The organism is Pedobacter sp. MC2016-15, from assembly GCF_026239695.1.
Classification (GTDB): Bacteria; Bacteroidota; Bacteroidia; order Sphingobacteriales; family Sphingobacteriaceae; genus Pedobacter.
In genome coordinates this window covers 173,015-228,137 of record NZ_JAPIVS010000008.1, presented here as the reverse complement: position 1 = coordinate 228,137, position 55,123 = coordinate 173,015, and the positions used below count along the sequence as shown (strand labels likewise).

The following is a 55,123-nucleotide window of genomic DNA, read 5'->3' as shown; positions in this document are numbered from 1 at the left end:
TAGCTCCCCTGGCAGTTAATGATTTGATCAGCGACAGGCCAATACCGGAACTACCGCCGACTACTAAAATATTCTTTCCTTCAAAACTCATAATTCCAGGTATTTTAAAACTCTCAGGCAATCCACATTCAGGATCTGATAATTTCTTAAGATCATTTTTGTTGATTTAGCAACTGAATTTAATGTAGTGCACATGCACCAATCGCATTTACAACAACATGATTACGATATCGTTTCAAAAAACAATAAGTTGGTATTCAGATGTATAATTATGATATATGAAATTTGTAGTTCAACCCTAGGGCCTCCAGTATCTGCTTAAACTGATGGATCAATCAAATCTTTATGGCTTTTACCCCAAACTTCCAACTCCATAATAACCGACTTCAATGCGTATCCAATTTCTGTAAGCTCATATTCTACGCGTGGCGGCACTTCTGCATAAACAGTCCTGCTGATTATTTTATGCTCTTCGAGCTTCCGCAGTTGCAGCGTCAACATTCTTTCGGTAATGCCAGGTATTTTTTTAGACAGTTCTCCAAATCTTAGTTTCCCGTTCAATAACCAAGAACAGATTACCAAAGTCCATTGTCCTCCGATGATATGTGAGGCATATACTTCCGGACATTCATCGCTCAGAGCGAGCTTATTTGCGAAGTTGGTTGAGGATTGCTTGATCTCACTCATTACTTACATTATTTATAGTACCTAACAATAGGCGGGTAATATACAAAATTATATATGCAACCTTAATTTTGCCCTATCAACCAGTCATTGAAAGGTGTCTAAAGCATTATCGCTCTTTACTGCAAGATCTGATTTGGCATTTTGTGATAGGTTGTGATTGAGCTTACACCTAAATGAATTGCAGGTTGCAAGGTTATATAAATTAAATTTTAATATGAAAACACAGGAAAAACGAATTCTAATTGTTGGTGGTTATGGAATGGTCGGAAGTAACATTGCACGATTAATCAGAAAAGCTGATAAGGGTATCAACCTTATACTTGGAGGTCGAAATCCGGACAACGGAATGTCCTTAGCGAAGGAATTAAATCATACAGAAACGGCCTATGTTAATCTCGAAGAAGGTTTCGATTTAAGTGCCTTTGAGAAAATTGATCTGATTATATCAGCGGTAGATGATCACAGTAATATATTGAGAGAAACTGCCATTTCAAAGGGCATTGCGTGTATCGCAGTAAGCGAATTAGCAGATCAAATTGCTCCTACGGCGTTTTTGGGACTCCATAAAGCGATTGCTGCCCCTGTTGTATATGCAGGTCATTGGCAAGCAGGACTATTGACGCTTATGGCAAGGGAGCTAGCAAGTAAATTCAGTCAGATAGAAACTATCGAACTCGCAGGATTATACGATCCAAAAGATATGGTAGGGCCCTTAGTTGCCAATGAAGTAAGCGGTTTTGTCGGAGAAGCGTTGATTCGCAAAGAGGGTAATTGGCTGTCAGTGCAAGCCAAAGAAAACCCAAGAATTATACATTTGCACAACGGATCATCAGCAATAGGTTATCCAATGAGTACGCTGGATGTGCCAAGTATAGCCGCTTTTACAAGTGCGAAGAATATTCGTTTCGACTTTATTACCGGGGAGTCTATAGGAACTGGCAAAGGTTTGCATGCATCACATGATTTATATATCACTATTTCTGGCACCCTTTTGTCAGGCGAAGAGAGAACATTCAGCACAATAGTATCCGGACCCGAAGGTAATTCCCACCTCACTGCGGTGGGCGTTTATCTAATCACTGAAAAGATATTGGGCCTGAATGGAGAATCTGAATCAAAGACTGGGGGTTTGTATCTTCCAGAAACGATTATCAGTAACCAAAATATCAGCAACCGGTTAAAAGAATTCGGTGTGGAAGTTATGGAAGACAACCTGGAATTTTCGTAGAACCTGAGCAGGATATCCCGTATGCACTCAAGCGGATCAATTGGTTCCTTCGATTTGATCCGCTTGAGGTTGCATCAGTAAAATTGATCTTTATAATAAGAGACTTCTTCTTAAAGTGTGATAGATACTTGACCAAATTAAAAATCGTCCCGAACTTTGATGTTCGATTTACAACTCTTCAGTTGACATTACGGAATTCCATTGGTGTCTTCCCGGTTTTCTGCTTAAATAGTTTAGTGAAGTACTGTGAGTAATCGAAACCTAATCCGTAAGCTATTTCACTTACCGACTTGTCGGTACTTAGAAGTTTACTTTTTGCCTTTTCTATTAAATAAAAATGGATATGATCCTGAGCATTTTTACCACTCTCTTTCTTTATTAAGTCACTCAAATAATTAGGAGACAAGTTCATCTGTTCTGACAGGTATTTCACTGTAGGCAATCCCCTTTCCTGTAGATCAGCAGCTTCGACATAAGTAGTGAGTATATTTTCGAACTGACTAAGAGCCGAACTATGGCTGCTCTTTCTGGTAATAAACTGGCGGCCATAAAATCTGGTGCAGTAGTTCAGTAACAGTTCAATGGTCGAAATGATAATCATTTGGCTGTAGACATCGATATTCTGCTTCAGCTCGCTGTCGATCTTCTGTACGCACTCATTCAGAACCTGTTTCTCCTGGTCCGACAAATGAAGTGCTTCGGACGTGTCATATGAAAAAAAACTGTAATCCTTCATCTTTGCCATTAAAGAAGTCCCTCTTATCAGATCAGGATGAAAGAATAGTCCCCAACCTTGAATATTATCAGAAGCGTTCTCCTGGCTATCAATTTCAATAACCTGATTAGGCGCCATGCAGATTAAACTTCCGTCCTGGAAATCAATAGACTTTCTACCATATTTAAATTTATCATTAGGATAATTTTTGAACATGATAGAGTAGTAATCCGCCGATAGTTTAATATCCTGCTTTGTTTGCTGACATACTTTACTGAAATCCACTACACCAATCAAGGGATGGTACAGATCCTTAGCCAATCCGAATAGGTTAAATATTTCAGATATGTTTTGCAGATGAGTGAATGTATTTTTCATAATAGATGATAACGTAAATATCAAAATTATTGAAACCATTATTATATAATGATCTCAATAATTTATTTTCAGGTTATTAAATTCCAAATTGTGATTGAATGCCATGGATAAATGCAGGATCATCAGATTGCTTATGAAAAGCAATCATGGCCTGTGCATCATCTCCAGCGATATACCTTAGCTGATCTTTGCCATCTGTAGCAGCCTCGTAGACTACATCTGCAATAAGACTTGCTGGCGAAGCATGCTGGAACAGTGTCTCCATTGCTGACATAATTTTTCCGATAAAAGGTTGATATTCTGTGAGAGATTCATTGTTGCTAAAGTCCAGGGATCGTCCGGTAAAGTCAGTTGCTATCGCACCAGGTTCAACAATTTTCAGCCTTACACCCATTGGTGCCAGCTCGTAACTTAACGATTCGGAAATGCCTTCCACTGCAAACTTCGTCCCATGATACAATGTACCCAATGGAAAGGCCATTTTGCCACCAATTGAAGAGATATTAATGATAACACCACTTTTATTGGCACGAAAATGAGGTAATAATGCCTTTGTTACATCCAGGAGGCCGATAACATTTGTATTAAATTGACGCAGGATTTTTTCCCTTGAAAATGATTCCAAAGGCCCATAAGCCCCATAACCTGCATTATTGAGTAGTGCATCGATTTTGCCGAATCTCTGAATACCCGCCTCCACGGAAGCTGTGATGGAGTCTAAATCCGTTACATCTAGTGTAGTAATCAATACATTCTCCAGTGATTCCAATTCATGCGCATGATTAGCATTACGCATAGTTGCAACTACGTTCCAACCTTGTTTTTGAAATTTAATTGCGGCTTCTTTTCCCAAACCACTACTTGCTCCAGTTATTAAAATTGTCTTTTTCATTTCGTTGATTAATTGAAATGTAAAGGTCGTTGGGGCCCCGAATTCAGACGCTAAACGAATTCAGGATATTTGTATTCTTTTTACTGGTATATCTGCAGATTAAGCATAATTGTTTTGAGATACTATCTTTAGGGGATTTGATAAAATATACCTCCTTTGATGACCATCTAACGGTAAGTCTACATTTCTGGTGAAGAATACAAGCGGGTGACCACTATCGAAACACCATTTCCGTTTGGATCAAACTTAGCAAGAATAGGCTTGAATGTAATATACGTGGACATGAGATCCTTGAAATTATCCCACTGTTTTTGAAATTCAGCATCAGAAAGATTGATCTTTTCATCAATATTATACTCTGATCGATTAAAATTGATGATGTCCCCAATTTTAATATTGCCTGATCTGAAATCGTTAAAAAAGTTTTTAGATTGGTTCATTTTTAAAAGCGTTAAGTTGAGCGCATTCATATTTACAAAGATCTGGCCAATTTGTTTAAGCTAAATCTATCTATCATCAACAAAAGTTAAATAATAATACATCCATACCATCAAAATGGATATCCATTATGAACCTCATGCGGAGAATAGCTGTCAAAGAGGTTGAGATAGTAAGATATCATTATTGAGATTACAATAAGAAAAACTACAATGATTACTGTTATTATCTTGTTCTGTTTCTTTTGAACCGTCATATATTGTGAATTTTGACAGCTGCTAAAACGATTTCTATTCTATAAAGTTTTAGAAAATGACTGATAATAAGACATTAAGCTATTTCAACTATATTAATTTATAGATAGATAAATTATAGGGTAAACTACGATCGGAATTCACATATAGAATAATCTCCAATATGAATGGTGTAGAGTAACAAAGAGAATTATACGCAAATAACCCCCTATTGAGCATTTATAACTACACTCGATAAGAATATAGAATCAAATGCCTGAGAGCATTCTCTGCTTATAACTTTTGGTAATTCTTCCTTGATAGATAGTGCGATTTCATGTTTGTCATTATAATAATAACGGTAGTAATTATAGATTTTGTCAGGAAAATCATTCGTCATTACATTAATTCGTTTATCAAACCAGACCTGGTAAGAAGACTGTATTTGATAGATGAGGATCTCGAATTTAGACCTGGCATCGTGATACCTGTCGTCATACATAACTTCGATGTGGGATTCCATATTATGCGTTTTGTTTTAGATTTATCTACATGCAAATAACAGTCCATAATATGGATAAGGGAGACCTTAAAATGGACCAATTCTCTTTCTATAAGTTTAAATGCACGCGTAAAACAGGTACATTTAAATCACTACAATCTGCGTTATTCATTTTCTGGATCAATATGAAATGCTTGGTCAGGAAAGAATTCTCTTGGCGACACTTTAAAGAAAGCTGACAATGAATGGAGATGAGTAAGATTATACTTCGCCGGATGGCTTGATATTTCAACATTGCTGATAAAAGACGGTACAGTATTTAGTACTGTAGCTAAATCACTTTGTTTTAGATTATGCCTTTTTCTAAGTTCAGTAACCGCATTAATTGCGTATTGTTCAATCGGATGTATCATTATATCTAATTTTTATAGTCTCGGAGATTTGTCTGGCTCTTTCAAAAAACAATATTTAAGCCTCTAGAGCCCTAAATATGATAGTAAATTAGTAAAGTTTGTTGCACAGAAGTATGACAATATTTTAGAGCCAAAGTTTTGAATTTAGCATATATTACATCTTTATCATCACTAGCTGCCAGACTTAGTCACCCATGCCCAAAACATATAAACCTACAACAAAACTTACCCTACGAGACCGTCTTAGTGCCTTTCGTAACCTGCCGCAATTTTTCAGGCTAGTATGGCAATCTGGTCCGGGAATGATGACCGCAAATATTGTGTTGCGCTTACTCAAAGCCGCCATACCATTCTCCCTCCTTTTTATCGGCAAGCTGATCATTGATCAGGTCCTCCTGCTATCCAGAAATCAGTCGTCATTTTCAGAAACTTACCTCTGGGAATTGGTGGCGGCAGAACTTCTGCTGGCAATCCTTTCTGATGGATTAACGCGTGCTATAACATTAATGGACAGTCTACTGGGCGACCTGTTTGCCAACCATACTTCTGTACGAATAATGGAGCACGCAGCTTCCCTGGATCTGGATCAGTTTGAAGATGCCATCTTTTACGATAAACTGGAACGTGCGCGACAGCAAACGGCGGGACGCACAGTTCTGGTTTCGCAAGTGTTGAGCCAGCTGCAGGACCTGATATCGATAGGTCTGCTGGCGGCCGGTCTGATTGTTTTTAATCCATGGCTGATCCTTTTGCTGGTCATAGCGGTATTACCGGCCTTTCTTGGGGAATCTTACTTTAATGATCAAACGTATGCGCTAAGCCGCCGCCAAACACCTGAACGACGGGAACTGGATTACCTGCGCTATATCGGCGCGAGTGACGAAACTGCTAAAGAGATCAAGATGTTCAGCCTGTCCGGATTTGTGATCGACCGCTTTAAGGTTTTATCGCAACAATTTTATGTCGATAACACGAAGATTGCTGTAAACCGCTCGCTATGGGGCACTTTTTTCACCTTATTGGGAAGCCTGGGGTATTACGGCGCCTATGTTTTTATTATCCAGCAAACGATAAAAGGTGTGCTGACCATTGGGGAGCTCAGCTTCCTGGCGGGTTCCTTCCGTCAGTTGCGCAGTATGCTGGAAAGTATGCTGGCCCGCTTTACAGCGGTATCTCAGGGTGCAATCTACCTCAGCGACTTCTTTGAATTTTTCGAGATCCACCCAAAGATTCATAATTCAGATTCCCCGCGATGCTTCCCAAATCCGATCATGCATGGATTTACCTTTGAGAACGTTGGTTTCAAATACCTGAACAGTGAACGCTGGGCCAACCGCAATCTCAATTTTACCCTGCATCCCGCAGAGAAGGTGGCTTTAGTGGGTGAGAACGGGGCCGGCAAAAGTACGCTGGTGAAACTGCTGGCGCGTTTATATGACCCTACTGAAGGACGCATTCTGCTGGATGGTTATGACCTTAAAGAATACGACCTGTATGATCTTCGTGAGCATATCGGCATTATCTTTCAGGATTTTTTACGATACCAGATGACTTTCTCGCAAAACATCGCGGCAGGGAATATCCGGGAACAGGGCAATGAAGAGCTGATCCACCGCTCGGCAGAACAGAGCCTGGCAGACAATATAGCACAGAATTTACCGGGTGGATATGGCCAGATGCTGGGCAAACGTTTTGCTAAAGGTGTGGAACTCTCAGGTGGCGAATGGCAAAAGGTAGCCCTCGCACGTGCGTACATGCGCGAAGCGCAGCTGATGATACTGGATGAGCCTACATCAGCTCTCGATGCCCGTGCGGAATTTGAGGTCTTTCAGCGGTTTACGGAACTGACCCGAAATAAAATGGCGGTGATGATCTCACATCGCTTCTCTACCGTCCGTATGGCAGACCGGATTTTGGTACTTGAGAAAGGTGAGATCAAAGAAGTGGGTTCGCATGAAGAGTTAATAGCTAAAGGAGGCCGCTATGCCGAGCTGTTTGCGCTACAGGCATTGGGATATCAATAAGCTTAATGACCAAAATGCAATGAACTTTTCTTACTCTAAAGAATGACAATTCAATGGATCAAAAGGCTACTTCATCTTAGAATTTGATCACTTCAGAGGTAATTAAAACATTCACGTTTAATGACGGGGTATTTTTGCGTTATGAAGATCATTAAGAAAAAAAATTATGCTATGAAACTGATTCATATCATTACATTAACTATCGCATCATCTTTAATTCTGCTTGCTGGCTGTAGAAAATCGGATAATAATCCCGCTATTCCTGATTTGGCCGACGTGGTACCTGGCAACTGTACCACTCCTCCCCTCCGGCTATGGCTTTTTAGTCAGTTTGTAACATGGGGCCAGGAACTGACACTCATTTCAGCCAGTCCAGAACTGCACATGCCAGACATGGCCAATTTTTACGCATTGCATTACGAGAACAGTGGCGAAAACCAATATTTTGGTACAAATGCTGAGCATACCGACAAAATCAATAGCGTTTACAAAGACCTTAAACGCTTTTGGAAGTACAACAATAAAAACGTTTTTGTAGTCGGTTCACATGGATCCATGATGCAGGACCGGGAAAAAGTATTCAAAATGTACAAAACAGTTTTCAACTACCCTGACGACAAGGCAAACCGCTATGCTGATTCGATAGGCACTTTATTAAAAACCTATCCCCAGTTTCTAAAAGGAGACCACCCTGCCTTTTCGTTTAATCAATTGGCTATCCCAGACACTACCATTGCGAATGTGGGTAGGATTCCGGCAAAGATCATTATCGGAGATGGTCTTTTGAAGGGTTTTGACGAACTAGGTTTCAAAGATGTTGCTCCTCAGGCTATCCTGGCCCATGAGCTTGGACATCACCTGCAGTATGAATTGGGAATCTTAAAAACGGGTATGAAGCTGGTTCCAAAAACCTCCCGCCGTATCGAGCTGATGGCTGATGCTTATGCTGCCTACTTCTTGGCGCATCCTCAGGGAGCAGGGATGTCATTAACAAACCTGCAACAAGTTGCTGAGGTGTTTTTTAATACAGGTGATTGCGACTTTGCCGTTGATTCTCATCATGGTACACCTGCTCAAAGAAAGGCGGCTACCGAATGGGGATATAAGTTGGCCACTGTCACTGGTAAACAGACGCCTATTTTACCAGCTGAAGATCTTGCAAAGTTGTTTGACGCTGAATTAAATAATATTGTAAAGTAGTAGGAAACGTGCAAAAACGAGTCACCACATTATCTATTTACTCTATTATATCTTAAAGACTATTTCAGTATTATAAATGAAGTATGAATTGAATCTCAATTGAAAACGTACTTCCGTCATATTATTCCTGCTAGTCCAGGCGCGCAGTACTGGTGTCATATGTTCAGCAAATGCTGTACAGTATACAGCTAGATCAGGTACAATGTGCTTTGTTCGGTAATCGGAATCAAAATATGATAGATTTATTTGAATTGTATCCTGATTAAGCATGGAGAAGAAATGAAACTGTACCAGTGGCAGGTGCGGTTTCATTTTACTTCCATTAACCCAGACCATTAGTGAAGGTATTAACGTTTTCCGAGCAAAGTATCCCATTTCCATATTTCAATTCTCAACTTAACTCACGTCGTTATAAAAATCGATCACGTAGCCAAGACCATTGGCCAGTTCGATAAGTTGAGTATTGGATCCGGACCACATATGATAACCGTTGTTGTCCTTTTGAACTATGAAAATCCATCCCAGATCTATCTTTTGAGATACTACTCTGTATTTAAAAGCATCCCCTATAGGATGATGGATTTCATAAAGTCTTTTGTTGATTACAACTGCCGTGCTTTGCTTCATAGCACAAACATATACTAATATTTTTAGTATTTAGTCGCAATCGTAGTTAATCTCACAATTTGCTAATAACTCTATCAACTACGATTATTTTTAATATCTAGTTGTCCCTAAACGGAGATATCCGTTCTAAAGTATCCGGTAACTGTGTTAATGACTTAAAAATAAAATAAAAGGCCGCAATTATGCGGCCTTTCAATTATACTTGTGGTAATTTTCCCTGTTTAACTTCCGATACAGCATCTTTTGCTTTCTCGAGCCATTCAGGCGCCTGCTCTTTAAGTTCGTCGAATTTCGAATAACCCAGCGCGTCTTTTTTAGTTAGGTACTTGATGGCCTCGTATATCGCGACACCAACAATTGCGTTCTTTATAAATCCCATAATGCGATATTTTTTTTAACATTAACAGGCTCTTAAGCAATTGGTTTTATAAATCATCAGAATTTGCAAAACCGTCAATTTTATCCCTCGGCCTTTCATATCAGTTTTCATTTATGAATGCCCACAGCCCTGGAATGTATAAAAGTAGTAGTAAAGAAATTGCTTTAGCTATAACAAATACACTCTACAGGATGTTGGTACTTTTTACTGATAAGCTACGTACAAATACGCTAAAGTAAAAGCTAAATACGTGATCTGTCCTCTTCTGAAAACCTCAGTTGGTTGTAGATGTTCATGGTAATAATCTTAAACAATCATTACCTATTATAAACAAGACATATGCTAGCGATGAATTACAGGGGTCCTTATAGGATCCGGACAGAACAGCGGCCCATGCCGGAAATTCTTCATCCCGAAGATGCGATCATTCGCGTCACTCGAAGTTGTATTTGCGGTTCAGATCTGCATCTCTATCACGGAATGGTACCAGACACTAGGGTAGGTTCAACCTTCGGACATGAATTTACCGGGATTGTAGAAGAGGTAGGGCCTTTAGTGCAGAAATTGAAAGTCGGCGATCAGGTACTTGTACCATTCAATGTTGCATGCGGCAGATGTAATTTCTGTAAACAAGGGCTTTATGGGAATTGTCATGAATCCAACCCTATGGCTACTGCTGTGGGCGGTATCTTTGGCTATTCACATACTGCTGGTGGCTATGCTGGCGGACAGGCAGAATATGTCAGGGTACCTTACGCAGACGTTGGACCTACTGTAATTCCAGCAGATATGGATCCGGATGATGCCGTATTGTTAACTGATGTAGTACCCACAGGGTATCAGGCCGCAGAAATGGGTGGTATCAAGCAAGGTGATACTGTAGTTATTTTTGGCGCCGGGCCGATCGGGATCATGGCTGCAAGGTGTGCCTGGTTCTTTGGCCCATCAAGAGTAATCATTATTGACCATATTGATTATCGCCTGGAATTTGCAAAGAATTATGCCCATTGTGAAGCCTACAACTTCAAGGATATGGAAGACCCGGTGGTTTTCCTTAAAAAAACGACGGATTGGTACGGAGCCGATGTCTGTATAGATTGTGTGGGCTGTGAAGCTGAAGGTAATACGTTGCAAACATTCAGCGGACGGATAATGCTTATGCAGTCTGGGGCAGGAACCGCCCTGCAGTGGGCAATTAATTCAGTTAAAAAGGGTGGTATTGTATCTATAGTTGGCGTATACGGCCCACCATTCAACCTGATCCCAATCGGCAATGTCGTAAACAAAGGGATCACTATCCGCGCCAATCAGGCCTCAGTAAAGCGCCTGCTGCCTAAACTAATCGACCATGTGCAATCAGGAAGGTTAAATCCCAAAGGATTGATCACCCACAGAGTACCTTTGGAAGAAGTGGCAGATGCCTACCGGCTATTTTCTTCAAAACTGGATAACTGTATAAAAACTGTCTTGATCCCTTCTACAAAATCTTAAATATATGAAAGATACAAAGTTCAACTATAAAAATATACCTGGCTGGGGGATGGACGCTGACCCGGAAAATGAACCAACATACCCTATGAAGACCTGGACAGGTGACGATCATAACCGCATTAATTATGAACGTGCGGACCAGCAGCCTATCGACCTGGAAATTCTGCTCTCTACTGAACGTCCTGCACCGACACGGGTATTTGGAAATACGGTACCTCCTTCAGGACTCAGTGGTGTAATCCGCAGATATGCCTTTTCACATAGTGAAGACAGATACCGGCATTGGATTCCGCTTATACTAGCCGACCGGATAAATATGGTGGAGGGTGTTGTTAAAGATATCAGTGAAGGTTATCTACCAAATATTGCTGCTGAAAGAGGATGGCGTGTGGAATGGAAATACAAACCTAAAAAAATGGCTCTCAAAGTCGGCATTGTAGCGGTAGCAGGGCTATATCTGTTTCTCAAGTTAAAATCCACAAAGAAAAAACGCTGGTACCATCAGCTAATCTAATCATTCAAGTCCAACATCTCAACAAATCTAATATCTACCACTATGTTTCATCATTCAAAAGATCTACAATTTAATGCCCGTGTATCCAAACCGGATCCAGCCTTTGCTAACATCCTGCTGGAACAGTTCGGCGGTGAAAATGGGGAGCTTGCGGCTGCCATGCAGTATTTTACACAGGCATTTGGTGCCAAGCAGCCACATCCCGACAAATATGATATGCTGATGGATATTGCCACCGAAGAATTCTCTCATCTCGAGATCGTTGGTGCAACTATTCAGATGCTTCTCAAAGGAGTAAACGGGGAATTAAAGAATGCTGCAGACTCATCGGAGATCATGCAAGTTCTGGAAGGCAAAGCAGCAAAGGAAAATATCATTCATGCCGCGCTCACCGCTAATCCGCAGTTTCCCATCATTACTGGTGGGGGACCAACCCTGCGCAATAGTCAGGGTATTCCATGGTGTGCATCATATATCCATTCCAACGGTGACCTAACTGTAGATCTTCGTAGCAACCTGGCCTCCGAATCAAGAGCAAAGCTGGTATATGAACATTTGATGAAATTTACGGATGACCCTTATGTAAAGGATACACTTTCATTTTTGATGACGCGTGAGGTGGCGCACTATAAAATGTTTGAAGCCGCACTGGAAACCATCCAGCCTAATTTTCCTCCTGGTGTATTGCAGGCCGACCCTAGATTCACGCAGCAATACTTTAATTTCTCTCCGGAAAAAAGCGTCCGCGGACCATGGAACGAGGGCGAAATGCCCGATCTGGGTAAAGAGTGGGAATATATTGAAAAACCCCTGGAGCATGTCCAAGACACTCAGGGCCTAACAGATCTGGAAGATCCAAAGACCACTGAACTGGAAGAAACAGATGAAATTGACCAGGAAATGAGTCAGTTACGCAGCGAAGAAGTGAAAGCTGCTGAACCTGATGGTGTAGCATCCTGGAGTGACTACTCATCGGAGAAGTAATGAAATCCAACAACTATCATTGATTCGATAGACACTGGGCCCGAACTTATATAGTTCGGGCCTTTTTCTTTACCTGCCACTTGATCTTTATACTCTGGCCCCCATTCAACTGATACTCGATCAGCTTTGAATTCGATTTTAACGGTTTCAATTCTGAGCTTTTTAAACTATCGGTAACCATAAACTCATGATCTCCCGAATTGCCTTCAGTGAGAATAATAATCCTGCAATAAAGTGCGGGATCACCGTCAGGGGTTAAGCTCACCGTATCCTTCCGTAATTTAAATCCCTTTACAGGATAGTCGCAGAAGATGGTGAAGTCTTCACCGGGAACCTTAAAGTATTGTTTGGGAATAACGCCAAAAGCGATGCCAGCGCCGTAGACCTCCTGGCCAACCTCTCCGTTTTGCTCCCAGCCATCATGCAAATCTTCAAGTGCTATCCACAGCTTGGGGTCTATTTCTCCGGTTTTGGTTTTTTTCACCAGCATATCCTCGGTTAACATTGGCGGATAATAATAGGCTACGCGGCCCAGCATGTGACGGACAAATTCAGAGATGAGCAGCCGTACCGAAGGGAGGATATCAATACCCTCAGCTTGCTGAAGATAATCGTGCAATGCCGCATACACTTCCTGCTCTTCATAAGCAGCAGTATATGGCGCGTCTTTAAGCGGGAATACGGCAAAAAATGTCGGGAAGTTCTTGGCATGTCCATAATCGCATTCCCAAAGTTGTACATTGTTGAAAATTCCGGCAAGGCAGTCGTAGCTCAGGTCAAGATATACTTGTTTACTGGTTTCTTTGTATAACCGTAACAGCGCACCTGCTGCATATGCAGTATTATTCGCTTGATAAAAGATATTAAAACCCAGCCCTTTTAGATGCTCTGCAGATTTTACAGCTTCCTCAAAGTATTTTTTCTCACCAGTAATCTTCCACACTCTAAGCATAAGGTCTGCATAGGTACCAGGTACATCTTTCTCCCCACCTTCACCTTCTGAAGTTTCTGCTTTAATGATGTGTAGTGTATCCATTTGATAAAAGACTGGCCACTCGTATTTGAACTTATGCGCTACCCTGATGACATAGTCTATAGAGTTCATGAGTATGTCGCGTGCTTCCGGCTCTCCCTTTTCTGCAAGCCGGGCCAGGTTCATTAGCGGGTGGTGAAGATACCAGGAGTCCATAACTCTTGGAGTCTTTTGTTCTTCAGAGTGATCCAGCTGCGATTCCAAAGCCGGAAGCCAGCGAACGATAGTGCCCATATCTTCCTGATAAAAGCTGGCAATCCCTGCCTTCAATTCATCTATGAGCTGATGGTTCTTTTCACCCTTCCAGGCCACATAATCCATCATAGGTAATAGTACCGCAAGCTGGACCATAATCTCAGGCGGGGTTTTATAATCTGCAACGTAAGCATTCAGATAGGTATGCCCGCCCCCAAATGTCCAGCATCCTTTATGGTAAAGAAGGTCATTTAACCCATTTTCTACCGTATCAAGCCAGTTGTGGTAAACGCGCTCGGGCCTTGGAATAACCAGGTACGTATTTGCCAACTGATCCAGGTAGCGTGTAGAGATATCTGAAATTTTGGTTACCGCTTCTTTATTGAGGGTGATAAAAGCATCAGAAACTGTATAGGATAAATTTTTCAGCAGCGGTTTCTCCCCGGAAGGCAAAGAAAATCCAACCTCAGGCCAGCTGCCACCTACGGTATCTGCAGCAGATGTCTCTGTTTGTTGGAAATAATCATTAATAGCCGTTAGGTTCTGGAAGTAAAATACACTGCCTGCTATACCAGAATTGAAAAAAATTATGCCCGATCTGGTACCTTTCTGATTCGTATGGATGTCACCGTTATCAGTGATGGTCCCTCTTTTGTTAAAACTTAAGATGTCTTTTGGCCAAAATTTAATCAATAGGTTTAGTTTCGGCCTGACCACTACGGTATATCTGAATAGTGCCAAGGGAGATTCGGGAAATTGTATATTTACCGTGTACGTAAAAGTTGAAGACTCCAATTTGTAAATGGTAGAGCTCCCCTTCTTTTCTCGGGACACAAACCACAGGTTGCCTGACGCTGAGAATGCGGTCCGAAAACAGGAAGTGCTTTGGTCTGGCCACTTGTAGACCAGCAAGAAGGAATCACTGGAAAGATATGCCTCTAATTTGATCTCATCTGTATCTATGATAGCAAGGGGCTCTAGGTCCGTAAACTCTGATTGGGCATTGGCAGCCCAAATTGATATAGGTTTCATAGCTCAAAGGAATATGTTACCTGATTAACAGTTGATAGCTTATAGTGTTGATAATAAGATACCTGATCTGACAGGTATTTTTCAAGGCAAGTCCGGTAAATAATATTCTTAAACATTTACAACTGGAAAATAGCTATTGGGTTTATATAATAATCTATGTACTGTATATAATAAATCATCGAGATCAAATGGCTTTGCAATAAAGGCGTCAGAAAGGTACTTGTCCAGTGATAAATATTCCTTATTGTAGGCTGAGCATATAATTACCGGGATCTGACCCAAAGCAACATCGCGTTTCAAACGACCACACATTTCACCACCATTAGCTTTTGGCAACAGATAATCCATAATGATCAGACTGGGCTTGACATCCTTTGTAACGTCAACAATATCAACCACGAATGGAATGGTAATACATTCATAACCAAACATCTGAAAGAAATCATGCAAGACGGAGGCTGTAGGTTCATCATCCTCAATAATCAAAATCCTGGCTCTAAAATACCTGGTATTTTTTACAGGCTTGGTATTTATTAAAGGCATATTATTAATGGTCTGTATACAAACATACCTATTCAATATTATTGCAAATTACCTCTTCTTGGAGATAAAATACCTGAATGCAATATCTTTTAGGTACATTACAATTGCGCGCCAATAAGGGTAAGCCAATTACCCTTTATGGTCGAAGAAAATGATCGAATAAGTTCATTGATTACGCTGAACGAAGAACTGGAAAATTACTTTGCTAATACCATTGTTACCCAGCTTTATGTAGACGCTGAATTGGTGCTTTGCAAGTTTACTCCTCTGGCAATGAAAAAGTTTCAGTTGAAACCAGGATTTATTGGCAGTCAGCTGAAGCTTATTTTCGCAACCTTTAAATTTCCTGAAATCATTGAGAATATCAAAACAGTTATTTCTACAGGGCAAATGCTGGAAAAGGAAATCCAAACCACTGATCTTCATTGGTACAGGGTCAACATCTTACCTTACCTGATCCGCAAAGAAAAACGAATTGCTGGCGTGATCATCACTTATGTAGATTTTACTCCGCAGAACAGCGAATTAAAAGAACAGGAGCATTTAATCACAGAACATAAGCTATTGCTGAGTAACATTGCCCATGACATTAAAAACCCGGTATTAGGCCTTACCCTTGCCTTACAAATGCTCAAAAGGTTACCGGATAAGAATTCGCCTCAACATGAAATGCTCTTAACAAATGGTGAACAAGCGCTGGAAAGGCTGAAAACGGTGATCACCGACCTGATTGATTCGAGATGGAAGAAATACAGTGGTTAAGCTATTTAAAAATCACTTAACATGGGCAATTTATACACGATCTGAAGTATTAGAGAAGCATAACTTGCATAATAATTCACGAATTTCACAACCTTTTTGTGTATCACTTGTTACTAATCATCACTAATTAATTCATTACACACCATAATGAACGTTGGTTGATCAGTTTTACCTAACAAATCCACTAATGACTAACATTCTTATTGCCGAAGATCACACTATCCTGCGTGAAGGATTAAAATATCTATTGGAATCCGAGAAGAGCATAAATGTGGTTGGAGAAGCGGAAAACGGGCTGCAGGCTGTAGAAATTCTCGATCAGCAAATTAAGGTAGACGTTGTATTGACTGACATTGATATGCCTGTAATGGATGGCCTGGCACTCACCAGGAAAATAAAAGAGAAGTCTTTAGATGTAAAAGTCATTGTATTGTCTATGCACAACAATGACAATTTTGTTTATGAAGCATTCCGTGCTGGCGCAAGTGCATATATGATGAAATCTGCCTCAGCAAATGAATTGAAATTTGCAATCAATCACGTGCATTCAGGCGGACAGTACATTTGCCCTTCCCTGGCAATAAACCATATATTTAGCAATGTGGAGCGGAACCGCCCCCGTACCTCCTTGCAGGCTCCAGACTTTGAATTATCTTCACGTGAGCACGAAGTGCTGGTACTGCTTTCTAAGGGACGCACCAATCATGAAATGTGTGATGAATTATTTTTAAGTAAAAGAACTGTTGAAGGTCACAGGCAAGCGCTGTTAGATAAATTTAAAGTACGTAATGTGGCAGAATTAATATGCACGGCTATGCGTTCTGGATCGTTGGAATAAAATTCGCTTCCAAAGTATAGAAAAAAACCTAACATAAATGCCGGAAATGCGTTATTATTAAAAACACAACATAATGATATCGACGAATCCCTCACCAATATATAGTGTAGTACCTGCTATTTTACCACCAGATCAGTTATTTGGCCCCTTGTTTCACGATGTGCAAATGCAACAAATCTTTTCTGATTCAATAACATTTGCTGATTGTTGCCCCAAGCGTTCTCCTGAAGAAATCCTGAGTTTATATGAAATTGAGAAACATTTGGAGAACTTTAATCTTGCTGAATTTGTAGAAGCGTATTTTGAGATACCGCAGCCTATCAAAACAGATTATATCAGCGACCAAACGCTGCCTACCACTGAACATATCAATCGGCTCTGGCCACTGTTAACACGGGCAACGCAGTCAGATTGCTCCATGTTGCCTGTTCCAAAATCTTATATTGTTCCCGGCGGCAGGTTCAGAGGCCTGTACTATTGGGATAGCTACTTCACAATGTTAGGTTTACAAACTGCAGGCAAGTATGATCTTATCAGAGATATGGTTGATAACTTCGCATACCTGGTTGATGCATATGGCCATATTCCAAATGCAAACAGGAGTTATTACCTTACCCGCTCCCAGCCTCCTTTTTTCGCTCCAATGATATCTCTGCTCGCAGAGATTGACGGACCGGAAGTATTTGCCAAATATCTTCCGCACCTTCAGAAAGAATACAATTACTGGATGGATGGGTACTTCCGCCTGTCAGACAGTGAAACGAAGTTCCGACGGGTAGTTTTACTGCCAGACGGAAGTTTCCTGAACCGATACTGGGATGATCTTGCTGCTCCCCGTCCTGAATCATATCATGAAGATGTTGAAATGGCGCATCAGACTACTTCATATGGTGTGGAGCCTTCAACATTTTACAGGCACATCAGGGCAGCTTGCGAGTCGGGCTGGGATTTTTCCTGCCGCTGGTTCAGGGATGCCGATCATATAGAAAGCGTTCAAACAACAGACCTGATACCGGTAGATTTAAACTGCCTTTTATACGAATTGGAGTTAACCTTGTCAAAAGCGTATGACCATAGCGAATTTTCTGAACCTTCCGGCCATTTTCTGGAGAAGGCTGAACAGAGGAAGAAAGCAATCATGCAATATTGCTGGAATGAAGAGAAGCAATTTTTCATGGACTACGATATATCCTTAAATAAATCCACCAAAATCATGTCTCTGGCAGCAGTATATCCGCTGGTTTTCAAGATTGCTACCGACGAACAGGCGAGTCATGTTCATGAACATATCAAGGAGAGCTTCCTGAAAAATGGCGGAGTTGTTTCCTCGCTGTACGAGAGTGGCCAGCAGTGGGACTTCCCTAATGGTTGGGCTCCTCTGCAATACATGACCTACGTAGCGCTTCGCAATTACAATTTTGATGATACTGCAGACGAATTGAAGAATCGTTGGATTGCTTTGAATGATAAGGTTTTCAGAGAAACTGGTAAGATGATGGAGAAGTACAATGTAGTAGATATTGATCTCCCAGCCGGAGGTGGAGAATATCCAAACCAGGATGGTTTTGGCTGGACGAATGCGATATATTTATGGATGAAAAAATACTAGCTTAATCTCGAGCTCAACTATGTAGGCGCTGTCTATGTAAACAGCGCCTACTTTATGATCTGACTGGCTTGCTTAAAACTCTCAATTACCTTCTGCAATTCAGGTTCCGGAACATCAATTTCTATAATTTCAAAAGCATGTTCATACTTCTTTACAGGATAATTGATATTTGGAAATTTCCCGTTGGGGCTTGCATTACAGATTGCTCTCATTTTATAGAGGTACATATCATCATCGCGTTTATCTTTTACAATAAACGAATATGGCATTGGCTTTTTTCTGAAATAAAAATAGCTGGAGTCAGGTTCCTGGACCTCTCGCCTTCTGTTTAGATATTTTTCTATCAATATTCCCTTGTCCACGTCACGCTCAACGTACATTGAATCTTTTCCCTTACTTTTTACGCTATAGAAAAATGCAGGAGGTGTTAGGGTTGAATTAATAAAAGAGTCCACATCAATTTTAATATGCTTTCCTGTTTTATAGATCGACGAATTAAAAGCAAGTCCATACTTTTCCCCTTTTTTACTGATATAATAGACGTAGCTAGAATCGATAGTAGTCTTTTCTTCCAATACTTCATTGGTGCCAGGTTTCAGTCTGGTATCAACTGTAAAATTATTTTGACGCGTTCTTGCAATGAGGTAGTCTTTTGAACAAAAAACGTCAGCATACTGGCGTTCCGCAACAAGTTCCCCATCAATTAACATTTGAAAAACCCAACTGATATGTAAGGCTTTAAATTTGGAATCAACTTTTGAATGGGTAAATGCACAGAATATCAAGATAATCGCAATCACAAGTAAGGAATTTCTTCTATTGAAATACATATTCATAAGCTTATCACACATAAAAATGATGTTGAGCATATCCGTTAGTACTGCCATCAGCAAATCTCATGTTCCATTCAAAAGGAAAACCACCGCAATTGAATGATTGTCTAATTCTAAAATTTAATGTCACTGTTGCTACAGTTGGAGTAATTGAAGTTTCGGGTGTATTCAAATCAAACCACTGCAGGGTAAATCCAGAAGTTAAACCAGCCAGTATAACGCCTTGATGTGAAAGTGCTGTAAATTCCCACGAACCAGCTATCAACTCTTGTGTGGCTACCTCACGACTTTTCATATCTATAAATATTGCCCACCTGTTTGAAAGGTATCCAGGTGTATGTGATTGTCCTATGTGAGGGATCAATATTAGTAACAGTTTCTGATACGAAATCGCTAGCTACTGTAACTTGACCTGCCATCCATTCACCATAGCCTCCGCAACCACCTCCTACTCCACCACTCCCTGGATCTCCGCCAGGAAATGGATCATTACCTGGGAACTGTGGTCCACCACCACCTCCTCCTCCTCCTTCAACCCAAGGCGGCAATGTGAGATTACCAAATAAGATTATTGGCGCTGTAGCCTTAATTCCAACCTTTGCTGAAAGTTTTCTTTCTTCTTTTGCACTATGTGTTTTCATCATATTTTAGATTTAAAGGGTACCTAATTGATTCTGAATTGGCAATAGTTGTATCAGGTCCAAGATGTAGAGCATTCAGAAATCATATATTTCAAATGAACAATCGTTTATACTAAATTACATTTTCCTTTTATCGCTAAAAGAGACGGCGGGGACATTCCCAGTTTTATACTGAGGAAGTAGTAGATGTTAATGCTTGGCTTCTATGCACAATTTGAAGCTACTATAGTGACCGAAGTCGAGGTTTAATGTCTCTTCGTCCGCCATATTGAACTGTACCCGGAATTGGTATACAGTATATGACACTCAGATATTGAAATTGTATTTACGGTAATGTGTTTTTTTGACTAATTTGCTGTTCAGATAATTTAAAATATATAATTTTTATGATCAAGAAAAATTCTTGCTTTCCGTTAACCTCTTTATCATATGAACATTAACAATTTTGGCGCATTTGACGCAGAAGTATGGGGAACGGTTTCAGACTGGGGCGTCTTTTTTGTCACTGCTGGAACTGGGATTCTAGTTTATTTAACTCTCCGATCACAGAATAAAGTTCTTAAATCACAACAGGAAACATTGAGTTCACAATTGAAAGTTCAACAGATTGAACAGGCACGTTTTCAATCAGAAGTTGTACCATCATTTTCTTCTACCATGGGAAGAGTTGACACTGAAATAAATCCAGAAAATGAAGATAAAACAAGGACACATCTCGGCTTCTCGATAAAGAATATTGCCAAAAACTCGATCAAAGATATTGATATAAAAGTTTCAGACACTAATTGGTTAATTAGGGAGCCCTATCACACAAAGCAATTGGATCCTAACTATAACCTGACTATTTATGCCATTGGTGAGCCGAAGGTTATAATTAGTGATAGTGGTTATAAATCCAAGGTCAGTGTAGGGTGTGATATAGAAATACATTATGCTGATATATTCAGAAATAGGTATATTCATTATATCACATATAATCCTTTGAGCACTGAAAGTAAATTATACGATAATTACATTAAGAGAGTTACACCAGATTTGTTTATGTAGTTGAAGTGGTCTCTAAGTAAAGGAAGCCCGAAACGCCAATGGTGATTGTTTGGTCTTGCTTTTGAATAATTTACTGAATGACTGAGAATGCTCAAAGCCTAAACCGTAGGCAATCTCACTCACGGATAGTTCAGTCGTAGACAGCTTTTCTTTCGCTTTTTCAATCAGCTTCTCCTGGATGATCTGTTGGGTAGTTTGTCCAGTTAGTTGTTTCAGCAAGCTACTCAGATATTTAGAGGATATGTTCAAAGTTTCAGCAACATACTGCACCGTTGGAGCCCCTTTTGAGAGCAAAGCATCATTGTTGAGGTATCCATCCACTAGCTCCTCCAATCTGCCCAGTATCCTACTATTCGTTATCTTCCGGGTAATAAATTGCCGCTGATAAAAGCGTTCGGCGTAATTCAGCAGTGTTTCAATATTTGAAATAATAATATCCTGACTGAACTTGTCGATGTTGGTATGATATTCATTTCTGATATTCATGATAATGCCATTGATAACAGTTTCTTCTTTATCAGAAAGAAACAGCGCTTCATTGGTCGCATAGCTAAAGAATTCGTATTTCTTAATCTTTGCTGCAAGCGATGTATTCCAGAGGAAATCGGGGTGTATAAAAAGCATCCAACCTTCCAAAGCTGGCGGCAGACCATTCTCCTCGCCACGCAGGACCTGCCCCGGGGACATGAAGCCCATCAAGCCTTCATCAAAATCATACTTCTGCTGTCCGTAAAACAGGTTGTCGCAGCCCCTTTTCATGGAGATCACATACAGATCGAAAATCACAGCATCGATATCATGGTCATTTTTAAACCCTTTGAGATCAACAATACTGATGAGAGGATGATGAGGCTTTGGCAGCCCCATCAAGCGGTGAATCTCTGTTATCGACTTAATTCTATATGGCACATCGTTAGACATATGGCAATTTAGTTAATTTTTAAAAGGATATTTCAGCCAGATCATGATAAGTGGCATCGCTAAAAAAGGAATCTCCATCAAAGCGATCTTATAGTTTCCCGAGCGTAATGCTAGTCCCATGATCAGGAGGATAGAAATAGCATTCAGCATATTCCCGAGAAAGAATGTCTGAGGGATAAGCAAAAGCACACCGATAGCGAGAGTCAAAATCACGAATACCGGTACGGCCGACTTATTTATCCCGAGGGTTGTCATCATGTCCAGCGATGTCGGGTTGGTCTGATAATGTGCCGTATCCCATGCGTGTTTAAAGCTGAGCGATACAGATACGATCAGCAGTATTAATGAAATAATGTTTTTTATCATTGCTTTTAGATTTTGTTATTGCATACGTTTCCATTTGTATGTTTTGCCTAGCATAGGTACACCTTTATAACCCCTTGTTTCGAGGTCATCAACACCGTTAAGCTTGGCTTTTAGGCTATACATATTTCCATCCTGCACACTATATAATTTGCCATCTACAAACTCGCCATCTTTATAGACAAGTCCCGTGATATGTGTCAGCCCCTGCACCGGCCTGTTTCTTAGTTTTTCGTTAGGGTTCTTCAAATCTCTTTTGGATGTTTTCCCATCGCCCTCAAACATATCACTTGACCACAAAAGTTTGGCCGAATATGTACCGGCGGCTTTATAAACCTCTATAGTATAGTCAGTACATTGCCAAGTGCCAAGAATCTGCTCTGCTGGTAGTTTCTGAGCAAAAGTTGCCATTGTTAAAAGCATCATGATTGCCGCTAAAATTGTTTTTTTCATGTTAATTAGGGATTATGTTACTATTTAATTGCTTGAATTTTTCAAATTCTCTGTGCCCGAAATTGATCAGAGTACCTGGTATGAGCCGACTTACCAATTTGATGACACTAATGAGGAAAGGCTTGAGTTCCGTTTGGTCTTTTTGCAATCCCTTGATGGCCACGCTAACCATTTTCCCGACATCCATCATCATGGATTCATTAGTTGGCAACACCCAGTCTTTTTGCAGATTGGTATTGACGCCTGGAGGAATCATCTCAAAAACCTTTACGCTGGACCCTTTCAGCTGCAAACGCAAAGATTGTGTGTAAGCCCTCACTCCTGCTTTACTGGCACTGTACACCGGTGCTACCGAATAGGGCATAAAAGCAATGCCCGACGAAACATTCACAACGGCTGCAGAATCCTTTTTAATTAGCTGCGGTAAGAATTGGTGCACCATTTGGATGGTTCCAGAAAGATTGATATCAATCTCCCGCGAAATGTCCTCGAGGCTTTTTTCGGTATCCTGCAGGTCCAGCAGCCGCATCTCTCCAGCATTGTTGATGATGATATTCAGGTCGGGAAATTGCCGGGTGACAGTTTCATAAAGCTGCCTGATATTCTGCGGATTGCTGACATCACTTTGAAAAGTTTGCACATTAGGAAATTGCCTTTGGGTTTCCGCTAGTTTATCCTGATCACGACCGGTAATGATGATTTGGGTACCAAGTTCAGTAAGTTGTTTGACCAGTTCCAACCCGATTCCACTGGTCCCACCGGTGATCAGAACTGTGCTATTTTGTAAATCCATATCTGATGTTTTTTGTTACATCAAAGTTGCAGGATACGCCAGGGTAAAATGTATGCAAAAGTCGCTAGGTTGTAGCCGAAATGGAGAATAGATCTTATGAAAAGGCCTGAAGTTTTATCCAAATCTTCAGGCCCAATAGAAATTATGAGTTATAATTGTTAGTGCGGCAGCAGGGAGCACCTATCTCATCCACTAACTTACAGTAAGAACTATTTTACCCTGGATGTTACCCTGAGCGGCACGTTCATGTGCTTTGCGGGCTTCGGATAGCGGAAACGTACTGTCAATGGCTACCCGTATTGTTCCATCGTTAAGTAATGGAGCTAGTTCTGCGAGCTGCGCACCACTCGAACGAACCTGCGTTGCTGATACCGTTACACCAAGTTCTTTACCCACTTCAGCATCTGTGAAACCTAATGGGAAAACCGGGAACAAGGCACCACCACGTTTTATCGTACGTAGAAATCTGCCAGTCGTAGGACCGCCAACTCCGTCTAAAACAAGATCAACATCATGAACAACGTTTTCGGGAACAATCTTGGTATAGTCAATAAATTCATCCACCTCAAGATCGCGCAGGAACGCTTCATGCTTACCTGATGCCACCGCGATGACATATGCACCCTTCCATTTCGCGAGTTGTACCGCGAAATGTCCCACCCCTCCTCCAGCACCGTTGATCACTACCCTTTTGCCTTCCAGCGGAACAGGTTCGTGTTTAAAGGACTGTAAGGGATTTTGCTCGTCATGCCCAAGTTCAATCAAAAATTGCCAGGCAGTTAGCAATGACATCGGCGCTGCCGCGGCATGGATGTGATCTATACCTGCTGGCTTAAGCGCTACTTCTGATGCAGGAACAGTTACATATTCAGCATAACCCTGACTCTCAGCCATCATTCCGGTGGGAAATCTAACCATTGAGTATACCTCGTCACCAACATTGAAATCTGTAACATCCTCAGCGACTCCCTCAATAACACCCGATATATCTGTTCCCAGGATAATTGGGAAATTCACCTTCGGCTGCCATTCCGGAGGAAGAGTTCTATAGCCGTCACGTAGATACCAGTCGGGAGGGTTGAGTCCCACTGCATGAACGCGGATACGCACTTCACCTGGCATTATTTCTGGCACCGGTGCATCCTCATATACCAACACTTCTGGTCCGCCGAATTCGTGTTGGCGAACAGCTTTCATCATTCCATTTTCTATCGTATTTATTTTATCCTCAAATTGTTCCATAACTGTATAAATTAATGAGCTACAAACTTAGACCGTTTGATTACCTTTGACAAGTATGTACTTATTTGTATGTTACATACTTAAAAGAATGTATTGTTGATAATCAATAGTTTGACCCTTATTTAAAATGAAAAATAAATCAAAAATTCCCGAGTGTATACAGAGATGTGGCGTTGAATATGCTTTTAAACGTATCGGAGGAAAATATAAAGGCCGCATCTTATGGCACCTGAGCATGCAAGCTGTATTGCGTTATGGAGAGTTGAGCAGGACATTGCCAGACATTACCACTAAAATGCTTACCCAAACCTTACGCGAACTGGAAGAAGATAAATTAATCATCCGAAAGATGTACCACGTTGTGCCACCCAAGGTAGAATATTCCTTGAGCGATACAGGTCTGGAATTAGTGCCTTTTATCAATCATTTACACAATTGGGGACAGAAACAACTGGAGAAAGAATCATTGGATAACAAGGAAGCGATGACTTCGTGATTTCTGAAATATCGTTGTAGGAGGAACCTGAGAAAAATCAGTTCCTCACAAATAACCATTTCTGATTACAACAAAGTCAGATCTGGATACATTCCTCCGCCATTGCGCCTGTAGTTTTGCATAAACAATTATGACAAAATGAAAATCACACTCACAGGTTCTTTGGGAAATATAAATATCCCACTAATAAAAAATCTAATTTCAAAAGGACATACTGTCACGGTTATCAGCAGAGATCCGGAAAAAAGATCAATCATTGACGCGCTGGGCGCTACAGCAGCTATAGGTTCTATGGAAGATCCGGCATTCCTCAACACCGCATTTTCTGGTGCAGATGCTGTCTATTTAATGGAGCCACCGGTTGACTTTTTTGACAAAGAGCTTGATATAGCAGCCTATTACGGAGAATTAGGCCACAGTTTCGCAAAGGCAGTGCTAGACTCAAGAGTACGGCACGTAGTACATTTAAGCAGCATCGGCGCACATACCGATCAGGGTGTCGGAATGCTCCACTTCCACCACCTGGTTGAAAATATTCTAAAAGAATTACCTGCTGATATCTCGATTACGCATGTCCGTGCGCTTGCCATTTATTATAATCTCCTCAACTTCATTCCCGGAATTAAATTTACAAGTAGGATTGCTGCCAATTATGGTGGGGATGATATCATCCCATGGGTGTCTCCTATCGATATTGCTGATGTAATAGCTGAAGAACTGGAAGCCACAGCAGAGGGCAGGAAATTCCGCTATGTGGTAAGTGATGAATTGTCATGTAATGAAGTTGCGAAAATACTAGGTGACGCGATAGGAAAGCCAGACCTGAAATGGGAGGTCGTCTCTGATGAAGAAGAGTATTCCAAATTTCTGAAGATCGGTATGGCTCCTCAACAGGTTTCCGGACTGGTAGAAATGAATGCCTCCATGCATAGCGGAACATTGTTTGAACATTACCAGCAGCACAAGCCATCAGTATTTGGTACGATCAAAATGACCGATTATGCCAAAGAATTCGCAAAGGCTTACAATGGCTAAGCGTGTAGCAGAACACTACATCCATCCCTAAATAATTATATTTGAGTTTCGTTATTGCTGACATATGAAGGAAGTGCGCAAGTTAAAATCATTGATAGAATTTCACCGGTCCAGAGGTTTACCCCCACCACTGCACCCGCTGATCAGTGTGGTAGATTATGCTACAATGCGCTTGTCGCCAGAAAATAACAACGTCAGCTGGGTCTATGATTTCTACTCCATAGCACTCAAAAGAAATATGCCGGCCAAAATAAAATATGGACAGCAGCAATATGATTTTGATGAAGGATTAATGTTTTTCATTGCGCCCGGGCAGGTATTCAGCATTGAGGTACCGCAAGAGAGACAGGATAATAAATCTGGTTGGTTCTTGCTGATCCATCCCGACTTCCTCTGGAATACTGCCCTGGCGAAAAAAATGAGGAAATATGAGTTTTTTGATTATTCTGTAAGCGAAGCGCTCTTTCTTTCGGAAAATGAAGAGGTAATCCTGGAAGGTATCATTCAGAATATCAAATCTGAGCACCGTTCCAATATTGATAAGTTTAGCCAGAATATCATCATATCACAGATCGAAACCCTGCTGAACTACGCTGAAAGATTTTACCAGAGGCAGTTTATCACCCGTAAAATAAGCAACCATGAGGTGCTTGACCGTATGGAAGGTATCCTGGCAAAATATTTCGACAATGATAATCTATCAGCCCTGGGACTTCCTACTGTGCAATATTTAACGAACGAACTGAATATATCTCCCGGATATCTAAGCCGCCTATTAAAGGAGCTTACCGGGCTCAGTACACAGCAGCATATCCAAAATAAGATTATAGAGAAAGCAAAAGAAAACCTCTCTACTACAACCCTGTCTGTCAGTGAAATTGCCTACAGACTGGGTTTTGAGCATAGCCAGTCGTTTAGTAAGATGTTCAAATCAAAGACCAATCTTTCACCCCTGGAGTTCAGATCTTCGTACTCATAAAGGATTTGTATTAAACGACCTTTTCCCTGAACGAGCTTTTGATACGGTCGCGGTGTTGCAAACCCCACTCAGCGATTGTATCAGAAAGATCCCTAAGCGACATCCCATAATCAGAAACGCTATAAGTAACAGAAACTGGCTTGCTCAGGCTCACATGACGGTTGATCAGACCGTTGATTTCCAGATCCTTTAACTCCCGACTGAGCACTTTCCCTGATAGGGGTTCAATGTCACTCAATATTTCAGAATAGCGCATTGGTTTATAGCACAGTCGGGCCAGGATCGGCAGTTTCCATTTCCCTGACAGCAGCTCCATCGTATCATCAATAGCTCTTATCTTTTTTAGGCAGTCGCCAAAAGGCGGTAATGACTGATCAGTAGTTTCTAATTCCATAAGGTTACTTTCTTGTCACTATGGTGACTCAGATGTCACCATTACTTTCGGTCACAAAGTTACTTATTGACACCAGGCAAAGGTACATTTGTTTAAATATTTTACATTATGAGTTTATTAACTGATCTGGAGTGGCGTTATGCTACCAAAAAAATGAATGGGAAAAAGATCCCGCAGGAGAAGCTGGATTATATATTAGAAGCCGCGCGACTGGCGCCGTCTTCATCGGGATTACAACAGTATAAAGTTATAGTCATTTCCGATAGTGCACTATTGGAGCGGATTAGGCTGGTTGCCTATGATCAAAGCCAAATCACTGACTGCTCGCATTTGCTGGTTTTTGCTGCATGGGACGGATATACGGATGAACGGATCTCTAATGTCTTCAATTATATCATGGATGAACGTGGCCTGCCACATGAGACAATGGATGGATACAAACAGGTGATTCTTGATTTGTACGAACGGTCCGGTCAGGAATGGCAGGCACATCATGCTGCCAAGCAGAGCTATATATCTTTTGCAATGGCTATTGCTGCTGCCGCAGAACAAAAGGTAGATGCAACACCGATCGAAGGTTTTCTATCTGAAAAACTCGATGAGTTGTTAAACCTGAAAGGCTCAGGTTATAAAAGCACCGTGATACTTCCTCTGGGCTACCGGGAAAGTGAACAGGATTGGTTGGTTAACATGAAAAAGGTAAGAACACCAAAATCAATGTTTATCACCGAGATGACCATGGCGGATGCTTCCACTGATGTCGATCTTCCTGCGCCAATGAATCTAGACTCATTTGTCCAAAAGTAAAACCTTAGGAGGGCGCGCTTCCAGCTGCCCTCCTATTTTCTGTTTCCATAATCAGGAAGAATAATCTCTGGTTTCGGCTCTTTTTTCTCCTTACCAAACAAACCGGTAACCCATTTGGCAGGCTTGCTGCCTACGATAGACACCATAGTATTTAATACCCTTACACCAAGCTTGGTTTGTGGATAGACAATGCCAGGTATTCCCGGAGGAAGTTTCTGGCATTTCTCAACATATGGACGCATCTTTTGCTCATATGCTTTAAAAGCTTCCTCATAGTTATCCGCCTTGAATAACTCGCCCGCAAGGATATAAGCTCCGGACATAGCCATGTCAGTACCCTTACCGGCAATCGGTGTCGCGCAATACGCCGCATCCCCAACAATCGCTACTCTCCCTTCGCTCCATTTGGCAGCTTTAACCTGGCTTACTCTTTCAAAATAGAGATCGTTGGTTTTTCTAATTTCCCTGATCAGCCGCTCAGATTCCCAGCCGCTGCCCTTGATACGTTTAACTAATGCTTTCTTTTGCTGATCCAGTGAGAGGCCTTTGTATCGATCTTCTTCTGCAGTAAAAGTAACAGAAGCTCTTGTCTCCCCATAATTATCCGGACGCATCATGAACACGATTCCCTTCTCTGCATTGCACCATCGCGCCCATCTGCTGTCCTTCGCTGATTTTGAGATCGTCAGATAAGCTGTATATAAGCCAAGATATTTAAAATCAGGCTTATCTTTGAAAGCAAGCTGCCGTGTTGCTGATCCTATTCCTTCCGCAGCGATCACCAGGTCAAAAGTTTCTGCATTACCGTTTGAAAAGGTAACTGCTACATTTTCTTTAGATTGTACCATAGCTGTGATGTACTGATTAAAGCGATAATCAACATCGTCCTTCGTTTGATCATAAAGGATCTGCACCAGGTCACCGCGCAGGATCTCCAGCTCCTGGGTCATGCTCAGTGAATTTCCTACCGGAAACTCTGCTACTGTTTCGTTATTTACATTGACGAAGCGCAGGCCTACCTCTGTAGTGTTCTTTTCGCGGATAGCTTTTTCTATACCCATCTTGCGTGCTATCTCAGCTGCCGGTCCTTTAACATCAATGTTCTGCCCGCCCAACCTGAGCTCGGGCGCACGTTCAACAACTGTTACTTTAAATCCATACTTATTGAGCCAATAAGCCAGCGTTGGCCCGGCAATACTTGCGCCAGTGACCAATATTTTCTTATTTATCATAACCACTTCTTTCTTTTAAACCAGATATAGATCAGCAAGGTGATCACCACCATCAGCAGCATTACGCCGGGATATCCCAGCTTCCATTTTAGTTCTGGCATAAACTCAAAGTTCATCCCATACACGCCCACAATGAAAGTCAAGGGCATAAAGAACACGGAAAAAATCGTCAGGATCCTTATCGTTTCGTTTGTTCTTTGAGAAGAGGCAGAAAAGTAAACATTGAGGAGCTGGTTGATATTTTCTGACTGCGAAGAAAACATGTTTTGCAGTTTAAGATAATGGTCCCTGGTATCTCTGGTATCCACCGTTCCATGTTCCTTATCATCAATGTTATCAATAATATCATATGATAGAATAAGCATCTGCTTAAGCAGGTCAGTCTTGCGTTTTAAATAATAGAGCCCTTTTAAGATAGGTCCATTCTTTGGACGCAGAAATACGACCTCTTCAAAATGATCAATTGATTTTGATAGCTTCAGCAAAGGTGGTTCGTAGGTATTGAGACAGGCACTGATCAGGATATTAAGTAATTCTGCTGTTGTTGAGCAAGGTTTCTCTTTTAAAGAGTCTTTCACCTGCTCAATTAAAGGTTGTTTTCTGCGGTGTATAGTCAGTACAAACTCTTCAGAAATGAAAATAGCGATCTTGTTGGTAAGCTCCTGTATGCTATCAGCTTCAGGCAGATCATTGTCAGTATATAGGCGAAAGATGATAAACGCATACTTCTCCATGCGCTCAAATTTTGGCAGGTGGTCTGGCTGCAAGCAATCCTTAACCAATGCGGGATGCAGGTTGTATTTTTGTGCTAACTCTTTAAATTCCTCTTCAGTTGGAGCCGTGATGTCTATCCACTCCAAACCGTTCAACGCACTGTCTGCTATTTGATTTATCATTATTCTTTATTTTATACAAAACCCTCACCAGAATCCACTGGCAAGGGCTACTAATAATCTATTAATCTCAAACGCGGCTGAGATATGATAAACGAACGGCTTTGAGCATTGTTTGAGATTTGGGGTATAAAAAAATCCCCGGCATTTCTACCGGGGATCTTTAATAGGGTATGTATTTCAATTAGGTCGCATTTGATCAACATGAAGAAACCATTAAGGTTTTAAAATAATTGCCTATTCTTCATTTAATTTCCTGATCTCGTAAATGCGACTTTGTATTGCATCATTGATCTCCGGCTCCAGGTTCTCAATAACTGCCAGTAAGTTAACTTTACTATCGATACTGAGATTGCCCTGATGTGTCCAAATCTTCCTTTTAAGCTGGTCGAGATGCTCTTTTGATTCCTGAGCTTTGAATTGCAGAAATGCAATCATCTCGGCAGTATCAACCAATAATTCATTCATAGATGATAGATTATGTTACAATTGAATACTTAAAATCCAATTCCAGGCCAAAACCCCTTGAGATACTGTTTAATAAACTTATTTGTGTAATGAAACAAAAAAAATAGCACAAATACATGTAATTTCGGACATAGGGAAGTTTTGAAAGACTCCATTTCAAAATTACTTTTCTCCCTGCATTTTTTCTTTATTCTTCATATCTTAGGTATTGTTAAAACGATCAGATTTTGATACCTCCTATTGAACAATACGCTATTGATATATCAATAAAGCTTAGACGCCAGCACAACTTGAAACTGAGTGATATCGCACAAATTCTCAATACCACAACTTCATTTGTGGGCAACGTGGAAAATACTTCAAATCTTGCTAAGTACAACTTGAAACATATAAATACTCTGGCGGCATATTTTGGGGTTTCTCCAAGACTCTTTATGCCAGACAAGCCTTTTAAAGAATCCAGAGACACAGATATATGATTATTAATCTTTCGTTATGATGGCAGATAAGACCATTAATATATAATATCCGGTCTACCCTTTAATTGGAGGAAAATCGTTAAACATATCTTCAGTTAGGTGCTCAACATAGAGCAAATTCATTACCTCTACTTCCAGTATTACCGCAATTTGAAAGAGCCGGTTTAAAGTAATCGCACTTCGGAAAAGCTCAATCTTGCTGTATGCATTTTGTGATATAGAAAGTTTAGCCGCAACATAATGTTGCGAATAATTACGATATTCCCTGATTTTTCTAATGTTGATAATAGCAGTCCTTACTTTGCCCTCTATTATCTTATTTTTACTATTCATGTTTCTCTATATAAAGATTTTAAACTAGTAATAATGTGGACTTCATCCTCGATCAATAAGACTGGCTGACTCATTTTCCTGATCTATGCAATTCTTCATAAAGGTTGATTGTCTTTGTCTGGAGTTCTCCGATTTTTGTTTCACATAATGTTATTTTTTCTTTAAGGTCATTAACTGTCGCTGCTACCTGATACAAAATATGCACATCGCTATCATTTAGCAGATCCAGTACATGAACCTCCAAAAGCTGAGCAATCTGTTGTAATCTTGAAATGTTGGAATCTGTGAACCCAAGTTCGATCTTCGAATAGGCAGCACTGGAAATTGAAAGCTTCTTTGCGATTTCGCTCTGCGGCCACCCCTTTCGTTTCCTCAAAAATTTGATTCTCGATCCTACCTTATTTACAGAATTAATATTTGCCATACTTCACTTTAGCTTTAGAAACCAAATTGTTTTCTTCAGCCAATGGCTTGGTGCCGGGATGGTAAAGGCTTTGAAGAAATAATTTGGTTAGAACTTTAACAATTTGGTAAACTCTGTCAAATATAGTATATGTATGCTTTTGCGATACATTAGATGAATAAATTTTGTGAGTACTTATATTTATATTTAATAATTTACAGTATTTTGTTTAATTAAACAACAATTTAGAGTAAATATACAGCTGCTTTCATTCTCGTCTTTTATAGGCCCCATTAAGTAATTGGCTGACCTATACATGTAAAATGATATTAACACTTACATATTATTTATATATAGTAGATTCCGACACAACAAAAGTAGATAGAGTTAAAAACACCTCTTTTTCAGTACAGACCTTCGTATTATAAATAGAAAAATATGAAAATCGTCGTAACAGGTTCATTAGGACATATCAGTAAACCTCTTGTGCAGGAGTTGCTTAAGAAAGGTCACCATGTGATCATAATCAGCAGTGATATCAATAAACGCAAAACTATCCAGGATATGGGCGCAGTAGCCGCCATTGGTTCAGTAGAGGATGCAATTTTTTTAGCAGAGACTTTCAAAGGAGCCGATGCTGTATATACCATGGTGCCACCGGTAAATTATATGCAGCAAGATCTTGACCCGGTGCAGCATTTCAGCCGTATCGGCAACAATTATGCACAAGCTATCCGAAAGGCAGGTATCAAGCGGGTAGTGAACCTAAGCAGCTGGGGGGCACATCGCGACAATGGTACGGGTGGAATTGTAGGGACGTATTACCTGGAGAAGATCATAAACGAACTTCCCGCAGTAGTTAATAGTACCCACATTCGCCCTGCTTCCTTCTATTATAATCTTTATGGGTTTATCCCTGCAATAAAAAAAACTGGTAAGATCGCAGCTAATTACGGCGCTGAGGACCATACGGTGCTAGTTGCGCCGGAAGATATAGCCGCTGTAGTTGCTGAAGAGCTGGAAAATAATACCCCCAGAAGTTTCCGCTACGTGTCAAGTGAAGAACTGAGCTGCAATGAGGTAGCCCGCATCCTGGGAGAAGCTATAGGCAAACCGGACCTGAGATGGGAACTCATTACGAAGGAACAAGCACAGCAAAACCTGGAAGCTGCTGGTTTACCGTCCAGCTCAGCCGAACTATTGGTAGAATTGCAGGAGGGTCATCACAAAGGTCTGATCGCGGAAGATTATTATCAGCACAAACCGGAATTGGGCAGGGTTAAACTGAAAGATTTTGCCAAAGGTTTCGCGCTGGCTTATCAAAAACAGGTACCTTAGATTATGACAATGTCGCAGCCCCTGCATATCAAATCGATCACTGAGTTCCACCGGCTCCGGGGGTTACCCGGCCCGGTGCATTCGCTGGTAAGTGTGGTACGCTTTGAAGATATGAAGCAGGAAGCAGACCATCCGCGAAGCTGGATACTCGATTTTTATGCCATTGCACTCAAAAACAATTTCGATGCGAAATTAAAATATGGACAGCAGATCTACGACTTCGATGAAGGGATCATGACCTTTATGGCACCGGGACAGAAGATCGGAATTGAATCTGATTCAGTAAAACCGGTAGGACATTACGGCTGGCTGCTGATCTTCCACGAAGACTTTCTATGGAAGACAGCCATGGCAAAAAGCATAAGGCAATATGAGTTCTTCGGCTACGCGGTCAATGAAGCGCTTTTTCTGTCACAACAGGAAGAAACGATCCTAAATGGGATTATGTTGAATATCCGAACGGAATACCAGCGGAGCATTGACCAATTCACCCAAAATATTATTCTTGGTCAATTAGAGGTGCTCTTGTCTTACGCACAACGATTTTATCAGCGGCAGTTCCTAACTCGTAAGATACACCACCACGATGTTCTCATCAAGTTGGAAGAAGTTTTGGACAAGTCGTTCCGTGAAGATCATCTGAGTAGCAAAGGAATGCCAACAGTAATATCTGTTGCGGCAGCGCTTAAAGTTTCTCCGAATTATCTGAGCGGCCTGCTGAAAAACCTTACCGGCAAAAGTACACAACAGCATATTCAGGATAAGCTGATTGCACGTGCTAAAGAGATGCTGTCGACTACAGGTTTGTCGATAAGTGAGGTAGCTTATGCATTGGGATTCGATTACCCGCAGACCTTTAGTAAATTATTCAAAAGCAGAACTCAGCAGACTCCGGCAGCGTTTAGGCAAACTTTTAATTGATCCTGAATTCATTGCCAAAAGCCGAAGATTTGTTTCAATCTTTATTGTAATACAACAAAGATATAATCTCTAAGTTCCAGTGATTCAGTATTTTTGTTTGTCCTCGGTCCTTTGGTAATTCTCTCGATAAACATTAGACTTTACAAACATTAAAATTATTCTGATCTTTGTATTAACAGTACACGCCACGCTACACCATAAGAACAGCGTACCAGGGCGTGTTTTTTGCTTTAATGACATTTCGATCCGTAGATATACCAACAAGGTTTTTCTTCCAAGACTAGTAAAGGACCTATTTCTGAGTGTATTTAACCTCCTCATAAGGTTGCACTAACACCCAACCCTGTCCCATAAATTCCAACTGGAAAGATTCGCCACTGCCTCGTCCAATAAAGGATCCGAAAGTAAGGTTCGTTTTAATAGATGGAGTTAAGTTTTCTGACCACGCGACCGTCGCATTTGGATCCGTAAACACTGGCTGTCCCGGAGTTACTTTTAGTAATATAGGCTCTCCATGAGTCGTGATTGCAATATATCCTGAGCCCGAAAGCCTGACCTGGAATAATCCCCCGGAAACCATTCCTGCAACACTTTTCAGCATTTTTATTTCATTCTTGATACTCTCTTCTAACGCCAGCACGTCATTTCCGTTGACAAAGATTGATTCGTTCTGCAGTTTTATAATTTTAACTTTTTTTCCCTCATCAGCCAGATAAAGCTTACCACTTCCCGAAGCGTACATTAATGAAGTTCCTTCTCCTGAAATTGCCTTTTTGATCAGTCCGCCAAGCCCTTTACTTAGCATACTCTCTCTTTTGAAATCAATATTACCTATGTATGCTACCATTGAGCCAGCCTTTGCCAGGATCTTTTGATTCTTAAGGTTGATTTCCAGCATAGCAGGCTTTTCCAATTCAAAAAAGTCATTTTCAGCAGGGTTTTCAGCGGCTTCGACAATCAGTTCAGCAAGGGTATATTCTTTCTTTTCCATAAGGGTTGAGTTATAACGTGCTAACTAAGATCGCAAATTAACGGAAGGGGTACAAATTTAGTGTATCACATTACCATTTAGATTTTTACCTGTTATCCTCTCCTTTGCCTGCTCAAGCGTCATTTCCTTATCCCACACTATCTCAGACTTATAAGTTTGATTCAACAAATTGATATAATCCATCATAGGAAGCAGTCCCATTGCTCTTCGACGTGAGTCAAGGCTCACTAATTCCTCTATCGGCCAAATAGTGACTAGCATTCCAACTTTAAACGTTTGTGTACCGTAAGTTTGTTTTTGGCCATTCCGCAACTGCATCCGATCCTGCATGGTTGCATAATCACTCTTAGCAACAACACCACGGTCGCACTGAGTTTTTAACATTGGAAAGTATTTCGCCATAAAAGCAGTATCGGCATGGTCAATGACGAGGAAAATTGTGTTATTCTCTATGGTTGAAAGACCTTGTGGCCATCCGCATTTATCAAGTAAAGCGGCAATAAAGAGTTGATTTTTGCGGTCGGATATTTTCATCTCTAATGCAGCAGACCTAATTGCTTCAGGTGTCTTACTCTCCAAATCCTTAATGATGCGCGCCCGGGCTCCCTGATCTCTCTTCCTGATTTCAGTTAACTTTTGATGAAGCTGAAGTGTATCACTGCACGAAAAGTCCTGTGCACTTACGTAATGAAAATCTAATAAGATAAAAAATAGGATAAAGATACCGTTTCTCATAACTCTTAATATGTGACTAAAACAATAATTTCAAGCAAATAACAAAATTCGAATTAAAGTACGAAATAATTCGTACTATTTTTTTTATCAAGATAAACCTTTTGATGTTGGACTATCAATTCCCTCTATTAATTTATAAAATACATTAAAGCAATGGTAAAAGAATACGCCACACCCTACCGGCAATAATCTGATACCCTTCTGCTAGTGGATGCACACCGTCATGCATGTTTAGGTGCTTGATCCCTGCAACACCATCCAGCAAGAACGGCAAAAATGGGATCTTGTTTGTCATCGCCAGATCCTGATATAGCTGTCTGAACTCCGCAGCGCGCTGACCCGGCACCCATAACGGAAGCTGCATGCCCAACAATAATAACTTGGCTAAAGGAAACTTGCTTTTGACCTGATCAATGATAGCCTGCAGATTACGCTGTGTTCCGGCAGGCGCAAGGCCTCTTAGCAAGTCATTGGCACCTAGTTCAAGGACAAACACATCTATTGGCTCGCTGAGCCAGTAACTCAAACGTGATAGCCCCGAAGCCGAAGTATCCCCGCTCAGTCCGGCATTCACCGCCAGGTAGTCTAGCCCCGTATTATTCAGCTCTCGCTGTATTAATGCAGGAAAAGATTGTTCATCAGGTTGTTGAAGACCATAGCCTGCTGTGAGGCTATCTCCAAAAAATACAATTCGCTTCATGCAGTAAGAACCGCATGAAGGTTGAATTGTTTATCCCAAAACTGTAATCAGAAGAGCTATTTCTCCAAGTCAAAAAATTGTATTAAAACTGAGTTTAATTAGTATCTCCATTATTGAGATTACCATTCGACTGCTTCTTTGACTTTCTTTTTGTAATAAACTGTTGAGTTTTAATATTCTCCCACATGATCAGCTTGTTATCAATCCGCAAAAAGGCACGTATATCACCATCTTGAGATATCACCAGTCCCAGACTTCCAGTGTTTTTCCAGCAATAGGCGATCATAGACCGGTGCCTTGTACCGAAGTGAGTTGGGTCAGTTGCTACAAGGGATTTTGGGCTTGCGGTTGCAGTAGGTGATATATATATTTTCTTTGGCATCCTTCTAGATTTTAAAACACCCCCAAATCCGCTGGACACCATATCCCGATCAAAAAGCAACACCCCATCAACACAACTCTGAGAAGCTAAAAAGGAGATGGCCCCTCGGATCTCATCTGCGACTTCTTTTTTAAGAAATAAGCTTCGTGACTCCTCTACATACCAGTCTTTGGAGATAGTCTTATTCCCTTTTGTTATATGCTCATCAATGAGTGTCTCTGCGACAAAATTATTGATTGTTTCTTTCGCCAGCCTACTGATAGCTACCTTCAGCCTGTCATAATTGATCCGGTACTTGATATCAATTTCCAGCAAGTTATCTGTAATTAACACCGCCCCGCCATGATGATAGTTCTGTATTCTAAGAAGCAGCCTTGATATCGTTTGGATCCATAAGCTATTAATAAATGACTCCCAGTCCTCAAAATTTTCATTTTGATGTTCACTTTTTAAAAACTCAAGGATGTCGGCCTTTAGATGCTGTGCATTCGCTTTTAATATCTTCGCAATTGGACCAATAGTGAAAACATCAAGATAATGGGTAACCAAAATGTTTTGCTTTAATGTGGCTAAAAGCTCATAGTCAAAAAGCACATTTAAGGTACCAATATCACTAATCGTAACTTGAAAGATGCCCGGCTGCTCCGAACCGGAATCTGATTCATAATTCAGAAAACTTTGGTAATGTATAGCCTGATCAATCATACCCCAGATGAATAGTTTACCCTCTGCATCATAATAAACCGCCAGGGAAGTTGCCGTCGGATCCGAAGCTTTCGAGAGCTTAGACAAGGTTTTGATGGAAAGATGAATAAGTTCACTGAAAGAAATAATGTTCCAGCGCTCAGAAGGAAGTACTTCCGGAGGTTTTGGATCTGGATTCTCAGGATCGATGATCGTGATTGTAACTTTGATCAGATCACCTTCCTCAGTCTGCATGCTGGTAAAAAACAGACACTCAAACAGATCTTTTAATGTATCTAAAGAGGGTACGGGACTTGATAAGCTGCTGTGGGCTAACTTTTCCATCACCTGAACAGCAAGGTCTTCGGGTTTTGCATTATTATATACCATATACTCTGATTTTATTCCATTTCAGTAATAACAGCTGCATAACCACCATTCCTGCTCAAGTGAACCTGCAGTTTTGAATGAGAACTTACCATTTGAGCATTCTTTTTATAATCCATCGCCTGATGACCGGCATTAATCCCATCCGAAAAAGAAGTGATTTGATAAGATTGATCTTTCTTAAGGAAATTTAAATCGAGGCTAAACTGTCTTTCCATCCGATTTGTTATTCCTCCGATAAACCACTTATTTCCTTTTCTTTTTGCTACAACCGCGACCTCTCCCACTTCTGCTTTTAGAGCCTTAGTCTCATCCCAGGTAACTGGCACCTGGGTTATAAAATCTGTACATTCTTTATTATTATAATAGAGCGTTGGATTATCACAAAGCATCTGTAAACCGCTTTCAAACAAAACAAAAAGTGCCAATTGATACGCCCGAGTACCAACACTGGCAGCATTAGGCCGTTTGCCGCCGTAAACGTCGGGCTGCATATTGATCATCGCCCCTGGTGTGAAATCCATAGGGCCAACGACGTTTCTCAGAAATGGTAGGAATATAGTATTTTCAGGTTGACAACCTTCCATTTGTTCCATTCCTCTTACTCCTTCATATGAAATGACATTGGGATATTTATGCTCCAAACCTTTTGGCGTGAATGATCCATGAAAATCTACCAGGATGTGATATTTAGCGGCCTCTTTTGCAACACGTTCATAGTAATTGACCATCCATTGATCATTTCTATCCATAAAATCGATTTTTACTCCTTTGATGCCCCAGTCTGCAAACCTCTTAAATAAATCCATATTCTTTTCTACGGTAAGCCAGGTAAGCCATAAAATGATATCGACTTGTTTTTCTTTACCATAACGGATCAATTCATGCAGGTCTACTTTCTTATTCGGAAGATAAGGATCGTGCACGCTTTCTGCCCAGCCCTCGTCCATAATGATATAAGGTACTTTATTCTTTGACGCGAAATCTATATAATACTTATATGTTTCAAGATTAAATCCGGCAACAAAGTCGACATCGCCACCGTATGGTGAGGCAGCATTCCACCATTCCCAGCTAACCTGTCCGGGTTTTATCCAGTGGGTATCTTTGATTTCAGGTTTCGCAGCAAGTTTAACAGGAAGCGTACTTTCCAATAGTTCACGATCATCTTTTGATATAATAAAATATCTCCAGGGATACGTTCTCCTGGCACTGGTTTGTGCTATATAATCTGCTTCTTTTGTTATCCGCATAAACCTGTCCCCTTCCTGCTTTTCTTGCAGGGCGATCTTGGAAAATGTTCCTTCGAGTCCATCAGCTCTATTAGCACTAACAAATAAACATGGGTAATCTGTCAAATCGGTTTCAGCAAAAAGTAACTTAAATCCTTTTTTGGTATCTATGAGTGCAGGTAAAGTAGCCATCTGATTAGCATCTTTCCACTGTTTTGCATTCAAATGAATATAATTAGTTTCATAATTGGAAGTGAAATCTTTTGCAGGTTGTAAATGCAGCAGATAGTCGTCCGGTAGGTTCAATGTTACATCTTCATCACTTATTTTCACTTTACCATTTTGATCACCCTTAGCCGCTGTAATGATCCGATAGGCTATACCATCATTGTAGGCCCGAAACTCTACATTAAGTCCATTCGAAAGTTTTATCAGCATGGCATTGCAGAGATCATTAATTTTAGAAAATTTCATCGGAGTTACGGGATTCAGCTCCTGTGATATACGCAATGATTTGACACTAGTGACTTTCAACTTTTTATCGCTGCTAAGACCTTTAATATCTAAACCAAGATGACATTGTTCAAGAAGAGGGATATCTTCCCTACATACACTGTAGTAGACCCGGTCTGACACTTTTACGCTCACTTTCACTGAACCATTGGGTGAGTTCAAATCCAGTCCTTTAGCACTGACAATGGTAATAATGGAAAACAATATAATGCTGATAACCTTTCTCATCATGATCAAATTATTATAAACTTTGTATTCAAATAAACGAAATTTTAAATAAAATCAAAGCTCCATCTACAATACCTAGCCAGCAAGAATTTGCCTCGACGATGATTCATCAGATACAATTCAACAATAAGAGATAATACGCAAACGACAGTGATAGATGGGCAGCTACCTTTTAAATAGGATTCTATTTAATCTGAATCCCATACTGACTAACTGTAAGCTTAACTTTCTTCCTATTATCAAAAACTCCTGTTTAAATAATGAAATCGATAGAATCTCCTGAGTCAGCTTTATTACTAATTATGGGGTTTATAAACGGGCCTACGCTGAAAACCTTACTATCTGGATTTTCATCGAAATGAGCTACACAAAATATGAAATTATAAGAAACCTCATCAGACTCTGGAAGCTTGGCGTTACCAGAACCATTTGATGATCTAAAGATTGATACGTGAAGCTGTTTTCCGGTAAAAACCTCAAAATTACTGATGGATTCCAGCAACCTTACAGACTCACTTTGGGTAATTATCTTGTATTTTACAGACTGAGCAAAAGAATTTAACGTGATAAGAGTAAAAAGAAGTAAAAAGACTTTTTTCATAACACTAGTCCTTGATTTACAGGAATTGTAGATTATCTCATTAGCATTCACGTTGGGCATATTGATATCAATATATTATCACTTCAATACATCTCTGATATCATCCAGTTTCTTGAACATGCTTGCAGCAAATGGACATAACGGAATAATTTTAATATTCTTCTCCCTCGCCATTTCTACGATCTTATACAACATTTGCTGGCCAACACCTTTACCATTATAAGCTGGTTCAACATGTGTAGAATCTATAATGATGAGTTCTGGCCCTGCGATGGAATAGGTCATTGCACCTACACGTATATCATTGTCCTGCGCCGTTGCAGAGCCTTTGCTTTCATATTCTTTTAATAAAATTTCCATAAGTCTACTATTTGTATAATCAATACGCTAATATAAATATATCTTTTGAAGAACTCATTCTACTTCCATATTATAAGATGTCATCAAATAGTTGTCTGTAGTTAAATTCAAACTAAATTTTTTAAAAACTAAGCGTATTTTAGTCGCGGAATAAGATTCCACATCATTTACTTTTAATGGAAAAAAAGAGATTGTATATCATTGCATCGACCATGTTAATCGTTTTCCTGGGCATAACAGCATGGCGTTACTTCAGGAGTGAAAACTATTTCCTCTCCCGCCTACCGGAAAAATACAAGAGCTATCCGGCAGTAAATGAAAAGATAGATAATACAAACTATCAAATTATACCCCTATTTACCGGCGCCAGGCCAAGAGCTCTTTACCGGGACTCTATTAATAATAATATCATCGTAGAAAGCGTTGAGGAATTCAAGCCAAAAGAATACGAGCAGCCTACGTATTCGGTGACTTACTACCGAATAGACAGTACCGGCAAAGCGTTGGACAGCTTGAATGAAACAGGCAGCACAGCTTTCGGCAGACCCTTCAACGGACATCTGCTCTACGCAGATCATTACAACGATTACCTGAAAACTGGGAAGAATCAGAAGATCGCTTATAAAAATATCAATAAAGATTTAGCAATGGCACCGGAAGCGCTTTCAAGCCTGCTGCAAGAATTGCTGTCCAAAGCTGATGGAGTTACCGTCTATGAAGAAGAGAACCCTATGACTTACATCATGTCAGTAAATGGAGAAGTCTTACAAGTATTTATTCCTAAAACAAGTTCTATCAGTGTTCCCACCGAATACGAAAACAACTTCCATCAATTACTGCCTGTAACGGATTACAGCCATAAAACTGGTTTGAAGCACTACGCTTGGGACAATCCAAAATCAGCTATCACACTCGACTATTTTTTAAAACAGAAATATCAATCCGGCAGCTATTTCTCTATGGCGGCAGCACCATCATCGCGACTGGCAAGGTGGTACGGAATGGGCTATTTCCAGCTTAAAATTGGCTCAGATACAGTAAAATTTAAGCACCCTATCAGTTTTTTGCTTGCTGACAATTTACCTTCCGGAGGTTATTATCATAATGGTGAATGGGGCACGCTGGATTTATTTAATCAGCATATGAAGGGGTTCAATATCCTCACTGTGGGGTTTAATAACAATCATTTTCATAAACTGGATGGTTGTTATCTGGTAGTGTCAGTAGGTGATTAATATAACATTTATGAAAACGATTATAGAAATTTCCCTCTCCATCATACTCATTCTTGTCCTTCAAAAATCCAATGCACAAGTTCAGGATACAATTGATGGGCAAATCCATAATTTTCTAATTTCACCACCTAAATCTGGCACTCTGGTTGTTTTTCCTAAACTCAAGAAATTTGCAGGAACCTGGTATACGAAGCAAAACGGTATTGAAATAACGTTGAAACTTGAACTATTCTCCCACCCTTTTAAAAAAGAGCCGACTTTTTATATTCAATTTTTGGGAGGCGGCGTCAAGTATTCAAAAAACGATACAGTGATGTATAATAATCTGAATGACATGAATATAATTGCCGACATCGGCGATAATGGTCAAAAGGATATGATAGAAGTGTTGATATCCGATAAAACAAGGAGAAATAGACACCCTGTCAACTTAAAACTTAAAGACAGCACAACGCTGGAGTTCGTTCCATCCCCATCTTGGGGAGAAGGAATAAGTCCAAATGAGAAATATACGAGTCTCAATGGCATGGTACTTAAGAAATAATTGTAATTAAAAAAGTCCGGCAGGAATAGTTTCCTCCGGACCCAAAATATCGTTTAAATGCTCTGAGAAATACATCTGTCCACTGATCGTGGAGCCGGTGAGAGCAATCAAATACTTAATATTACGCCGTTGGCATAAGATTCAAGCGTGTAACGATGAGTGAAACTCCGTTGCCGCTCGGGTCAAATTTGGCCGGCATTAGTTTAAATTTAATTGTATCGTTTAATTTGGCGGTAAAATCCTTCCATTTCTGCACAAATTCTTCATTTGATAACCCCGCTATTCCATTGGTTTCATATTCTGACCTCTTAAAAGTAATAATATCACCGATTTTGACATTGCTAGCTTTAAAGTCATTTAAAAATTCCCTGGATAATTTCATGTTGTTGATATGTTTAGTTGATAGATGATAATATCATACAAATATCTGGCCAATAAAAAGAACATTGATACGATTGCCCTTTGGAAGATTGACATTACAAACAATTTTTATATGTCATTGAAAAAGTTATTGATTAACTTAGCGAGTATTACTGACTAATCAAATATCCAACTTCATGTCTAAGAAAGTATTAACGCTATTTTTCCTGTTGCTGCTTATTGCACTGGCACCTCATATCTCAACCGCTACTCCGAAACTTGATTTTTATCAGCTTAAGATCTATCATCTAAGCACCGCTGATCAGGAAACCCGTGTCGACCAGTATTTAAGCAAGGCCTTTATTCCGGCATTGCACAGGGCAGGCATTTCAAGCATCGGTGTCTTTAAACCTATTACAGATCCGGTTAAGGCTACTGAAGAAAAGCTGATCTATGTGCTCATCCCCTTCGCTTCCAGAGATGATTTTTTTAAACTGGATGCGAGATTACAAAAAGACAAACAATATCTGTTGGATGGTGCCGACTACCTTGATGCTGCCTACAATATCGCTCCTTACAACAGAATTGAAACGATCCTGCTGGATGCGTTTTATAAAAGTCCGAAGTACTCCCTGCCTCAGCTCAGCGCCGCAAAAAAGGACAGGGTGTATGAATTGAGAAGTTATGAAGGTCCAACAGAAAAGATTTCGGCCAATAAAATCCGCATGTTTAATACAGGCGATGAAGTGAGTTTATTTAAAAGACTGAATTTCAATGCAATTTTTTACGGACAGGTAGTCGCCGGAACTGCAATGCCAAACCTAATGTATATGACCACATTTGAAAACCGTGCAGACAGAGACAAACACTGGGATGCCTTTACAAAAGACGATTACTGGAGAAAACTTTCGGCCATGCCAGAGTATCAACACAATGTTTCTAAAGGAAATACGTGGTTCCTGTATCCGGCAGATTATTCAGACATTTAAGAATTAGACCCTCTGAGCACTCTTATCGAAAAGGAAAATACTGCTTGTGCTCCCAGGGCCCGCCAAGGTAATACCAGAGATCAATACCAACCGCACTAACTTCAAAAGGGTTAAAATCCTCTGAAAGTCTGGCCAGCAATGTACGCGCTATTTCTGGGCTTGTCTTATTCTGAACAGTAACGTGGCCCCTGAAACCCTGTTTGTCCTGGGGACTCAGATGTTCCGCATATGCTTTAGATAGAGATGCACGAAGCGCAGTTAGTTCTGCTCCCTCCAGCCGGAAAGCAACCCCAGCACCCAGATTGATAAGTGTGGTAACTTTTACGACAAATGGAGAGACAGTCAAATCTGAAAGTATATCTACTGTCTCCGCGGTATCGGGTAGTTTATGAAACAAGGTCAGATGTGCCTTCAGGAAATTGCGCTCAGCAGGAAAATGTTCCACACGCAGCGCATCAAAATACGATTGTGAAACCTCATCCATTCTCACTGTTAAGATTAATACTTTTTCTGCTTCATTATTCATGTTCATCCAGTATGGGCGTGCCAGATTAACATCGTAACGCCATAATTGTTATCAAAAACTAGTTATTATATCCAGAATCTCTCTCCAAATTCTCCCTTTTCAAAACAAAGATCTCACCTAGAAATAGATTCTAAAACCTTTTGGTCACTTGATAGTTATAGGGAAATGCAACCAGAAAATCACTCCGCCATCCTTCCTGCAACAAAGAGGAAGTTATACTCTTATCAGCAACATGATCTGCAAGCGATTTTTGACAGATTAGAAGACCAGCATGACAAGGGCGCGCGACTACTGTATCAACTTCCGACTGGCGGAGGCAAAACAGTGATTTTTTCTGAAATTGCTAAAAGATTTATCGCTACTTATGGTAAAAAAGTTATTGTACTGACGCATCGTACCGAACTTTGCCGGCAGACAACAACTGCGCTGAAAAAGAGTGGAGTGACGAATAAGGTGATCGATAGCAGTGTTAAAAATATTCCTCTGAAAGACAAATTTGAATGTTACGTAGCTATGGTGGAAACACTGAAACGTAGAATTCAGGATAAGCTGATCAACACTGCTGACGTAGGACTGGTTATCGTGGACGAAGCACATCACAATTCCTTTCACAAGCTATTGGGCAATTTTCCAAATGCCTCGGTCATTGGTGTAACAGCTACGCCTTTTTCCTCGGACATCAATCTGCCTATGAATAAATTTTACAAAGAATTAATTCTCGGCGAATCTATTTCGTCATTGATTGGTAATGGTTTTCTGGCCAGCCCTAAGATAAAGTCTTACGAAGTGGAACTAAATTCGCTGAATATGGGATTGACGGGAGATTATACGGTTAGCAGTTCGGATGCGCTTTATGGATCAGAAGTTATGCTTGACCTTCTGCTGCATGCCTACCGTGAGTACTCTGTAAAGAAGAAAACACTCATTTTTAATAACGGCATCTTTGCATCCAGATGTGTCCTCGAGGCATTTACCAAAGCTGGCTACCCTATCCGGCACCTGGATAACAAGACGCTTGCAGATGAGCGGGTAGAAATTCTTGCCTGGTTTAAAAAAACTAAAGGTGCTATACTGACATCAGTTTCTATCTTAACAACAGGTTTTGATGAACCTACTATCCAATCTGTAATTCTCTACCGGGCCACGACATCTCTGACGCTTTACCACCAGATGGTGGGCAGGGGCGCAAGGAGGCTGGCGGGCAAGAAGTCATTTACTGTGACCGATCTGGGCAATAATATTGAGCGTTTTGGCGAATGGCATACTGAGATTGACTGGAAACATGTTTTTGAGCACCCTGATGTTTACCACCAAAGTTTACATTCTGCAGAGCGCGATACACATACCATACCACTGGAAATGCGAAACCAGTTCTCCAATAGCCTGGAGGTGGCTTTTGATGTAGTTGCCGCTTACCAAAAAGCGATAAATAGTGGTGCAAAAGCAAAAACAGTAATGCGCGACTCCATTCGTCAGCATGCGATGATGTGCCTGGAAAATTCTGATGATGAACAGGAAGCACTGGATCTGATCCCTTCGCTTGACAGGGAGATTGATTACAGGGTTAAATTATATGGTAAATGCCTGAGCAAAGTGACACGGGATTATGTGAAATGGCTAGGAGAAGATTATCGTTCAAGACTGAAAATATTGATTCATAAACTATCAGCGAAAAGACGTTTATTAGCCTCTGCGGGCTAAAACATCCCTGTTCCAATAGAAACAGGGATTTGAAACTTTAGCATAAAAATGCTGAAGGCGGATATTACGTGTGATCGGCAGAAAAATATCAATATAGGGATTGCAACATTTCAGACAGCTTTACCGGCTCAGTAATCATCGCATCGTGACCGGTTTTTAACTCCAGGTATTTCCACCCTCTACTTGACTTTGCTGTGTCTGCAAACTGCTGGATTGCGCGGAGTTCGGGTTGAGTACAAGCGATATAGGTTAATGGTAAGTGATTGCCATATGGATTCTTTAGTATGAGGGCCTGAGAAAACGTCCTGAAAGGCTGATTTGTCAGTTGCTGGTTTACCCATTTCATATCCGCCACCTCGGTCACGCCGAAAAAGTCGCTTGTGAAGAATGGGATACTTAAGCCTTGGTCGTTATCATTTGATGCCTTTATAAAGTAGACTCTGATATCATCCGGGCTGACATCAAGAGCGCTTTGCCCGTTTTTAACCAACATAGCATCCAGAAAAACAAGTTGTGATAATCTTTCAGGGATCCGGTCTGCTACACCTGCAATAACAGCTCCCGCATAACTGTGACCTACCAATATAACATTATGCAAATCTTTGCTCACCATAAAATCAACAATGTCATTAATATGAGTGTTTAAATCAATTTTATCAGTCAACTGACTTTTCTTTTCAGCGAGTCCGCTCAATGTCGGCGTATAAACTGAATCCCCTTTTGCCTTTAGTTCCCGGCTTACCCGCTGCCAGCACCAGCCACCATGAAAGGCCCCATGAACCAAAACAAATACTGGCGCTTTTTGTACAGATTGTGCATAAATGTTGGAAACTGACAGGATTAAAATCAGCAATGTGTAAAATGAGCTTTTACGAATAATGAGTGTTTTCATATTATCTTATTTTTGTACAAAATTGGGAACAACCGCTTTTTGAAACAATAACTCACCCGAAAGTGAGTACCTAAAAGATCAGTATGTCAAGTCAATTAAAGCCCGGAACATCTAATGCTTGTAATATCACCTCACTGAGTCTGGCTTGTGAGGTGAATGATGTGCTGAGAAGTATCAGCCCAAGATGGAAAATGCAAATTTTACACAAGATAGCAGCTGGGCATGTCCAGTTTAGCACCTTGAAACAAGCATTTCCATCGTTATCAGACCAAATATTAGGCAAAAGGCTAGGTGAATTAGTTGCCGATGAGCTAATTCTTAAGGTGGTAGTTAAGGAAAAACCACCACAACATATTGTTTATGAAATTACGGACAGGGCAATGGAATTATTGAAAGTCATTGATGATTTGCATCAATGGGGACTGAAATGGTCCTAATAAAAGTAGATCTTTATCTACATCTTTTTTCTACAAATGTCATCTTTCTGATAACGCCTCTTGAAGACATTTGTGTGTCTGAATTAAAAAAGATATTCGTAAAATTTACAATGCTTAAATTAGCATAGGTTAAATTATAGTAGCTCTTATATGAAATTGATCATAACCATTATTACACTCTTTCTGCTCAGCGTAAATTTGCAGGCACAGGTACAAACGGACCAGTACCAGTATAAGATCGATCTCCTAAACATAGAAAATGATAAGGTCAGTGTATCATTTACGCCGCCAAAAAATAAGCTCAAATCAGCGACATTCGTTATGCCTAAATTAGTTCCCGGTTATTATGATGCCATGAATTTCGGCCAGCATATTTCGGAACTGAAAGCGTTTGACAAAACCGGCAAGGAGATCGGAGTAGCCAAACAGGATGTAAATACCTGGAAAATAGCGGATCTGGAGCATACCGTAAAGATCAGTTATCAGGTAGAAGATGGCTGGGAATACCTGGTTCAAAACACCGGAGGTGCGAAGTCGCCAACAAGCATGTTTAAAAAAGATAGCGTGTCCATTATCAATTATAATGCACTCGTAGGATATTTTCAGGAACTACCGAAAACAGGCTATACCGTTACGATAAAAAAGAATCCCGACTTTTACGCGTCTTCGGCCTTGCCATTTGACCATAAAAATGATACTACTGATGTTGCAACAGCTGTTGATTACCGCCGGCTTGTTGACGCACCGGTAATGTACTGCAAACCGGATACCACCTGGCTGAAGGTTGGAGACACGAAGGTCCTGGTGTCCTTCTATTCAGCAGCGCCGGAGAAATATTCTAAAGTACTGGCAGATAAGATCAGTTCGATACTGGAGAACCAGAGGGCTTACCTCGGCGGTAAGCTTCCGGTGAAAGATTACGCCTTTCTGATCTACCATGAATCAATCCCTCACAATGGCTTAATGGGCGATGGTCTGGAGCACAGCAATTCTACGGTATGCCTCTATGGATCGAAAAACCTGGACCGGTTACCGCAGGCGCTGATGAGGGTCGCATCTCATGAGTTTTTTCATGTGCTTACTCCGCTAAACGTGCATTCTGAGGAGATTCAGGAATTCAACTTCTTAAACCCTGTTCTGTCACAACATTTCTGGCTCTATGAGGGCATGACTGAATATGCAACTTTACATATGCCCGTTAAACAGCATATGATCAACCTGGATGAGTTTGTTAAAAGCATCAATGAGAAAATCGACGGCATGAAAAAGTTTGATGACACGCTTTCTATGACACTGATGAGTAAACAAGCGATCGAAAGACAGGATCAGTATATGAATATTTACCAGAAGGGCGCTCTAATAGGTTTGTGCCTGGACATCCGGTTAAGGGAACTTTCAAATGGGAAGTCTGGTACGCAGGATCTGATTCTGGCTCTGGCTAAAAAGTACGGACCTGAACGTGCATTTAAAGACGACACGCTGTTTGATACGATTACCAAAATGACCCACCCGGAGATCCGTGAGTTTTTCAGCAAGTATGTGGAGAAGGGCAATCCCTTGCCGCTCAAAGAAAGTTTGCAAAAGGCAGGTCTTGATTATGATGAAACTACCGCAACAGTGACGATCGCTAAATCTCCCTCCAAAAAACAGGTCGCCTTCAGGAAGATGTGGATTGATTAAAATTTTGATATGTCGACAAATTAAAAAAAATAAACAGGGAATCAATACCATAGATAAATATTTCCCTGTTTGAACATTGCAGGCTTAATTTTTGATAGAAAATCAGTTATTAATAAACAATCTCTGACTTCATGACCTACACTCTTAAAAGCCGTACCACTACCCTTCCGATCTTCCTACTACTAGCTGTCTTCCTGTTTTTGCAGTCCTGCTCAGAACCTGCAGATAAATTTTTCGGTGTAGCTGTCCTGAATACCAATACCATCAGCGATTTTGGTACGCCAATTTTGGCAAAACACATCAATGATGAGACAACCGAGTTTCCAGACATCCCTTCTAGCAAAAAGAAAGGCGACGAAGCTGTAACCAGTGTACAGAATAACATACTGTACATGGAAAAATCACTGAAAGACATCAAGGCATTATCAGCCAGTGACGATGACAGGAAGACCATTAAAGATAAGTCGGTAGGACTTTACGAATTTGTAATTCCGGTGTACAAAAATGAATATACAGCATATGCAAAACTCTGTGACAGCAAAGCTCCTCAGGCCCAGAAGGACGAGCTCTTAAAAGCAATTGAGCAGAAGTACAGCGCAGAATTCGAGTCCAGATATGCAGAACTTTTAGCAAAGGCTAAAGTCTTTGCACAGGAGAACAACCTCAATGTAGACTGGAAGTAAATCAAAATTAACACTCATCACATGGAATTTTACAGAAACAGAAAGAAATCAGTTAACCTGATTCTGATGTGCACAGGCATATTTGTAGTACTGCTGCTTATATTTTTATATGGTTTGGGACTATTCACAGATACCATAAGCGCCAAACTGATCGCTATATCTGCGATATTTGGTTTGATCTTAGCCTTTGTGATCATCAAAAAGATAATTTCCTTATCAGACACTTCGCCACTGGTAATCCTTACCAGGGAGGGAATCTTCTCAAAAGTGACCCCGGTAAGCAAGGCAGCCGGATTGATACTTTGGAACGATATCATCGACATTAACCTCAATAAGGTGGGTGCAGATACTTTGGTTACCCTTACCGTAGACAAGCCGGATCATTATATTCCTAAGATTAAACAGAAGTTATCTGCCATGGCCGTCAATGGAATAGAGGATGCGCAAGGGAATTTACCGGTTAACCTGACCGCATCAGAACTGGACATTGATGCTCAGGAATTATTTACTACTATTACGTCTTATAAAAAGCAAACGCATATTACATAAAACTCTGAAAGCGTCTTTATTAGTTATTTTAAGAAAAAATACATTTTCCATTTGCAGGTATTTAGGTAATTACCTAAATTTGTAACCATGGAATTACTAGAAGTTATCAAGTCCTTATCAAACGAGACACGTTTAAATATTCTTACCTGGTTAAAAGATCCTTTTGATCATTTCCCGAAAGAGGAACTGAGTGAAGAAACACCGGAGTTGGGAGTATGTGTATCCGATATCGCCAAGAAGGCAGGAATGTCGGTACCTACTGTTTCCGATTATTTGAAGACCATGTCGGTAGCCAATGTGTTGATTGCTACACGCAGAGGTCAGTGGACGTATTATAAAAGGAACGAACAACTGATCCAGGATTTAGCAAAACATATAAAAGAGATTTTATAAAAAAATTTAATATAACACTTAGGAATTTACCTAATTAACTCAATGTAATATGAAAGCAGCAATGTTAAAACAGTTCGGAAGCGTTGAAAATTTTGAAATTGTAGACTTACCGACCCCAAAACCTGGATTCAAGGAAGTTTTAGTGAGGCTATTTGCAACATCTATTAATCCTTTAGACATCCAGGTTCGTCGCGGGGATTATAAGAATGAGCTGGAATTACCAGTGATCACTGGACATGATGTCTCCGGAGAGATCGTGGAACTTGGTGAGGGAGTAGAGAATTTTAAAGTGGGCGATGAAGTTTATTACTCTCCGGAAATCTTTAAGGGACAAGGAAGTTACGCGCAGTACCATTGTGCGCATGAGTCGATCATCGGGCATAAGCCAAAAAACATCAGTCACCTGGAAGCGGCAACTCTTCCTTTAGCAGCGGGCACAGCCTGGGAGATGCTGGTGACGAGGGCACAACTTAAAATCAACCAGACAGTATTGATTCACGGTGGTGCCGGAGGTGTAGGCATACCAACAATTCAAATTGCAAAAGCAATGGGCGCAGTTGTATATGCTACAGCACGCAAGGTTCATCATGAGTTTCTTCTTGAGCTGGGTGCCGACTATGTGATCGACTATAAAACGGAGAACTACCTCGATGTGATACAGGAATTGACAGCTGGGAAAGGGGTTGATGTGATTATCGATACCATTGGCGGAGATACGCTTTCAGACAGCGGAAAGATTTTGAGTCAGCTGGGTCAGGTAGTGACCATAGTAGACATCGAAAAACCTCAGAACCTGATTCACGCATGGGGGAAAAATGCGACATACCATTTTGTGTTTACCAGACAGAGCAGAAATAAAATGGATGAGTTGACGCAATTGGTGGAAAATAATAAGCTGAAACCAATCCTGAATAAGGTCTTTCCATTGTCGGAGATCGCTGAGGCTCATAGCCTGATGGAGAACAAATCCGGGAATGGGGATTTCTACGGGAAGATTGGGATAGACCTGGCTTAAATCAAGCCAAAAGCCTCTGCAAACTTTACCAGCTTTAACAGTGAACGATCCCCGACTTTATGCACGATGCTTTTGCGATGGTTATTGACCGTATGAATAGAGATAAACAGTTCATCAGAAATCTGGTTGCTCCCTTTTCCCTGGGCAATCAAAATGATGATCTGTTTTTCTCTTTGTGTTAGGGATTTATACCTTTCCAGATTCAACCTTACATAAGAATTATCGCCAATCAGATGATCTATCTTTTTAGAATTATGCTGCAGACCATTGACAGGCAATGCGATGTTCATCATCAATAACTTCTCCGGATCATCTGCAGGTGTATATATCCTGCAGGTGGTAAAGTACCATTCATAACCCGAGGCAGCATTTGCTCTGACTCTTTGGAAGAAAGAATACCAGCTGGAACGGTCTCCCCTGTCTGCAAAAAGACGGAGTTCATTTAGAACCAGCTCACTTCTTCTGCGGGAAAAAAATCGCGGAAGTAATTGGGTCCCATAGCCGCCAGTTCTTCTTTACTTTTTTTCAGAATCTCACAACCTTTATTGTTCATGTAAGTATTGGTCAGCACCTTCAGGTCCTGCACCATCACAGAGCCGGGTATGTATTCGCCAATTTCCTCCAACTGCAGCGAGCCCGTAAAAAAATGGTTTTGAGTACTCAGAATTTGACTTTGCACATTTTGTACGCACTCATTTACAGGGAGAGTTTTCGTGTTCATTGAGAGAAGATTGATGAGCGTTAAGTATTATATTACAGGAACTTACTATAAATATAAAACTTTAAAATCCACATTTACCCAAAATAAGGGAAAGCTGTAACCTGTTGAAAGATTTACACTTATAAGTGTTTACACAGCGGTTGAATTTGATCTCAGCTAAGAATTCCTCATTATCTCGTTATACCAGAATTTTGTATCTTGCTATAGTAAATCCATTCCTATGAAACCATCAATCATTACTGCGGTTATCGTTGGCCTATGTGCAATCATCGCTTTTGCCTTGATCGGCAACGCCTACAAGTACCGTTCTAAAACCATGGAAACCATTGTAGTGACCGGGCTGTCGGAAAAAGATTTCAACAGCGACCTGATTGTATGGAATGGCTCCTACTCGCGTAAGTCTTTTGATCTGAAGGAAGCATACAGCACCTTGAAAGCGGACGAAAATGCCATCCGCAGCTACCTGCTTAAAAAAGGAATTGCGGCAGGGAATCTGCAATTTTCGGCAGTAACGATCAATAAAGAGTTCAGTCAGCAAACCAATGCAAACGGACAGTACCTTTCTCAGCAGTTTTCAGGATACAACTTAACACAGTCCGTTAAAATAGAGTCCGCTGAGGTTGAGAAAGTGGATAAAATATCCCGTGAAGTTGGGGAGCTGATACAAAGCGGCATCGAGTTTAACTCTTCGGCACCCATGTTTTACAACACCAAACTGAACGAGGTAAAAATGGAGTTGCTAGGCAAAGCAAGTGCCGATGCACGTGCCCGTGCTGAAACTATTGCAAAAAATGCAGGCAGCTCATTGGGAGAACTGAAGAAAGCTACAATGGGGATTTTCCAGATCACGGGGAAAAACAGCAATGAAGATTATAGTTATGGAGGTGCATTTAACACCTCCAATAAAAATAAAACCGGATCGATTACCATAAAAATGGAGTTCAGGGCCGATTAAACTGTGTTACTTTACCGCCGTAGCCTCGAGCTCAACCTTCAGTGTTTCATAAAGTTCTGTCACCTGGAAAAAGCTACCGGCCTGCTTGATCTCATTCCTGGCGATCCACTCTCCGAAAGTGTCGAACACCTCAAAAAACTCTTTGTGGGAGCTGGTAAATACATCTAACCTGACAATGTTCCTCACTTCATATCCGGCTCCGGTGATTACCTTTTCCAGATTGTCGATCGCAATCAGTAACTGGGTTTTCATGTCTGCCGTACTTGAGCTGCCATCGGGTAATACTGCTGCCTGACCAGCGCAGTATAAGGTACTTTCAACTTGTTTTACTTCAACTGACTGTTGATAATGACGTCCGTCCTGCCATTTCCATGGGCTGTATGCGCGCTTTTCCATCTATTGTAGAATTAAATTTGATTAATATTTCCTATTCTGCAAAGCTCCGGAAACCGCTTTTAATACAGTTGTGAGAAATATCACAAACATGAGTGTACCCAATCAGATTACAGGATAATCCTGCTCAGGCCCTCCCGCGATACACCTAAATAGGCTGCCAGCTGAGTCTTAGGGACTCTTTGCAGCAGCCTGGGATGTTGCTTCAGCAATTGTCTGTACCTTTCTTCGGTATTGGTAGTGAGCAGTGACAGAATACGGCGTTGTGCAGCGAGGAAACCACGGGTAACTTTCTCCAGAAAAAAGTGCTCAATCTTAGGAAGTGCTTTACAAAGCGCATGATAATTTTCGATTGAAAGGCATAGCGCCTCCGTATCTTCGAGGCATTCCATCGAAAATGTGGCTTTTGTTTGGGTGTAATAGGCCTGAAAGTCATTATCCCACCAGTC

At 40.7% G+C, this 55,123-nt stretch carries 66 protein-coding genes (2 of these 66 cut by a window edge); 27 read left to right on the top strand and 39 right to left on the bottom strand.

Annotated elements, in window-relative coordinates:
* Positions 1-91, bottom strand: partial view of an SDR family oxidoreductase gene (locus OQY15_RS20985; RefSeq protein WP_265793990.1) — the 5' end (the start) only. It extends 623 nt beyond the left edge of the window; the window shows 91 of its 714 coding nt (coding positions 1-91); it begins with the start codon at positions 89-91; its stop codon lies off the left edge, out of view.
* A gap of 227 nt (positions 92-318) precedes the next feature.
* Positions 319-687 (bottom strand): helix-turn-helix domain-containing protein, encoded by a 369-nt coding sequence (locus OQY15_RS20980; protein WP_265793989.1) that lies wholly within the window; start codon positions 685-687, stop codon positions 319-321.
* A gap of 214 nt (positions 688-901) precedes the next feature.
* On the opposite strand from OQY15_RS20980, the gene OQY15_RS20975 reads away from it, so the two are divergent.
* The gene (locus OQY15_RS20975; RefSeq protein ID WP_265793988.1) at positions 902-1,915 is read left to right on the top strand and encodes a hypothetical protein; all 1,014 of its coding nucleotides are present in this window, start codon (positions 902-904) and stop codon (positions 1,913-1,915) included.
* A 178-nt stretch (positions 1,916-2,093) separates the two neighbouring features.
* Here OQY15_RS20975 and OQY15_RS20970 read toward each other — a convergent pair whose 3' ends face one another.
* The 5 genes from OQY15_RS20970 to OQY15_RS20950 all read right to left on the bottom strand — a co-directional run bounded on the left by OQY15_RS20970 (position 2,094) and on the right by OQY15_RS20950 (position 5,486).
* On the bottom strand, positions 2,094-3,008 hold the full coding sequence (locus OQY15_RS20970; RefSeq protein ID WP_265793987.1) for a helix-turn-helix transcriptional regulator: 915 nt from the start codon (positions 3,006-3,008) through the stop codon (positions 2,094-2,096).
* A gap of 76 nt (positions 3,009-3,084) precedes the next feature.
* Entirely contained in the window at positions 3,085-3,900 is an 816-nt protein-coding gene (locus tag OQY15_RS20965) for an SDR family oxidoreductase (RefSeq protein ID WP_265793986.1), read from the bottom strand.
* A 179-nt stretch (positions 3,901-4,079) separates the two neighbouring features.
* The gene (locus OQY15_RS20960) at positions 4,080-4,340 is read right to left on the bottom strand and encodes a hypothetical protein (protein WP_265793985.1); all 261 of its coding nucleotides are present in this window, start codon (positions 4,338-4,340) and stop codon (positions 4,080-4,082) included.
* 460 nt (positions 4,341-4,800) lie between these two features.
* Positions 4,801-5,094, bottom strand: coding sequence for a hypothetical protein (locus tag OQY15_RS20955; protein ID WP_265793984.1), 294 nt, complete (start codon positions 5,092-5,094; stop codon positions 4,801-4,803).
* 143 nt (positions 5,095-5,237) lie between these two features.
* Complete coding sequence (locus tag OQY15_RS20950) at positions 5,238-5,486, bottom strand: helix-turn-helix domain-containing protein (protein WP_265793983.1); 249 nt, start codon at positions 5,484-5,486, stop codon at positions 5,238-5,240.
* Positions 5,487-5,680: 194 nt separating this feature from the next.
* Between OQY15_RS20950 and OQY15_RS20945 the strand changes: the two genes are divergently transcribed.
* Together OQY15_RS20945 and OQY15_RS20940 are read left to right on the top strand one after the other, a co-directional pair.
* Entirely contained in the window at positions 5,681-7,510 is a 1,830-nt protein-coding gene (locus tag OQY15_RS20945) for an ABC transporter ATP-binding protein (RefSeq protein WP_265793981.1), read from the top strand.
* 171 nt (positions 7,511-7,681) lie between these two features.
* Positions 7,682-8,710, top strand: coding sequence for a hypothetical protein (locus OQY15_RS20940; protein ID WP_265793980.1), 1,029 nt, complete (start codon positions 7,682-7,684; stop codon positions 8,708-8,710).
* A 396-nt stretch (positions 8,711-9,106) separates the two neighbouring features.
* Here OQY15_RS20940 and OQY15_RS20935 read toward each other — a convergent pair whose 3' ends face one another.
* Complete coding sequence (locus OQY15_RS20935) at positions 9,107-9,337, bottom strand: hypothetical protein (protein ID WP_265793979.1); 231 nt, start codon at positions 9,335-9,337, stop codon at positions 9,107-9,109.
* A 196-nt stretch (positions 9,338-9,533) separates the two neighbouring features.
* Positions 9,534-9,716 (bottom strand): YtxH domain-containing protein, encoded by a 183-nt coding sequence (locus tag OQY15_RS20930; RefSeq protein ID WP_265793978.1) that lies wholly within the window; start codon positions 9,714-9,716, stop codon positions 9,534-9,536.
* 348 nt (positions 9,717-10,064) lie between these two features.
* On the opposite strand from OQY15_RS20930, the gene OQY15_RS20925 reads away from it, so the two are divergent.
* The 3 genes from OQY15_RS20925 to OQY15_RS20915 are packed head-to-tail and all read left to right on the top strand — an operon-like array spanning position 10,065 to position 12,705.
* Entirely contained in the window at positions 10,065-11,207 is a 1,143-nt protein-coding gene (locus OQY15_RS20925) for a zinc-dependent alcohol dehydrogenase (RefSeq protein WP_265793977.1), read from the top strand.
* A gap of 4 nt (positions 11,208-11,211) precedes the next feature.
* Entirely contained in the window at positions 11,212-11,721 is a 510-nt protein-coding gene (locus tag OQY15_RS20920) for a hypothetical protein (protein WP_265793976.1), read from the top strand.
* 42 nt (positions 11,722-11,763) lie between these two features.
* Positions 11,764-12,705 (top strand): manganese catalase family protein, encoded by a 942-nt coding sequence (locus OQY15_RS20915; protein WP_265793975.1) that lies wholly within the window; start codon positions 11,764-11,766, stop codon positions 12,703-12,705.
* A 46-nt stretch (positions 12,706-12,751) separates the two neighbouring features.
* On the opposite strand, the gene OQY15_RS20910 is transcribed toward OQY15_RS20915, so the two are convergent.
* The gene (locus OQY15_RS20910) at positions 12,752-14,626 is read right to left on the bottom strand and encodes a hypothetical protein (protein ID WP_265793974.1); all 1,875 of its coding nucleotides are present in this window, start codon (positions 14,624-14,626) and stop codon (positions 12,752-12,754) included.
* Between the two features lie 447 nt (positions 14,627-15,073).
* Complete coding sequence (locus OQY15_RS20905; RefSeq protein WP_265793973.1) at positions 15,074-15,508, bottom strand: response regulator; 435 nt, start codon at positions 15,506-15,508, stop codon at positions 15,074-15,076.
* Positions 15,509-15,646: 138 nt separating this feature from the next.
* Here OQY15_RS20905 and OQY15_RS20900 point away from each other — a divergent pair, with 138 nt between their 5' ends.
* From OQY15_RS20900 to treF, 3 genes are all read left to right on the top strand, one after another.
* Entirely contained in the window at positions 15,647-16,270 is a 624-nt protein-coding gene (locus OQY15_RS20900) for a PAS domain-containing protein (protein ID WP_265793972.1), read from the top strand.
* 187 nt (positions 16,271-16,457) lie between these two features.
* The gene (locus OQY15_RS20895) at positions 16,458-17,108 is read left to right on the top strand and encodes a response regulator transcription factor (protein ID WP_265793971.1); all 651 of its coding nucleotides are present in this window, start codon (positions 16,458-16,460) and stop codon (positions 17,106-17,108) included.
* A 73-nt stretch (positions 17,109-17,181) separates the two neighbouring features.
* The gene (gene treF, locus OQY15_RS20890; protein ID WP_265793969.1) at positions 17,182-18,717 is read left to right on the top strand and encodes an alpha,alpha-trehalase TreF; all 1,536 of its coding nucleotides are present in this window, start codon (positions 17,182-17,184) and stop codon (positions 18,715-18,717) included.
* Positions 18,718-18,764: 47 nt separating this feature from the next.
* On the opposite strand, the gene OQY15_RS20885 is transcribed toward treF, so the two are convergent.
* The 3 genes from OQY15_RS20885 to OQY15_RS20875 are packed head-to-tail and all read right to left on the bottom strand — an operon-like array spanning position 18,765 to position 20,194.
* The gene (locus OQY15_RS20885; RefSeq protein WP_265793968.1) at positions 18,765-19,586 is read right to left on the bottom strand and encodes a hypothetical protein; all 822 of its coding nucleotides are present in this window, start codon (positions 19,584-19,586) and stop codon (positions 18,765-18,767) included.
* Positions 19,561-19,845: a hypothetical protein gene (locus OQY15_RS20880; RefSeq protein ID WP_265793967.1), complete on the bottom strand. Its 285-nt coding sequence runs from the start codon at positions 19,843-19,845 to the stop codon at positions 19,561-19,563. The genes OQY15_RS20885 and OQY15_RS20880 overlap by 26 nt, the downstream gene beginning before the upstream one ends.
* A complete protein-coding gene (locus tag OQY15_RS20875) occupies positions 19,832-20,194 on the bottom strand; it encodes a hypothetical protein (protein WP_265793965.1) in 363 nt (120 codons plus the stop codon). Before OQY15_RS20875 ends, OQY15_RS20880 begins: the two co-directional genes overlap by 14 nt.
* Before the next feature lie 426 nt (positions 20,195-20,620).
* Between OQY15_RS20875 and OQY15_RS20870 the strand changes: the two genes are divergently transcribed.
* A complete protein-coding gene (locus tag OQY15_RS20870) occupies positions 20,621-21,238 on the top strand; it encodes a hypothetical protein (protein WP_265793964.1) in 618 nt (205 codons plus the stop codon).
* Between the two features lie 12 nt (positions 21,239-21,250).
* Here OQY15_RS20870 and OQY15_RS20865 read toward each other — a convergent pair whose 3' ends face one another.
* The 5 genes from OQY15_RS20865 to OQY15_RS20845 form a co-directional block, all read right to left on the bottom strand.
* The gene (locus tag OQY15_RS20865; RefSeq protein ID WP_265793963.1) at positions 21,251-22,159 is read right to left on the bottom strand and encodes a helix-turn-helix transcriptional regulator; all 909 of its coding nucleotides are present in this window, start codon (positions 22,157-22,159) and stop codon (positions 21,251-21,253) included.
* 12 nt (positions 22,160-22,171) lie between these two features.
* Positions 22,172-22,525 (bottom strand): hypothetical protein, encoded by a 354-nt coding sequence (locus tag OQY15_RS20860; RefSeq protein ID WP_265793961.1) that lies wholly within the window; start codon positions 22,523-22,525, stop codon positions 22,172-22,174.
* Between the two features lie 15 nt (positions 22,526-22,540).
* Positions 22,541-22,975: a DUF2147 domain-containing protein gene (locus OQY15_RS20855; protein ID WP_265793960.1), complete on the bottom strand. Its 435-nt coding sequence runs from the start codon at positions 22,973-22,975 to the stop codon at positions 22,541-22,543.
* Between the two features lies 1 nt (position 22,976).
* On the bottom strand, positions 22,977-23,768 hold the full coding sequence (locus tag OQY15_RS20850) for an SDR family NAD(P)-dependent oxidoreductase (RefSeq protein WP_265793959.1): 792 nt from the start codon (positions 23,766-23,768) through the stop codon (positions 22,977-22,979).
* Positions 23,769-23,960: 192 nt separating this feature from the next.
* Positions 23,961-25,010 carry an NADP-dependent oxidoreductase gene (locus OQY15_RS20845; protein ID WP_265793958.1) on the bottom strand — a complete coding sequence of 350 codons (1,050 nt, stop codon included), beginning with the start codon at positions 25,008-25,010 and terminating at the stop codon, positions 23,961-23,963.
* Between the two features lie 127 nt (positions 25,011-25,137).
* Between OQY15_RS20845 and OQY15_RS20840 the strand changes: the two genes are divergently transcribed.
* From OQY15_RS20840 to OQY15_RS20830, 3 genes are all read left to right on the top strand, one after another.
* Positions 25,138-25,506: a helix-turn-helix domain-containing protein gene (locus OQY15_RS20840; protein ID WP_265793955.1), complete on the top strand. Its 369-nt coding sequence runs from the start codon at positions 25,138-25,140 to the stop codon at positions 25,504-25,506.
* A 138-nt stretch (positions 25,507-25,644) separates the two neighbouring features.
* Complete coding sequence (locus tag OQY15_RS20835; RefSeq protein ID WP_265793954.1) at positions 25,645-26,541, top strand: NmrA family NAD(P)-binding protein; 897 nt, start codon at positions 25,645-25,647, stop codon at positions 26,539-26,541.
* A gap of 64 nt (positions 26,542-26,605) precedes the next feature.
* On the top strand, positions 26,606-27,520 hold the full coding sequence (locus OQY15_RS20830) for a helix-turn-helix domain-containing protein (protein WP_265793952.1): 915 nt from the start codon (positions 26,606-26,608) through the stop codon (positions 27,518-27,520).
* 10 nt (positions 27,521-27,530) lie between these two features.
* Here OQY15_RS20830 and OQY15_RS20825 read toward each other — a convergent pair whose 3' ends face one another.
* Positions 27,531-27,914: a helix-turn-helix domain-containing protein gene (locus OQY15_RS20825; protein WP_265793951.1), complete on the bottom strand. Its 384-nt coding sequence runs from the start codon at positions 27,912-27,914 to the stop codon at positions 27,531-27,533.
* A 108-nt stretch (positions 27,915-28,022) separates the two neighbouring features.
* On the opposite strand from OQY15_RS20825, the gene OQY15_RS20820 reads away from it, so the two are divergent.
* Positions 28,023-28,721 (top strand): nitroreductase family protein, encoded by a 699-nt coding sequence (locus OQY15_RS20820; protein ID WP_265793950.1) that lies wholly within the window; start codon positions 28,023-28,025, stop codon positions 28,719-28,721.
* A gap of 32 nt (positions 28,722-28,753) precedes the next feature.
* Here OQY15_RS20820 and OQY15_RS20815 read toward each other — a convergent pair whose 3' ends face one another.
* The 5 genes from OQY15_RS20815 to OQY15_RS20795 form a co-directional block, all read right to left on the bottom strand.
* Entirely contained in the window at positions 28,754-29,953 is a 1,200-nt protein-coding gene (locus tag OQY15_RS20815) for an FAD-dependent monooxygenase (RefSeq protein ID WP_265793948.1), read from the bottom strand.
* Positions 29,950-30,849, bottom strand: a complete 900-nt coding sequence (corA, locus tag OQY15_RS20810) for a magnesium/cobalt transporter CorA (protein WP_265793947.1) — start codon at positions 30,847-30,849, stop codon at positions 29,950-29,952. Before corA ends, OQY15_RS20815 begins: the two co-directional genes overlap by 4 nt.
* A gap of 234 nt (positions 30,850-31,083) precedes the next feature.
* A complete protein-coding gene (locus tag OQY15_RS20805; RefSeq protein WP_265793946.1) occupies positions 31,084-31,314 on the bottom strand; it encodes a hypothetical protein in 231 nt (76 codons plus the stop codon).
* Between the two features lie 533 nt (positions 31,315-31,847).
* On the bottom strand, positions 31,848-32,126 hold the full coding sequence (locus tag OQY15_RS20800; protein ID WP_265793944.1) for a helix-turn-helix transcriptional regulator: 279 nt from the start codon (positions 32,124-32,126) through the stop codon (positions 31,848-31,850).
* Between the two features lie 70 nt (positions 32,127-32,196).
* A complete protein-coding gene (locus tag OQY15_RS20795) occupies positions 32,197-32,550 on the bottom strand; it encodes a helix-turn-helix transcriptional regulator (protein WP_265793943.1) in 354 nt (117 codons plus the stop codon).
* A 417-nt stretch (positions 32,551-32,967) separates the two neighbouring features.
* On the opposite strand from OQY15_RS20795, the gene OQY15_RS20790 reads away from it, so the two are divergent.
* Both OQY15_RS20790 and OQY15_RS20785 read left to right on the top strand, forming a co-directional pair.
* Positions 32,968-33,867: an NmrA family NAD(P)-binding protein gene (locus tag OQY15_RS20790; protein ID WP_265793942.1), complete on the top strand. Its 900-nt coding sequence runs from the start codon at positions 32,968-32,970 to the stop codon at positions 33,865-33,867.
* Positions 33,868-33,870: 3 nt separating this feature from the next.
* Positions 33,871-34,788, top strand: a complete 918-nt coding sequence (locus tag OQY15_RS20785; protein ID WP_265793941.1) for a helix-turn-helix transcriptional regulator — start codon at positions 33,871-33,873, stop codon at positions 34,786-34,788.
* A gap of 292 nt (positions 34,789-35,080) precedes the next feature.
* Here the strand turns inward: OQY15_RS20785 and OQY15_RS20780 are convergent, their stop codons facing one another.
* The 7 genes from OQY15_RS20780 to OQY15_RS20750 all read right to left on the bottom strand — a co-directional run bounded on the left by OQY15_RS20780 (position 35,081) and on the right by OQY15_RS20750 (position 41,601).
* Positions 35,081-35,779 carry an AIM24 family protein gene (locus OQY15_RS20780; RefSeq protein WP_265793940.1) on the bottom strand — a complete coding sequence of 233 codons (699 nt, stop codon included), beginning with the start codon at positions 35,777-35,779 and terminating at the stop codon, positions 35,081-35,083.
* A 57-nt stretch (positions 35,780-35,836) separates the two neighbouring features.
* Complete coding sequence (locus OQY15_RS20775; RefSeq protein WP_265793939.1) at positions 35,837-36,514, bottom strand: DUF6624 domain-containing protein; 678 nt, start codon at positions 36,512-36,514, stop codon at positions 35,837-35,839.
* Positions 36,515-36,659: 145 nt separating this feature from the next.
* Positions 36,660-37,214, bottom strand: a complete 555-nt coding sequence (locus tag OQY15_RS20770; protein WP_265793938.1) for an arylesterase — start codon at positions 37,212-37,214, stop codon at positions 36,660-36,662.
* A 94-nt stretch (positions 37,215-37,308) separates the two neighbouring features.
* Entirely contained in the window at positions 37,309-38,670 is a 1,362-nt protein-coding gene (locus OQY15_RS20765) for a putative sensor domain DACNV-containing protein (protein WP_265793937.1), read from the bottom strand.
* A gap of 11 nt (positions 38,671-38,681) precedes the next feature.
* A complete protein-coding gene (locus tag OQY15_RS20760) occupies positions 38,682-40,643 on the bottom strand; it encodes a glycoside hydrolase family 97 protein (RefSeq protein ID WP_265793932.1) in 1,962 nt (653 codons plus the stop codon).
* A gap of 250 nt (positions 40,644-40,893) precedes the next feature.
* On the bottom strand, positions 40,894-41,241 hold the full coding sequence (locus OQY15_RS20755; protein WP_265793931.1) for a hypothetical protein: 348 nt from the start codon (positions 41,239-41,241) through the stop codon (positions 40,894-40,896).
* 78 nt (positions 41,242-41,319) lie between these two features.
* A complete protein-coding gene (locus tag OQY15_RS20750; protein WP_265793930.1) occupies positions 41,320-41,601 on the bottom strand; it encodes a GNAT family N-acetyltransferase in 282 nt (93 codons plus the stop codon).
* A gap of 176 nt (positions 41,602-41,777) precedes the next feature.
* Between OQY15_RS20750 and OQY15_RS20745 the strand changes: the two genes are divergently transcribed.
* Together OQY15_RS20745 and OQY15_RS20740 are read left to right on the top strand one after the other, a co-directional pair.
* On the top strand, positions 41,778-42,836 hold the full coding sequence (locus tag OQY15_RS20745) for a hypothetical protein (RefSeq protein ID WP_265793929.1): 1,059 nt from the start codon (positions 41,778-41,780) through the stop codon (positions 42,834-42,836).
* Positions 42,837-42,846: 10 nt separating this feature from the next.
* A complete protein-coding gene (locus OQY15_RS20740; protein ID WP_265793927.1) occupies positions 42,847-43,380 on the top strand; it encodes a DUF6705 family protein in 534 nt (177 codons plus the stop codon).
* A gap of 121 nt (positions 43,381-43,501) precedes the next feature.
* Here OQY15_RS20740 and OQY15_RS20735 read toward each other — a convergent pair whose 3' ends face one another.
* The gene (locus OQY15_RS20735) at positions 43,502-43,762 is read right to left on the bottom strand and encodes a hypothetical protein (protein WP_265793926.1); all 261 of its coding nucleotides are present in this window, start codon (positions 43,760-43,762) and stop codon (positions 43,502-43,504) included.
* A 175-nt stretch (positions 43,763-43,937) separates the two neighbouring features.
* Between OQY15_RS20735 and OQY15_RS20730 the strand changes: the two genes are divergently transcribed.
* On the top strand, positions 43,938-44,729 hold the full coding sequence (locus OQY15_RS20730) for an NIPSNAP family protein (RefSeq protein WP_265793924.1): 792 nt from the start codon (positions 43,938-43,940) through the stop codon (positions 44,727-44,729).
* 22 nt (positions 44,730-44,751) lie between these two features.
* On the opposite strand, the gene OQY15_RS20725 is transcribed toward OQY15_RS20730, so the two are convergent.
* Positions 44,752-45,255: a 2'-5' RNA ligase family protein gene (locus OQY15_RS20725; RefSeq protein ID WP_265793922.1), complete on the bottom strand. Its 504-nt coding sequence runs from the start codon at positions 45,253-45,255 to the stop codon at positions 44,752-44,754.
* Positions 45,256-45,420: 165 nt separating this feature from the next.
* On the opposite strand from OQY15_RS20725, the gene OQY15_RS20720 reads away from it, so the two are divergent.
* Positions 45,421-46,956: a DEAD/DEAH box helicase family protein gene (locus OQY15_RS20720; RefSeq protein WP_265793921.1), complete on the top strand. Its 1,536-nt coding sequence runs from the start codon at positions 45,421-45,423 to the stop codon at positions 46,954-46,956.
* An 88-nt stretch (positions 46,957-47,044) separates the two neighbouring features.
* Here OQY15_RS20720 and OQY15_RS20715 read toward each other — a convergent pair whose 3' ends face one another.
* Positions 47,045-47,848 (bottom strand): alpha/beta fold hydrolase, encoded by an 804-nt coding sequence (locus OQY15_RS20715; protein WP_265793920.1) that lies wholly within the window; start codon positions 47,846-47,848, stop codon positions 47,045-47,047.
* 83 nt (positions 47,849-47,931) lie between these two features.
* Here OQY15_RS20715 and OQY15_RS20710 point away from each other — a divergent pair, with 83 nt between their 5' ends.
* The 6 genes from OQY15_RS20710 to OQY15_RS20685 all read left to right on the top strand — a co-directional run bounded on the left by OQY15_RS20710 (position 47,932) and on the right by OQY15_RS20685 (position 52,605).
* On the top strand, positions 47,932-48,285 hold the full coding sequence (locus OQY15_RS20710) for a helix-turn-helix domain-containing protein (RefSeq protein ID WP_265793919.1): 354 nt from the start codon (positions 47,932-47,934) through the stop codon (positions 48,283-48,285).
* Between the two features lie 150 nt (positions 48,286-48,435).
* Positions 48,436-49,965, top strand: coding sequence for a hypothetical protein (locus tag OQY15_RS20705; protein WP_265793918.1), 1,530 nt, complete (start codon positions 48,436-48,438; stop codon positions 49,963-49,965).
* A 131-nt stretch (positions 49,966-50,096) separates the two neighbouring features.
* On the top strand, positions 50,097-50,648 hold the full coding sequence (locus OQY15_RS20700; protein WP_265793917.1) for a hypothetical protein: 552 nt from the start codon (positions 50,097-50,099) through the stop codon (positions 50,646-50,648).
* A 21-nt stretch (positions 50,649-50,669) separates the two neighbouring features.
* The gene (locus OQY15_RS20695; RefSeq protein WP_265793916.1) at positions 50,670-51,197 is read left to right on the top strand and encodes an STM3941 family protein; all 528 of its coding nucleotides are present in this window, start codon (positions 50,670-50,672) and stop codon (positions 51,195-51,197) included.
* 87 nt (positions 51,198-51,284) lie between these two features.
* Positions 51,285-51,590 carry an ArsR family transcriptional regulator gene (locus OQY15_RS20690; protein ID WP_265793914.1) on the top strand — a complete coding sequence of 102 codons (306 nt, stop codon included), beginning with the start codon at positions 51,285-51,287 and terminating at the stop codon, positions 51,588-51,590.
* A 49-nt stretch (positions 51,591-51,639) separates the two neighbouring features.
* On the top strand, positions 51,640-52,605 hold the full coding sequence (locus OQY15_RS20685; protein WP_265793912.1) for a zinc-dependent alcohol dehydrogenase family protein: 966 nt from the start codon (positions 51,640-51,642) through the stop codon (positions 52,603-52,605).
* Here OQY15_RS20685 and OQY15_RS20680 read toward each other — a convergent pair.
* Both OQY15_RS20680 and OQY15_RS20675 read right to left on the bottom strand, forming a co-directional pair.
* The gene (locus OQY15_RS20680) at positions 52,602-52,898 is read right to left on the bottom strand and encodes a helix-turn-helix transcriptional regulator (RefSeq protein WP_265793911.1); all 297 of its coding nucleotides are present in this window, start codon (positions 52,896-52,898) and stop codon (positions 52,602-52,604) included. The genes OQY15_RS20685 and OQY15_RS20680 overlap by 4 nt on opposite strands.
* Positions 52,899-53,047: 149 nt before the next feature.
* Positions 53,048-53,326 carry a hypothetical protein gene (locus OQY15_RS20675; protein WP_265793910.1) on the bottom strand — a complete coding sequence of 93 codons (279 nt, stop codon included), beginning with the start codon at positions 53,324-53,326 and terminating at the stop codon, positions 53,048-53,050.
* A 220-nt stretch (positions 53,327-53,546) separates the two neighbouring features.
* On the opposite strand from OQY15_RS20675, the gene OQY15_RS20670 reads away from it, so the two are divergent.
* Entirely contained in the window at positions 53,547-54,281 is a 735-nt protein-coding gene (locus OQY15_RS20670; RefSeq protein ID WP_265793909.1) for an SIMPL domain-containing protein, read from the top strand.
* Positions 54,282-54,287: 6 nt separating this feature from the next.
* On the opposite strand, the gene OQY15_RS20665 is transcribed toward OQY15_RS20670, so the two are convergent.
* Positions 54,288-54,677, bottom strand: a complete 390-nt coding sequence (locus OQY15_RS20665) for a Rid family hydrolase (protein ID WP_265793908.1) — start codon at positions 54,675-54,677, stop codon at positions 54,288-54,290.
* Positions 54,678-54,784: 107 nt separating this feature from the next.
* A protein-coding gene (locus tag OQY15_RS20660) for a Crp/Fnr family transcriptional regulator (protein ID WP_265793907.1) crosses the window boundary here: on the bottom strand, positions 54,785-55,123 show its 3' portion. Its footprint extends 225 nt past the window's final position; the window shows 339 of its 564 coding nt (coding positions 226-564); its start codon lies beyond the right edge, outside the window; the stop codon is at positions 54,785-54,787.

What these genes read in the sequence shown, in the direction of transcription:
- OQY15_RS20820 (WP_265793950.1), top strand. Translation starts at nt 28,023, where the DNA reads ATGAGTTTATTAACTGATCTGGAGTGGCGTTATGCTACCAAAAAAATG.
- OQY15_RS20715 (WP_265793920.1), bottom strand. Translation starts at nt 47,848, where the DNA reads ATGAAAACACTCATTATTCGTAAAAGCTCATTTTACACATTGCTGATT.
- OQY15_RS20760 (WP_265793932.1), bottom strand. Translation starts at nt 40,643, where the DNA reads ATGATGAGAAAGGTTATCAGCATTATATTGTTTTCCATTATTACCATT.
- OQY15_RS20670 (WP_265793909.1), top strand. Translation starts at nt 53,547, where the DNA reads ATGAAACCATCAATCATTACTGCGGTTATCGTTGGCCTATGTGCAATC.
- OQY15_RS20695 (WP_265793916.1), top strand. Translation starts at nt 50,670, where the DNA reads ATGGAATTTTACAGAAACAGAAAGAAATCAGTTAACCTGATTCTGATG.
- OQY15_RS20945 (WP_265793981.1), top strand. Translation starts at nt 5,681, where the DNA reads ATGCCCAAAACATATAAACCTACAACAAAACTTACCCTACGAGACCGT.
- OQY15_RS20730 (WP_265793924.1), top strand. Translation starts at nt 43,938, where the DNA reads ATGTCTAAGAAAGTATTAACGCTATTTTTCCTGTTGCTGCTTATTGCA.
- OQY15_RS20815 (WP_265793948.1), bottom strand. Translation starts at nt 29,953, where the DNA reads ATGATAAATAAGAAAATATTGGTCACTGGCGCAAGTATTGCCGGGCCA.
- OQY15_RS20700 (WP_265793917.1), top strand. Translation starts at nt 50,097, where the DNA reads ATGACCTACACTCTTAAAAGCCGTACCACTACCCTTCCGATCTTCCTA.
- OQY15_RS20785 (WP_265793941.1), top strand. Translation starts at nt 33,871, where the DNA reads ATGACAATGTCGCAGCCCCTGCATATCAAATCGATCACTGAGTTCCAC.
- OQY15_RS20865 (WP_265793963.1), bottom strand. Translation starts at nt 22,159, where the DNA reads ATGTCTAACGATGTGCCATATAGAATTAAGTCGATAACAGAGATTCAC.
- treF (WP_265793969.1), top strand. Translation starts at nt 17,182, where the DNA reads ATGATATCGACGAATCCCTCACCAATATATAGTGTAGTACCTGCTATT.
- OQY15_RS20885 (WP_265793968.1), bottom strand. Translation starts at nt 19,586, where the DNA reads ATGCTCAACATCATTTTTATGTGTGATAAGCTTATGAATATGTATTTC.
- OQY15_RS20680 (WP_265793911.1), bottom strand. Translation starts at nt 52,898, where the DNA reads ATGATGAACATCGCATTGCCTGTCAATGGTCTGCAGCATAATTCTAAA.
- OQY15_RS20870 (WP_265793964.1), top strand. Translation starts at nt 20,621, where the DNA reads ATGAACATTAACAATTTTGGCGCATTTGACGCAGAAGTATGGGGAACG.
- OQY15_RS20955 (WP_265793984.1), bottom strand. Translation starts at nt 5,094, where the DNA reads ATGGAATCCCACATCGAAGTTATGTATGACGACAGGTATCACGATGCC.
- OQY15_RS20915 (WP_265793975.1), top strand. Translation starts at nt 11,764, where the DNA reads ATGTTTCATCATTCAAAAGATCTACAATTTAATGCCCGTGTATCCAAA.
- OQY15_RS20665 (WP_265793908.1), bottom strand. Translation starts at nt 54,677, where the DNA reads ATGGAAAAGCGCGCATACAGCCCATGGAAATGGCAGGACGGACGTCAT.
- OQY15_RS20740 (WP_265793927.1), top strand. Translation starts at nt 42,847, where the DNA reads ATGAAAACGATTATAGAAATTTCCCTCTCCATCATACTCATTCTTGTC.
- OQY15_RS20845 (WP_265793958.1), bottom strand. Translation starts at nt 25,010, where the DNA reads ATGGAACAATTTGAGGATAAAATAAATACGATAGAAAATGGAATGATG.
- OQY15_RS20720 (WP_265793921.1), top strand. Translation starts at nt 45,421, where the DNA reads ATGCAACCAGAAAATCACTCCGCCATCCTTCCTGCAACAAAGAGGAAG.
- OQY15_RS20790 (WP_265793942.1), top strand. Translation starts at nt 32,968, where the DNA reads ATGAAAATCGTCGTAACAGGTTCATTAGGACATATCAGTAAACCTCTT.
- OQY15_RS20825 (WP_265793951.1), bottom strand. Translation starts at nt 27,914, where the DNA reads ATGGAATTAGAAACTACTGATCAGTCATTACCGCCTTTTGGCGACTGC.
- OQY15_RS20960 (WP_265793985.1), bottom strand. Translation starts at nt 4,340, where the DNA reads ATGAACCAATCTAAAAACTTTTTTAACGATTTCAGATCAGGCAATATT.
- OQY15_RS20710 (WP_265793919.1), top strand. Translation starts at nt 47,932, where the DNA reads ATGTCAAGTCAATTAAAGCCCGGAACATCTAATGCTTGTAATATCACC.
- OQY15_RS20950 (WP_265793983.1), bottom strand. Translation starts at nt 5,486, where the DNA reads ATGATACATCCGATTGAACAATACGCAATTAATGCGGTTACTGAACTT.
- OQY15_RS20755 (WP_265793931.1), bottom strand. Translation starts at nt 41,241, where the DNA reads ATGAAAAAAGTCTTTTTACTTCTTTTTACTCTTATCACGTTAAATTCT.
- OQY15_RS20965 (WP_265793986.1), bottom strand. Translation starts at nt 3,900, where the DNA reads ATGAAAAAGACAATTTTAATAACTGGAGCAAGTAGTGGTTTGGGAAAA.
- OQY15_RS20840 (WP_265793955.1), top strand. Translation starts at nt 25,138, where the DNA reads ATGAAAAATAAATCAAAAATTCCCGAGTGTATACAGAGATGTGGCGTT.
- OQY15_RS20875 (WP_265793965.1), bottom strand. Translation starts at nt 20,194, where the DNA reads ATGATGAAAACACATAGTGCAAAAGAAGAAAGAAAACTTTCAGCAAAG.
- OQY15_RS20830 (WP_265793952.1), top strand. Translation starts at nt 26,606, where the DNA reads ATGAAGGAAGTGCGCAAGTTAAAATCATTGATAGAATTTCACCGGTCC.
- OQY15_RS20880 (WP_265793967.1), bottom strand. Translation starts at nt 19,845, where the DNA reads ATGAAAAGTCGTGAGGTAGCCACACAAGAGTTGATAGCTGGTTCGTGG.
- OQY15_RS20920 (WP_265793976.1), top strand. Translation starts at nt 11,212, where the DNA reads ATGAAAGATACAAAGTTCAACTATAAAAATATACCTGGCTGGGGGATG.
- OQY15_RS20775 (WP_265793939.1), bottom strand. Translation starts at nt 36,514, where the DNA reads ATGAGAAACGGTATCTTTATCCTATTTTTTATCTTATTAGATTTTCAT.
- corA (WP_265793947.1), bottom strand. Translation starts at nt 30,849, where the DNA reads ATGATAAATCAAATAGCAGACAGTGCGTTGAACGGTTTGGAGTGGATA.
- OQY15_RS20780 (WP_265793940.1), bottom strand. Translation starts at nt 35,779, where the DNA reads ATGGAAAAGAAAGAATATACCCTTGCTGAACTGATTGTCGAAGCCGCT.
- OQY15_RS20980 (WP_265793989.1), bottom strand. Translation starts at nt 687, where the DNA reads ATGAGTGAGATCAAGCAATCCTCAACCAACTTCGCAAATAAGCTCGCT.
- OQY15_RS20690 (WP_265793914.1), top strand. Translation starts at nt 51,285, where the DNA reads ATGGAATTACTAGAAGTTATCAAGTCCTTATCAAACGAGACACGTTTA.
- OQY15_RS20975 (WP_265793988.1), top strand. Translation starts at nt 902, where the DNA reads ATGAAAACACAGGAAAAACGAATTCTAATTGTTGGTGGTTATGGAATG.
- OQY15_RS20925 (WP_265793977.1), top strand. Translation starts at nt 10,065, where the DNA reads ATGAATTACAGGGGTCCTTATAGGATCCGGACAGAACAGCGGCCCATG.
- OQY15_RS20805 (WP_265793946.1), bottom strand. Translation starts at nt 31,314, where the DNA reads ATGAATGAATTATTGGTTGATACTGCCGAGATGATTGCATTTCTGCAA.
- OQY15_RS20860 (WP_265793961.1), bottom strand. Translation starts at nt 22,525, where the DNA reads ATGATAAAAAACATTATTTCATTAATACTGCTGATCGTATCTGTATCG.
- OQY15_RS20930 (WP_265793978.1), bottom strand. Translation starts at nt 9,716, where the DNA reads ATGGGATTTATAAAGAACGCAATTGTTGGTGTCGCGATATACGAGGCC.
- OQY15_RS20935 (WP_265793979.1), bottom strand. Translation starts at nt 9,337, where the DNA reads ATGAAGCAAAGCACGGCAGTTGTAATCAACAAAAGACTTTATGAAATC.
- OQY15_RS20895 (WP_265793971.1), top strand. Translation starts at nt 16,458, where the DNA reads ATGACTAACATTCTTATTGCCGAAGATCACACTATCCTGCGTGAAGGA.
- OQY15_RS20685 (WP_265793912.1), top strand. Translation starts at nt 51,640, where the DNA reads ATGAAAGCAGCAATGTTAAAACAGTTCGGAAGCGTTGAAAATTTTGAA.
- OQY15_RS20675 (WP_265793910.1), bottom strand. Translation starts at nt 53,326, where the DNA reads ATGAACACGAAAACTCTCCCTGTAAATGAGTGCGTACAAAATGTGCAA.
- OQY15_RS20750 (WP_265793930.1), bottom strand. Translation starts at nt 41,601, where the DNA reads ATGGAAATTTTATTAAAAGAATATGAAAGCAAAGGCTCTGCAACGGCG.
- OQY15_RS20800 (WP_265793944.1), bottom strand. Translation starts at nt 32,126, where the DNA reads ATGAATAGTAAAAATAAGATAATAGAGGGCAAAGTAAGGACTGCTATT.
- OQY15_RS20940 (WP_265793980.1), top strand. Translation starts at nt 7,682, where the DNA reads ATGAAACTGATTCATATCATTACATTAACTATCGCATCATCTTTAATT.
- OQY15_RS20705 (WP_265793918.1), top strand. Translation starts at nt 48,436, where the DNA reads ATGAAATTGATCATAACCATTATTACACTCTTTCTGCTCAGCGTAAAT.
- OQY15_RS20905 (WP_265793973.1), bottom strand. Translation starts at nt 15,508, where the DNA reads ATGCCTTTAATAAATACCAAGCCTGTAAAAAATACCAGGTATTTTAGA.
- OQY15_RS20850 (WP_265793959.1), bottom strand. Translation starts at nt 23,768, where the DNA reads ATGGATTTACAAAATAGCACAGTTCTGATCACCGGTGGGACCAGTGGA.
- OQY15_RS20770 (WP_265793938.1), bottom strand. Translation starts at nt 37,214, where the DNA reads ATGAAGCGAATTGTATTTTTTGGAGATAGCCTCACAGCAGGCTATGGT.
- OQY15_RS20855 (WP_265793960.1), bottom strand. Translation starts at nt 22,975, where the DNA reads ATGAAAAAAACAATTTTAGCGGCAATCATGATGCTTTTAACAATGGCA.
- OQY15_RS20735 (WP_265793926.1), bottom strand. Translation starts at nt 43,762, where the DNA reads ATGAAATTATCCAGGGAATTTTTAAATGACTTTAAAGCTAGCAATGTC.
- OQY15_RS20795 (WP_265793943.1), bottom strand. Translation starts at nt 32,550, where the DNA reads ATGGCAAATATTAATTCTGTAAATAAGGTAGGATCGAGAATCAAATTT.
- OQY15_RS20835 (WP_265793954.1), top strand. Translation starts at nt 25,645, where the DNA reads ATGAAAATCACACTCACAGGTTCTTTGGGAAATATAAATATCCCACTA.
- OQY15_RS20900 (WP_265793972.1), top strand. Translation starts at nt 15,647, where the DNA reads ATGGTCGAAGAAAATGATCGAATAAGTTCATTGATTACGCTGAACGAA.
- OQY15_RS20725 (WP_265793922.1), bottom strand. Translation starts at nt 45,255, where the DNA reads ATGAATAATGAAGCAGAAAAAGTATTAATCTTAACAGTGAGAATGGAT.
- OQY15_RS20745 (WP_265793929.1), top strand. Translation starts at nt 41,778, where the DNA reads ATGGAAAAAAAGAGATTGTATATCATTGCATCGACCATGTTAATCGTT.
- OQY15_RS20970 (WP_265793987.1), bottom strand. Translation starts at nt 3,008, where the DNA reads ATGAAAAATACATTCACTCATCTGCAAAACATATCTGAAATATTTAAC.
- OQY15_RS20765 (WP_265793937.1), bottom strand. Translation starts at nt 38,670, where the DNA reads ATGGTATATAATAATGCAAAACCCGAAGACCTTGCTGTTCAGGTGATG.